The sequence below is a fragment of the Streptomyces canus genome (assembly GCF_001514145.1).
Taxonomy (GTDB): Bacteria; Actinomycetota; Actinomycetes; order Streptomycetales; family Streptomycetaceae; genus Streptomyces; species Streptomyces canus.
Map to the genome: position 1 here is coordinate 168,152 of NZ_KQ948656.1, position 57,671 is coordinate 225,822.

The window sequence follows — 57,671 nt, forward strand, 5'->3', positions numbered from 1 at the left end:
GCGGCCCTTCCCGCGGGCAGGAAGGCGCCCAGGACGGCGATGAGCAGACCGCCGAGTCCGAGCAGGACCAGTTCGGTCGGGTGATAGACCGAGGCGGGCATGTTGATTCCTGCGCTGTGGCCCATGGCGGGCACGATCGTCGCCTGCAGGGCCGCCCCGACGGGAACGCCGGTGGCGCCGCCGATCAGGCCGATCACCACGAAGGACGCGATGACCATGGTGACGGCCTGTCGAGGTGTCATGCCCAGCGCCTTGTGGACGCCGAGGTCGTGGATGCGTTCGCGGGTGTCGAGCACGACCGCGTTCAGCACGCCCAGCCCGGCGGTGGCGACGAGCATCAGTGTGAGGATGGCGGTCAGCGCGTCCAGGGCGAGGATCGCATCGCTCTTGCCCTGGAACTGGTCACTTTGGGCGCTGACGCCCAAAGGCCGTAGCGCGGTGTCGAGTTTGTGGATGTAGCCGCGCACCTCCGTGCCGGGCTTGACGGCGATGGAGTAGGTGTCAGGGTGCAGGTTCGGCTCCGCGGCGGCGAGCGTCCCGGTGCTCCAGGGCGGATGCGAATGCGGCCTGACGGTCCGCCGCGGACTCCACCCCTTCCGGGGTTCGTTCGGTCGTGGTCATGATGGCTTCCTCCGTCCCGCTCTCAGGCTTCGACCACGGGAGTGCGGGAGGTGGTCTGCGTGAAGCGGGGCAGTGCGGCCACGCCGACGGCGAGGAGGGCCACGATGCCCATGTGGACGTACTCGACGGTGGCGAAGGCGTGGGAGACACCGTGCGGCGCGAGGCCGATGTACAGGGTGCCGAGCGTGGCCACGCCGAGCGCGAGCCCGCTCTGCTGCAGGGTGATCAGCGCGCCGCTGCCGATGCCTCCGAGGTGGGTGGGCACGTCGGTGAGCACGCTGCGGAACAGGCCCGCGAAGAGCATCGACTGTCCGGCGCCGGTCAGTGCCAGGGGGGCGGCCATGACCCACAGGGAGACGTGCGGCCAGTCGGCGACGAGCACCGCGACCAGCCATGCGAGTCCGGCCAGTTGCAGTACGGCGCCCGCGGACAGGGCGGCCCGTCCGAAGCGGGAGATCAGGCGCGGGGCGAGGACGGATCCGGCGAAGAACAGCAGGGCCATCGGCAGGATCGCCAGGCCGCCGTGCAGGGCGTCGGCGTGCAGCCCATCCTGCACGGTCAGCGCGAAGACGAACATGAACGCCCCGAAGCCGATGCTGAAGGCCAGCACCATGACCAGCCCGCGGGACATCGACGGCAGCCGCAGCAGCGACGGCGGCAGCAGCGGCACCTCACCGCGCCGCTCTGCCGCCTTCTCGACGACGTAGGTGACGGCGCCCAGGACGACGGCAAGGGCGAGCAGCAGCCAGGTCCACCAGGGCCAGCCGAGTGAGTGCCCCTCGGTCAGCGGGACGAGCAGGGCGACGAGCGTGGCGGCGAACAGGAACGTGCCGGGCAGGTCGATACCGACGGGGTGTTCGGAGCGCGTGGCGGGCACAATGCGGGCGGCGACCAGCAGGACCACTATCCCGATCGGTACGTTGACCAGGAAGATCGGCCGCCAGGCCGTTCCAGCGATGTCCGCGCTGACCAGCAGCCCGCCCACCAGCTGGCCGACGACCGCGGCGATGCCGGAGGTGGCCCCGTACAGCGCCAGGGCGCGTGCCTTGTGCTCGCCCTCCAGGGTGTGGTGGAAAGTAGCCAGCACCTGGGGCACCAGCAGCGCCGCGGTGGCACCCTGGACGATCCGACCCGCGATCAGCATGCCGACGCCCGGTGCGAGTCCGCAGGCCAGCGAGGCAAGGACGAAGCCGATGAGCGCGCCGAGGAACAGCCGTCGCCGGCCGTACCGGTCGCCCAGCCGACCGCCCAGGACCAGCAGGGCGGCGTAGGCCACGCCATATCCGGCGATCACCAGCTCCAGCGAGGACGCCGACGCGTGCAGCGACGCATCGATGCTGGGCAGAGCGACATTGGTGATGAAGAAGTCCATGATCGGCAGGAAGGCGCCTGCCAGCAGGATCAGCACGCCGAAGGCGGACAGCTCCGAGGCGCGGCCCCTCACCTGATGTCCGGTGGCGTGCGTGTGCGTTGTGACCATGACGGCCTCTCTGGAGCAGATTACTTACTTGCGCCCACAACAATGAGCTTGCGCGCGCGAGCAATCAAGGCCCCACGGGGTCCCCATGACTGAAATTTACTTGCGCACGTAATATTTTTACTTGCGTGCGCGAGTAAGTTGCCTGTAGGGCTGGGGATATGACTCACAGCAACGAAAACGGTCGGCCCTCCGTGGAGCGGCCGGCCGCCGCACGGGCCCCCGTCGACAGCGGTGGCAGAAGAGGGCTGCTGCTCGCCCTGGCGCTGCTGACCGCGGTCGGCCCGTTGGCGATCGACATGTATGTCCCGGGGCTCCCCGCGATGAGTGCCTCACTGCACGCCGGTGGGTCAGGAGTGCAGCTCACCCTGACGGCCTTCCTGGCCGGGGTCGTCGTCGGCCAGCTCGTCATCGGTCCGCTCAGCGACGTCGTCGGGCGGCGCCTGCCGCTGATCGCCGACACCGGGTCGGACCCTTCGGGGAAAGCAGTTCGCTCCCCATGGGCCTGATCATGCTCATCGCGCTGGCCCTGGCCGCGCTCTGCCTCGTCGGCCTCGTCCGCCCCTGGGACGGCCACGGCGAGGTCGGCGCTCACTGATACGACCGCAGCCGGCTCTCAAGCCCGTTCACGGTCGCTCCCCTGTCGTCCGCCCCGGCCCCACGGCTGGTGCGGCTTTCCGGCCGACCAGGCGTCGGCGTTCCCTCCACATCGAATCGAGACACACCATGCAAGACCACCCCTCCGAAGCCGGCCGCGGCACCACGCGGCGTCTACTCCTGCGCGGTGCCGCCATCGGCACAGCCGCGATCGCCGGGACGTCCCTGCTGCCGACGGCAGCCGCATGGGCCGACACCCGGGCACGCGGCGGCTCTCAGTACGTCGACGGCGTCGACGTGGTCCCCGACACCTCCCATGCCACGCGAGCCCTGGTGGAACACATCCGCGGCTACTACCAGGCCAAGAGCGACAAGAACCTCGACTGGCAGATGTCCTACTTCTCCCGCGAGCGGTTCACCTACATCGACGCGATTCTCGGCTGGCACTGGTACCGGTGGCAGGACATGCGCACCGCGCTGGCCGGGTGGTACCCGAGCTGGCCGGCGGACAGCAGGTCCTACCCCACCCGGCTACTCGGGGACACCACCAGCGCCATCCTCGTGTTCACCGACACCCCCGGCATGTTCGGTCCCGGCCAGGTCCGCAACTTCGGCGCGGTGAACTTCGACCGCCACGGCAGGATCGAACGCTGGGTCGACTACTGGGACGCCCGCCAGTTCGGCGTGGCCGGCTGGAAGAAGGAGCAGGAGCCCCCGGCCCAGTGGCCCACGGACTTTCGGGAGTCCACCGTCGGGGAGACCGCGTCCCCGCTGATGCGCCGCGTCGCCACCGCCCTCGCCACCGCACTACGGGCCGGTGACATCCCGGCGGCGATGAAGCTGTTCTCCACGGACGCCGTCTACGAGGACGTACCGGCCCACATCCAGATCACCAGCCAGGCCAGCATCCGCACCTTCCTGACGAAGGCCGCGTCGATACTGCCGTACATGGGCGCGGGTACCGCCGTACGGCATGTGCTCGGCAACGACTCGGGCGGAGGCTACGAATGGACCACCACCCACGGCCCCGTCCCCCGCGGCATCACCGCCCTCGAACTCGACGCCTGGGGCAGGATCGAACGCCTCACCGCCGTATGGAACGGCGCCTACGCCGATACGGCCATGTTCACCGCCCTCGCTCAGAAGGCCGTTGAGCACTGACCCACTGACCACGAAACGGTACGGCAAGGGGGGCGAAGCCAACGCGGCCTCGCCCCCCTTGCGAGGTCAGCCTTTCTGGGCGATCCGCTGGAACGCGAGGGCGAGCTTGCCGAGGTCGACCCCTTCGAGCTGGTCGAAGAAGTGCCGGCGAACGCTGGCCACGTGTACCGGCACGGCCTCCTCCAGGCGCGCCACGCCGGCCTCGGTCAGGGTGGCATTGAACGAACGGGCGTCATGGACGGACTGCTGCCGCCGGACGAGCCCCTCGGCTTCGAGACGTTTGACGGTGCGCCCCACAGCAGAGGCGGACTGCTGGCACAGCTCCGCCAGGTCGCTCAGCCGCATGGTGTGCTCGGGCGCCTCGGACAGGAACATCAACGCGATGTACTCGGCGTGACTCATCCGCTGAAACCGCTGCAGGTCGTCGTCGAAGTCTCGCATCAGTGCCGCCATCGCCGGGCGGAGCGCCCTGATCAGGCTCCGCTCGCCGTCGGTCAGGGCGGAGGCGTCGTCGTCTCGCATTCCCGCAGGATACGTAGAAATTACTCGCGCAAGCAATATTCACCCGCTGTGAACAGATCATGCGAGAAGTCTGCGAGGACTTCGAGGCTGAACCGGAGCAGTTCAACGGCATGGAGGACCACGTCCACCTGCTCGTGACCCGCCCACAGTCCAGCTCTCCAAGCTGGTCAACCCCAAGGGCATACGACACCCCGTCATGGCTGCGCACCGACCGCGGCCTACCCGTCGCAGTGCCGTGATGCCGAATCGGGCACTGCCCACCATGATCGGTCTTGAGGGCGAGCGCGTGGACGGGAACCGAGTCCGCGCTGTGTGCTCTGATCGTCGCCTTGTACTGGCCCCCGCCACCAGACGATCACGGTCAACGTTACGTCCGGGAGAGTCGCGATGTCGCAGGAGACAACTGCTGCTCCAAACCAAGCGGGCCGCGCCGCTCTCGAGGAGCGGACGACCCGGTGGCAGCGGTGCTCGGCGCTGTGGTTTTCACGGTGTGACGTGCTCACGATGGAGGTATCAGCGTGAACTCTGCGAGCCGTCCGGTCGAGCCTGACACGGAAAGGCCCCCCGCAGCCGCCACGGACCCGCTCTCACTCGTCCGCAGCCGCGGATACGTGGTTCTCCTCCTGATCGCGGCGGTTGTCGGCATCCCGATCTCGGCGGCCGCCTTCGGTTTTCTCGCACTCGTCGACAAGCTCCAGACGCTCACCTACACAGACCTGCCCCAGGCCCTGGGTTTCCATGGCACGCCCAGCTGGTGGCCGGTGCCGCTGCTGGCCGTGGCCGGGCTCCTTGTCGGTCCGATCGTCCGATACCTCCCCGGCAACGGTGGCCACGAGCCGGCCCGCGGGTTCGTGGCCTCGGGCCCGACCCCGGCAGTCAATCTGCCTGGCGTGGCGCTCGCCGCGCTGGCCTCACTCAGCCTCGGGGCGGTCATCGGGCCTGAGGCCCCGCTCATCGCCCTGGGCAGTGGTCTCGCCGTAGTCGCGTTGCGCCTGACGCGGAAGTCGTTCCCGAAGCAGGCGTCCGCCGTGGTGGGAGCCTCCGGGAGCTTCGCCTCGATCAGCACCCTGCTCGGCTCACCGCTGCTCGGAGCCTTCCTGCTCATGGAATCGTCCGGCTTGGCTGGAGCGATGCTCGGCGTCGTCCTGATACCCGGACTGCTCGCCTCCGGCATTGGCGCGCTCATCTTCACCGGCCTGGACTCGTGGACCGGCCTGGGCACCTACTCGCTGACGCTGCCGAACGTCCCCCATGCCGCCACGCCGGATGCCGCCGGGTTCGGCTGGGCACTCGTGATCGGGGCAGCGGCGGCTCTGCTGGGCGTCGGAATCCGGTGGCTCGCCCTCGGCCTGCTGAAACTGGTCGAACCGCGACGGCTGACGGCCACCGTGCTCGCGGGCGTCGCCGTGGGTCTGATCGCCCTGCTCTACGCGGAGTGGTCCGGCCACCCGGCATCGGGAGTCCTGTACTCGGGGCAGAGCGGCCTCGGTCCCCTTCTCACCGCGAACGCACAGTATTCGGCAGGCGCCCTGGTAGCGCTCGTCGTCTGCAAGGCAGTGGCCTACTGCGTGTCCATGGCGGCTTTCCGTGGTGGCCCGGTGTTCCCCGCCATGTTCGTCGGCGCGGCCGGAGGCATCGCCCTCTCCCACCTGCCCGGACTCGACGTGACCGCTGGGCTCGCGATGGGCGTGGGTGCAATGTCGGCGGCGATGCTCAAGTTGCCCATGACCTCGCTGTTGCTGGCCACGCTGCTTCTGGGCCGAGATGGGCTCACCGTCATGCCGTTGGTGATCGTGGCGGTCGTGGTCTCCTACGTCCTCACCCTCCGGTTGACCCCACCGCCGACCGCCGCACCCCCCACCGAGCAGGACACAGCCGCGCCGCGGGGCAGCTGAGCTGCCAGGTGGTGCGGCGGTTCGCAGCTCGACCTCCGACTCCACCACAGCGCGGCCCGCTCGGTATGCGCCCGATGCGGAGGTGACGGTCGTTTTGAACTCCCACGGGCCCCCACCGATTGCGGCCCGGGATAATGCTGCATCTCATGGATCGCATGCAGCAACAGACGTCCTCACCGGATGGTGCCGTGCCCCCCATGGAGCGATCGCACTGGGTGGCCTTCGCCGGAATCCTGCTCTTGGTCAGTGCCCTCTTCAACCTGCTCAACGGTTTCGTGGCGATCTTCAATCACGGCTACTACTCGACCGTCTACTCCCAGGGCAACCGATTGCTCATCCTCAACTACACGGCCTGGGGCTGGATCTGGGTCGCCATCGGCATCGTGATGGCCCTGGCCGGTCTCGGCGTGCTCGTGGGTTCCAGAGCGGCGCGGCTGACGGGTATGTGTCTGGCAGCGTTCTGTCTCGTCGGCCAGATGATCTTCCTCCCGGTCTACCCGTTCTGGTCCCTGTGCACGATGGTGGTGTCCGTGCTGGTCATCTTCGGTCTGCTGGCCGAGCCGCGGCACGTGCACGGCGCGCGGGTGTAGCGCCGCGCGGGCGCCCGGAGGACTATCGCATCAGGGGCAGCGCTTGTGGTGGCACCCCTACCGGTACCCACTGTGCGACGACTCGGCGGTCCGGGCCCGGGAACGCCCGCTGAACCGACTGGAGCAGTAGCTTCAACTCCGTTTCCACCGCTGGATGTTGCACTGCCGGGAGGCTTTCGAGAAGGCCGTCGAGCAGGGGCACGCAGGCGTCGGCAGATCTGCGTGGAGGTCGCCCCGTAGTCACGGTGAACCGCGCGATCACGGCCAGAGCGGCGTGACGTGGCCGGCGCGCACCGCCGGACGTGACCCATCGGATCGGGCGCATCGAATCCGCCGGCCCCCGCTGGGAGACGCGCCGCGCCGGACAAGTCCGTGCTGCCGGTTCGCCCCTGGCCCCATGGCCGTGCCCGTGCCCGACTTCGTGCCGACGACCAGTGCCGTCCGCCCTCGCGGCACACGCATCAACTCTGCAGCCGACCGTGGTCCCGTGGTGGAATCCGCCATGCACTGCCTCCTCGCTGCGCGGCTGCGGTTCCGCCTGGCCGCAGCCGGCCCGGCACTGAGGTCACGCGATCACCGGCCGCGCCGCCTGTCCGGTCGGCCGCCGATGGGCCATTGAGCGGAGCAGCTCCCCCGGTCGGACCAGGGGCGGTCCGCGCGACGTACACCACCTCCTCCGCGGAGAGGCTCAGGCGTGGGTCACCACACCTGGCGTTCGACCGGGCGACCGCCTGTCAGGGGCCGACACGCAGTGGGTCGTTCGTATCGATCCGGCTGGTGGACTGTTCGGCTCGCCGGGTCGCCGGCTCCCGGAGTGGGCACCCGGCGTGGCTCTCCACGCTCGGCCATGGACCGAATGCTCGTTTCCGACAGCCTCGTCCACCGCTGCGACCCGGCAGGCATCCCCGAACGGGTTTCCCCTCCGAAAGACGCAAAGAGACACGTTCGCGCAGCTCAGAGACTCAACTGACTTCGAAAGTTCAGGTCGGTCCTCACTGTTCGCGCATCGGCCTGCCGGTGCGTGCTCGGCGTCTCGCTCACCCACAGGGGCGGCCCGGATAGTCCTCGGTCTCGGGTACGCCCGCCTCCCGCATCCTGCGCAGCACCTCAGGCAGGAGCGACTCGTCGCCGGTGTCCGCCGGGCAGTTGGTCTCCCGGTCGAAGACCAGCGTCTCCCCCGCCGTGTGCCAGATGACCCAGCGATACCGGGACCTGCCGTCGTCCCAGAGGTGCGCGTAGCTCTCCACAGCCGTCGTCTTCCGGCTCACGATGCCGCCTTTCCGGTCCAGCCGCCGTCGACGTATGTCGCGACGACCTCGATGTCTCCGATGCGCGACGGATCGACGCGCCGGGGGTCGTCGCCGAGTACGACCAGGTCGGCGAGCTTGCCCGGGGTGAGGCTTCCCATGCGGTCGTCCCAGTGGCAGGCGAACGCGCCGGCGACGGTGTAGGCGCGCAGGGCCTCGTCGACGGTGAGGGCCTCGTCAGGGCCGATCAGCTGGCCGGACTCGGAGGCGCGCTCGACCATGAACTGGATGGCTCGCAGCGGGGATCCGTCCGTGACGGGGCGGTCGGAACTGCCGACGAGCGTGATGCCCCGGTCGAGGAACGCCCTGCCGCGGTAGAGCCACGGGGCCCGTTCCTCCCCCATGATCGCCGCGTAGTCGTCGCCGAAGTAGCGCAGGAAGTTGGGCTGGACGACCGCGCTGACGCCGAGGCGAGCGAAGCGCGGCAGCTGGTCGGGGCGGATCAGGCCGGCGTGCTCGATGCGGTGCCGGGCGCCGGGGCGCGGACGAAGGCGCTGGGCGCGTTCCAGGGCGTCCAGGGCGATGTCGGCGGCGCGGTCGCCGATGGCGTGGACGGCGAGCTGCCATCCGGCGAGGTGGCCGTCGACGATCGTGTCCGCGAGCACGTCCGGGTCGTCCTGCAACTGGCCCGCGTGATCGAGCCCTTCGTAGGGGCTGCTGAGGGCGGCGGTCCGGGCCATCATGCCGCCGTCGGTGAAGATCTTCAGCGCGCCCACGGAGAGGCGGTCGTCGCCGAACCCGGTGCGCAGGCCGAGGTCGAGGGACCGGGGAATGCCGTCGGCTTCATGAGCGGCGACCGGGTGCAGCCGGTCGGCGGACACCATAAGCTGCACACGCAGCGGCAGCAGGCCCTCCTCGCGGGCGAGTTGGTAGGCGCCCAGCTCGACCGGGCTGTGGCCGACGAGGGTGCCGCCGATGCCGGCCTCGGCGCAGGCGGTGACGCCCTCGGCCAGGCAGGTCCGGGCGGCGCGCCCGATCGCCTCGGCCAACTCCCGCTGGGAGTACGGCAGGCGAAGCGCGCGGGCGGCGCCCATGGCTCCCTCGGCGAGGAAGCCGCCGTCGCGGGACAGTTCGGCGGGGAGCAGGTCGAGCACGGCGGAGTTGACGACGCAGCCGTGCCCGGAGTCGTGCAGCAGGAACAGCTTGTGTCCGTGGCTGACCGTGTCGAGTTCGGCGGCGGTCAGGTGGCGTCCCAGGGCCCGCTGGTCGTAGCCGGCGATGCTCACCCAGGCGCCGGGCGCGCCCTTTCGGAGGACGGCCTCCTCCACGATGGCCAGCACGTCCTCAATGCGCGTGCACCCGGCGATGCTGGGGGTGTTCTCCTTGAACCCGGTCCAGGCCAGGTGCACATGGGCGTCGATGAACCCGGGCAGCACGGTGGCGCCCTGGAGGTCGATCACCTCGCGCGCGGGAAGGGAGGCCACGGCCTCGTCCAGGCCGACGATCCGGCCCTGCCAGATGCCGAGGTCGTGGGCGACGGGGTGGTCGGGGTCCATGGTGAGGAAGCGGGCGTTCGTCAGTCTGGTGGAGAGCACCATGAAGGTCAGGCGTCCATGGACGTCGCGAGGGACCGGGGGCGCAGATCGGTCCAGTGGGTCTCGATGTAGTCCAGGCACGCCTGACGGGTGTTCTCGGCGAGGACGACCGTCCACCCGCCGGGCACCTCCGCGAAGGACGGCCAGAGCGAGTGCTGGCCCTCGTCGTTCACCAGGACGAGGAAACGGCCGTCGACGTCGTCGAAGGGGTTGGTGCTCATGTGCGGTGCCTCCTGAAAGAATAAGGTTAGGCTCGCCTAATCAAATGCGAGCTTAGCCTTCTCGCTTTCCGCTCCACAAGGAGACGTTCATGAGGTTGGTTCGTTCATGAGGTCGGTGGGGGACGACACCTTCGCCGCGTTCGGAATGACCGGCACGCCGGGCACCGACGCGTTCTGGGTGACCGCGAGGACACCCATGTCGATACCCGAGGGCGAGGGGTGGGTGACCCTGTTCCTGCGGCGCGGGTCCGAACCGGCGAGCGTCGGCTTCGAGAGCTGGTCGGAGCCGGTTCCCCTGCGCCGGTGGGGCGACACGGACTGCTGGTACACCGAGGTGCGCATGCCCGCGCGGCTGCGGGTGACCTACCAGTTCCTCACCGGGGACGCGGCGTACGCCGACCCGCTCAACCCGGTCGGTGCGGGCGGTGACCGGTCCGTCGCCGCGACCCCGGACGCCCCCGCCCAGCCGCACTGGCCCGACCTCGGCGCCGATGACGTCCTGCCCGTCCCGCGCACCCGGATCCGCTGGAACAGCGCACGGCTCGGCGGGCGGCGCACCGTGCGGGTCCACCCGGCGGGCGGCGGCGGGCCGTTGGTCCTGCTGCTGGACGGGGACGACTGGCTGTACCTGCACCCGGCCGTGACCGCGTTCGACTCGGCCGTCGCCAGTGGCGAGATGCCGCCGGTCACGCTCGTCTTCCTGCCGACCACGGACAGGGAGGGCGAGTTCGGGTGCCGGCCCGAGCTGTGGGAGGCGGTCCGGGACGAACTGCTGCCGCTGGTGGCGGAGACCGGCATACCCGCGGACCGGGACCGGCTGGTGGTCGCCGGACAGAGTCTCGGCGGGCTGAGCGCGCTGTACGCGGCACTGGAGTTCCCGGATCTGGTGTCCCGCGTCGCCTGCCAGTCGGGGTCGTTCTGGTGGACGCCGGACGCGCTCGGTCTGGCCGACCCCTTGGGCGGCCCGGTCGGCGGCACCGTCGCCGCGCGCCTGCGGGAGCTCCCGGACCTGTCCGGTCTGCGGGTCGCTTTCGACGTGGGGGAACACGAGACGCGGATGCTGCCTCACTGCGAACTGACCGAGACCCTGGCACGACAGGCCGGAGCGACCGTACGGGTCTCCCGGTCGCCCTCGGGCCACGACCGGGCGGGCTGGCGTCACGCTCTGCTCAGGGACGTCACCTGGGCGCTCAATTAGAGGGCGTTTGATCTAGGTGGATTGCTCTCTGTCTCCGAGGCGACGTGGATCGTGGCCTCGGAGCAGTCGGTCAGGGTCTCGTAGTCCCGGGCGAGGCGCCGTTGACGCCTCGGCGTCGACTCCGAGTACTTCTCCTTCACCTGGTCGAGGAAGCGAACTCCCGGGCCCTACGGCGGGTCACCGAGCCACCGCCAGGCAGTAGGCCGCGTCCGTGGCCAAGAGGTTGCGGTGGGTGTCCTCGGCGGTGATGACACCGTCGTCCAGGACGAGGACACGGTCGGCGGCGTCCAGGAGGGCCGGGCTGCTGGTGATCACGATGGTGGTGCGTCCCCGGCGCAGCTTCGCGACGTTGCGCGCGATGAGCTGTTCGGTGACGGCGTCGACGGCCGTGGTCGGGTTGTGCAGGACGAGGACGTCGGTGTCGGCGGCGAGGGCGCGGGCCAGAGAGAGCCGTTGGCGCTGGCCGCCGGAGAGGTTCGCGCCGCGGTCGCGGACGGGGTGGTCGAGTCCCTCGCGGTGCAGGGCGACGACGTCGGTCAGCATGGACGCCTCGACGGCCTCGGGGAGCATCCGGCTGGTGCCCGACGGGTCGATGTTCGTGCGGAGCGTGCCGGCGAAGATCTCCCCGTCGTACGGATTCACCAGCATGTGCTCACGAACCGCCTCGATCGACAGGTCCGCGAGGTCCTGCCCGCTGACCCGCACCACTCCCTCGTAGGCGTGGGGCGGCACGCTCACGGCCAGGATCGACGCGAGGTCGGCCGCGGAGCGCGGCTGGTAGGCGGCGATCGCCACGAACTCGCCGGCGGCTACCTGGAAGTTGAGTTTGCGCAGCGACCCGTACCCGACGCAGTCGATCTCGAGGTCTCCGCCCGCGGCCGGGCGCCGCGGTCCCGGGGTCGTCACCGGCGGCGCGGTCAGCACCAGCGCCATCCGCTCGGCCGACGCGCGCGCCATCATCACGTACTTGGGCATCTCCGAGAACAGTTTGAGCGGTTCCATGATGAACTGCGCCAGACCCACGGCCATGACGAGTTCGCCGATGGTGATCCGGCCCTCGAACGCCAGCCAGCCCGCCGTGAGGGTCACGGCGGCGGCGAGGACCGCGTTGAGGGCCAGAGCGGTGCCCGCGTACACGCCGTTCACCCGGGCGACGGTGATCGCCTGGTGCTTGGCCTCGGTGCTGACGTTCCGGTAGGACCGGAACGCGGCGTGGTTGCCGCCGAAGCCGTGCAGCGGGCGCAGGCCGATGATCAGGTCGGCGACCTTGGCGCCCGCCCGTGCCACCCGGGCCTGCTGTTCGCGGGTACTGGCGCCGATCCGCTTCGACATCACGCTCAGGATCGACAGGATCGCGACGGTTCCCACGATCACCAGCAGGCCGAGCCGGACGTCGGCCAGGCCCAGCGCGGCCGCCGCGATCACGACCGCGACCAGCGAGCTGATCAGCAGCGGCACCACCTCGATGATGTCGGCGGTCTGGTCGGCGTCCTCGGTGGCGATGGTCAGCACCTCGCCGGACTTGAGGTCGACGTCCCTGGCCACCGGCTGGAGTCCGCAGGAGGCGACCCGCACCCGCCAGCGGTGCGCCTCGGTGGTGTTGGCCTTCTGCAGGATGCGCATCCCGAACCGCCACGACAGCGACACGGTCGTGATGATCACGGCCAGGGCGGCGATCGAGAGGCCGAGCGAGCCGAGGTTCCGGTCCCCGTTCATCGAGTGTTCGACGATCAGGCCGAGTGCGATGGGGAAGGCGGTCTCCCCCGCCTGGTACAGGCCCATGAGGACGGTGCCCCAGACCATGGCGCCGACGTTGCGGCGCAGTGCGGTCCGGAGGATGTGGGACCCCGGGTGGGGCCGCTGCGTGTCAGGAGTTGTCATCGAGTCAGGAGTTGTTGTCATCGAGGTGGCGGCTGATCGCTTCCGGGGTTCGCAGGGTGAACAGATCGCGGATCGTGATCACAGGTCCGTACTCCCGGCGGAGCAGCCCGATCAGCCGCACCGCCAGCATGGAGTGTCCTCCGAGGGACACGAAGTCGCTCACCGCGCTCACCTCGTCGTCGTCCAGATCCAGTGCCTCGGCGAAGAACTCGCACACCGTGGTCTCGGTCTCGGTCTCGGGGCCGCGCTCCGCCGCCGTGGTCAGCGCGCCCAGGGGCTTGGCCTCCGGCAGCGCCTTGGTGTCAGCCTTCCCGTTCACCGTGAGCGGGATGCTGTCGACCTGGGCGTAGTGCGTCGGACGCAGGAAGTCCGGCAGCCCGGCACCGACTTCGGCGGCGACCGCCGCGAGATCGGAGCCGTCGAGGACGAGGTAGGAGGCCAGCCGGTACGCGCCGTCGACCTGCGGGTCGGGCTGGGCGACCGCCGCGGCGAAGCGCACCGCCGGGTGCGCTGCGAACGAGGCCTCCACCTCGCCGAGTTCGACCCGGTGACCGCGGATCTTGACCTGTTGGTCGGTGCGGCCCAGGTACATCAGGTTCCCGTCGGGCCGCCGGATCACCAGGTCCCCGGTGCGGTACATGCGCTCGCCGGGTTCGCCGAACGGGCAGGCGACAAAGCGGTGCGCGGTCTGGGCGGGCTGCCCGAGGTAGCCGCGCGCGATGCCGATGCCCGACACGTACAGCTCCCCGGGCACGCCGTCCGGCAGGGGCCGAAGCCACGGATCCAGCACGTACACGTCCGTGTTGTCGATCGCCACTCCCACCACCGGGTCCTGGCATTCGAAGGTGCCGACGCCGAGGGTGTTGATGGTGTACTCGGTGGGCCCGTACAGGTTGTAGCCGACCGTGCCCTCGGTGTCGGCGAGCCGCTGCCACAGCGACGGGGTGACTGCCTCGCCGCCCAGCAGCACCAGCGCCGGGCGCCGCGCCGGATTGTCCAACAGCCCCTCCGCTACCAGCTGTTGGGCGTAGGTCGGAGTCACGTTGATGACGTCGATGCCGTGTTCGAGGCAGTACTCGACCAACCGGGGTGCGTCACGCCGCAGTTCCTCGTCGCAGATGTGCACCTCATGGCCGTCGGCGAGCCACAGCAGCTCCTCCCACGACATGTCGAACGCGAACGACACGGTGTGCGCGATGCGGAAGACCCGGTTGCCGTGCTGCGCCAACACCGGCTCGAATATCCGCCGCTGATGGTTGATCAGCATGTTGGTGAGCCCCGCGTACGCGGTCACCACGCCCTTGGGCTTCCCGGTCGATCCGGAGGTGTAGATCGTGTACGCGGGGTGCCGCAGACGGTCCGGGTCGTCCGGCGCGAACGTCGGATACGGCTCGGCCTCGGGCAGGGGGCGGTCCAGCTCGATCAGGTCCACCAGGTTGCCGGTCAGCCGGGGCGACACGGCGCTCACGGTGAGGACGACCTCCGGGCGGGCGTCCGCGACGATCGCGGCGATCCGCTCGTCCGGGTGGTCCAGCTCCAGCGGCACGTATGCGGCGCCGACGCGCAGCACGGCGAACAGCGCCACGATCGAGTCGAGGGAGCGTGGGATCGCCAGGCCGACGGTCGTCTCGGGGCCGATGCCGCGCCCGGCGAGCACACCCGCCACGGCGCGGCTGCCGTCCCGGAGCTCCGCGAAGGTCATGGTCGAGCCGTGGGCGACGAGCGCCACTCGCTGCGGGTCGCGGTCCGCCGCCTGGTCGAAGCGGTCGACGACGGTGTCCGTGCCGACGTCCGTACGTGCTCCCGGCGAGGGCTGGGACCCCAACCCCCGCAGCGCGCCCACCGGGCCGGTCGAGCGAGCCAGGTCTTCGAGCACGCGCAGGTAGTCGTCGAGGAGACGCCGAGCGTTCTCGGAGTCGCCGGCGCGGTGCTCCAGCTTGACCGTGAGCCGGTCGCCCGGCGTGACGACCCAGGTGAACGGATAGTGGGTGGAGTCGTCGGCCTTCACCGAGGTGATGCCGTGCCTGGCGTTCATCTCGGCGAACGCGTCCGGGTCCAGGAAGTTCTGGAGCACGAACAGGTTGTCGAACAGGGTGTCGTGTCCACTGGCCCGCTGGATCTCGCCGAGCCCCAGGTGGTCGTGCTCCATCGCCTCGACCCTGGCCGCCTGCACGGCCGTCAGGTACTCCCGGACGGTGTCGTCCGGCCGTGCCCGCGTCCACATGGGCACGGTGTTGAGGAGCACGCCGACGACGTCGCCCAGGCCCTCGCCCTCCCGGCCGGAGACGGTCACGCCGAAGACGGCGTCACTACGTCCGGTGTGCGCGCCGAGCAGGAGGCCGAACGCGCCGGTCAGCACGGAATTCAGCGTGACGCCGTGCGTCCTGGCCGCTTCCCGCAGCAGTTCCGACTGTTCGGCGGACAGGGTGTGCACGAGCGCGCGCGGCAGGTCGTCCGAGAGGGACGGCGCGGGTCCGGCGAGCAGCGTCGGGCCGGGAAGGCCGGCCAGGTGCTCCGCCCAGAAGCGCTCCGATACGGCGAGGTCCTTGGCGTCGAGCGCCCGGGCGTAGTCCTCGAAGCTCGGCTTGGCCGGCGCCGGGTCCAGAGGCTCGCCCGCGACGAGGGCCTGATAGGCGTCGAACAGGTCCCGCAGCACGATCTCGCGGGACCAGCCGTCCCACAGCAGCAGGTGGTAGCTCAGCAGCAGACCGTCGCGGTCGTCGGGCAGACGCACCACGGTCAGCCGGATCAGGGGTGGCTCACCCGGGTCGAAGCCGGTGTCGCGGTCCCGGGCACGCAGGGCACCGGCCTCCGCCTCGGTCGCCAACTCGACTGTCCGTACGGTGACTTGTCGCTCCGCGCTCAGGACCTGGACCGGGTTTCCGTCGTCGTCGGTGGTGAAGCCCGCCCCCACGACCGGGTGCCGCGCGATCACGTACGCCATCGCCTCGGCCAGCGCGTCGGCGTCCAGGCGCCGGTCGAAGGTGAACCAGCTCTGCGCGACGTAGTGTCCGGCCGTGCCGGCCATCTGGGCCTGGAAGTACAGGCCGCGCTGGAGCGGGGTGACCGGTGCCGTGCGCTCGGCCGTCGCGGAGGCGTCCGCGATGTGCTCCAGCGCGCTCAGCCAGTGCTCGGTGATCTCGTCGGGGATGCCTTCGGCGAGGGTGAAGGCCGCGTGCAGGCTTCCGGTGGCCGCGTCGGTCCACGCGTTGACCTCGACGGTGTAGGGGCTGCCCTGGTCGCCGCCGGTGATGTGCAGGGCCTGGGACTCGCTTCCCCGGCCGAGGTAGTTGAACAGCACCTGAGGGCGGGCGTCGAGCAGCGGGGCCGTCTGCGGGTTGAGGTACCGGAGTTGGCCGTAGGTGACGTGCGCGCGCTCGTCCGGCTGGCGTTCGGCGACCTCGCGCGCCGCAGCCACGGGGTCGGTGTGCGCGGTGAGCCGTACGGGGGCGATGGAGGTGAACCAGCCGACCGTGCGGGTGTAGTCGTGGTCTTCGAGGACCGGGACCCGGCCGTGCCGCTCCAGCTCGATCGCCAGATCGGTGGGCGACGGCTGGATGTGGGTCAGCGCGGTGCGCAGCGCGCCGCACAGCAGCTCGGTGAGACCGACACCGAGTGCGGCGGGCGCGGTATGCGTCACGCGGTCACTCACGTCGGGCGCGAGCACGACCGTGCTCGCGCGCAGCCCCTCGGCCGCGGGCAGCGGCGCGGATGCCTGGAGCGTGGTGATCCAGTGCCCGAGGTCGTCGGTCACCTGGGCGGACCGGAGCGTCAGTGCTTCGGCGTACTCGGCATAGGACGTGGTCGGCGGTGCCAGGGGATCTCCTCGCAGGACGGTGGCAAGGTCGTCCAGCAGGACCAGCCAGGACACCGAGTCGACGGCGAGGTGGTGCACGGTGACCACCAGGGTGCGGCTCGCCTCCAGCCACGAGAACGCGATGACGTCCCCGCACTCGGGGTCGAGGCGTCCGGCGGCTTCGTTCGCCGCCGTGGTCGCATCGGTCGTGTCCGGCCGTACGACGGTGACCTCGCGGGCGGGTTCGGTGCGCAGTCCCCACACCCCGTGCTCGACGCGCAGCCGCAACCGGAGGGCCGGGTGCGCTGCCACTACGGCGTTCGCGGCGCGCTCGACGTCGGCGAACCCGGTGCCCTCGGGCGCGGTCAGCTCCCTGGCCTGGGCGAACCGGGCGAGCGATCCGCCCAGTTCGCGCTGGCGCAGGATGATCGGCGTCGGCGGCAGGGGGCCGTCCTCGCGGCGGACCGGCGCCGAGGGCGCGGGCCGCGGTGTGCTCGTCGCCAGGTGCTCAGCGAGCGCGCGCGGCGTCCTGCACAGGAACACGTCCCGTGGCGCGATCGGCAGTCCGAGCGCCCTGGCCCGGTTGATCACGGTGATGGCGACGATGCTGTCGCCGCCGGCCCGGAAGAAGTCGGTGTCGGCGTCCACGTCGGAGCCGGGGAGGGTGTCGGCGAAGATGCCGACAAGTGAGGCCACCGCGGAACCACTCGCGGCCACCGGCGTTTCCTCCCGGGCAGCCCGCTCGGCCAAAGCCTTCCGGTCCAGTTTGCCGTTGACCGTCAACGGCAGCGCGTCGACCGGCAGCACCCGGCCCGGCACCATGTGCACGGGCAACTTCATGGACAGCGACTCGACGAAGTCCCCCGGCACCCGGCCTACCACGTGCGCCACCAGGTGGTCGCCGCTGTCCGCCACGGTGACGGCCGCGTCGACCACTCCGTCGAGTACCCTGACCGCGGCCTCGACCTCGCCCAACTCGATCCTGAATCCCTTGAGTTGCACCTGGTCGTCGGCGCGCCCTGCGAACTCCAGCTCGCCGTCGAGCGTACGGCGGGCGAGGTCGCCCGTGTGGTACATGCGGGAGCCGTCACCGGCGAACGGATTCGCCACGAACCGGCCCGCGGTGAGCCCCGGCCTGCCCAGGTAGCCGAGCGACACCTGGTCGCCCGCGACGTAGATGGCGCCCACCCGGCCCGGCGGAACCGGCCGGAGCCGGTCGTCGAGCAGGTAGGTGACCAGGCCGGGAATCGGACCGCCGATCGGGCTGACCTCGCTCCCGAGCGCGAAGTCCTCGCCGGTGAGCACCCGGTGGGTGACATGGACGGTGGTCTCGGTGATGCCGTACATGTTGACCAGCTCGGGCGCGGCGGTGCCGTGCCGCTCGACCCAGCGGCGCAACCGCCCCAGATCCAGCGCCTCGCCTCCGAAGATGATCCGGCGCAGGGCGGTGACCGGCTCGTCGGCACGCCGGTCGGCCTCGATGAACTGGTAGAACGCCGACGGCGTCTGGTTGAGCACGGTCACCGAGCGCTCACGGACCAGCCGGTGGAAGTCGACCGGGGAGCGGGTCAGCCCGTACTCCGGCACCAGCAGCTCACCGCCGTGCGCCAGCGCGCCCCACAGCTCCCAGACCGCGAAGTCGAAGGAGAAGGAGTGGAACTGGACCCACACGTCGTGCGGGCCGAAGTCCATGTCCGGCTGAGTGTTCGCGAGCAGGGTCACCACGCTGGAGTGCGGGACGACGACACCCTTGGGCCGGCCGGTCGACCCGGACGTGTAGATCACGTACGCGGGGTCGTGCCAACGGGCCCCGGGCCCCGGCTCGGTGGCGGCCGGCGGCAGCTCGTCCCCCTGCACGAGCAGGCGAGCCGACACTCCCGCCCGCGCCAGCAGTTCGGTGAAGCGGCCTTGCTGCTCACGTTCCACGAGGACCACCTGCGGAGCGGCGTCGGCGAGGATGTACTCCAGCCTCTCGTCCGGGTACGCCAGGTCCAGCGGTACGTACGCGCCGCCCGCGGTGACGATCGCGACCAGGGCGACGACCTGCTCGACGGAGCGCGGGACGGCGACGGCGACCCGCTTGCCCGGCCCGACCCCGGCCGCGCGCAGGGTCGACGCCAACTTGTCCTTCGTATCGGCCAGTTCGCCGTACGTCAGTGAGCGGGTACCGCCGTCGAGGGCGCACTGGGTGACGGCGGTGGCGGCCGGGTCGCGGTGCGCGGCGGCGTCGAACAGACCGCCCAGAGTCGTCGGGGTGATCCGCGCGCGACGCCGCTCGTCCTCCGGCGCCAGGTCGTCGACCAGGGCATCCGGGCGCGCGAGCAGGCCGGTGAGGGTGCGGGTGAACGTACGCAGGATCGCCTCGGCACTCGCCTCCCGCAGCAGCTCACCGTCGTAGATCAGGTTGAAGCGCGGACGGCCGTCGAGCGTGCGCTCCACCACCAGCGTCAACGGGTAGTGCGGGGCGCCCTCGTTCACGATGTCGGTGACGACCAGCGTGTCGTCGGGCCCGCGCAGGGCGTCCACGTCGGTCGCCACGTCGAACACCACCAGGGTGTCGAACAGCGAGCCCGCGCCGGCCTGGCGGCCGATCCTCGCCAGCGAGACGTGCTGGTGCGGCAGCACCGCGCTCTGGTGTTCCCGCACGGAGGCGAGCAGGTCGCGGGAGGTGGTCGTGCCGGTCCAACGGGCGCGTACGGGGATCGTGTTGATGAACAGGCCGGCCATGTTCTCGATGCCGGGCACCTCGGCGTCCCGCCCGGACACAGTGGAGCCGAACACCACGTCCGTGCCGTGCAGGAGGCCGCCCAGCGTCACCGCCCAGGCGCTGTGCACGGCCACGCTCAGTGGCACCCCGGCCGACCGGACGGCCGCGTCGATGTCGTCCTCCAGCTCCACGGCGGTGTCGGCGAACCGGTCGGACGGGGTGTGCCCCTCGGCGATCAGCGACGGGCCGGGCAGCTCGGCGAGCTGCTCGCCCCATACGCGGTCGCTCTCGTCCTCGTCGCGCCCGGCGAGCCAGTGCACATAGTCGGGGAATCCTCCGAGCGGGTACAGGGTGCCCGGCGCGTGGTACTCGGCCAGCAGCGCGCGGAGCATCGGCGGCACCGACCAGCCGTCGGCGATGATGTGGTGCACGGTCTGCACCAGGACAGTCCGGCCGGAGCCCGCGCGGATGAGCGTGTACCGCATCAGGGGGCCGGTGGCCAGGTCGAACCCGGCGCGGCGGTCCCGCTCGGCCAGGTCGCGGATCTCGGCGTCGGTGATGCCGGGGCGGTCCAGCGTGGTGAAGGGCGCCTCCATGCCGCTCTCCAGCACGGAGACCACACGGCCGTCGGCGAGGGCCACGAACCGCGCGGCCAGGTTGGGGTACAGGGTGAGCAGCCGGGTGGCCGCCGCAGCAAGCCGGCCGGCGTTCACCTCGCCGTCCAGGGTGAGCAGTTGCTGCTCGACGTAGGCGCCCGCCGAGTCGTCGTCGAAGACCGAGTGGAAGTACAGGCCCTCCTGCAGCGGGGTCAACGGCAGGATGTCCCGCAGCGCCGGTCCGTCCAGGGCGTCGACGTCGTCCTGCGTCAGCCGCACCAGGCCGAAGTCGCTGGGCGAGTGGCCGCCCTGTTCGAGCGCGGACAGCCCGGCCAGGGCCACCCGGAAGTAGTCGCCGAGGGTGGTGATGTCCTCGTCGGTGAACATCCCGTCCGGCCAGGAGATCGTGGTGACCAGCTCGTACTCGCCGCCGGTGGGGGCGGGTTCGGCGATCGCGTTGAACTCCAGGGCGCGCGGCAGGCGCATCCTCGGGTCGCGCTTCTCACCCAACTGGCCTGTGGTGGAGGCGAGTTGCCAGTCACCGGTGGCGCCCGCGTCGAAGCGGCCCAGGTAGTTGAACAGCACCTGCGGTGCGGGCGCGTCGAAGTCGGTGTGGGTCAGGTAGCGCAGGGCGCCGTAGGAGATTCCGTTGTCCGGAACCCGGGCGAGGTCTTCCTTGACCGCCTTGAGCGCGGCGCCCAGGTACTCGGGTGCGGTGAGGTCGGCCGCCGCGCCGGGGTCCACGGTCACCGGGAACAGGGTGGTGAACCAGCCGACGGTCCGCGACAGTTCCGGCTCGAAGCCGGCGGTGCCCGCCACGAACTGTCCCTCGCGGCCGTGGCCTTCGAGTTCGATGTGCGCGAACGTCTGGTCCTGGCCGAGGTCGCGGCGCCATCGGGCCAGGGTGACGGCGAGCGCGGTCAGCAGTACGTCGTTGACGCCCGCGTGGAACTTCGCGGGAACCTCGCCCAACAGCGCGGCCGTGACCTCCGGGCCGACCGAGACGGTCCGCATACGCTCCCGCGCGACGGTGTCTGCTTCGGACAGCGGGCGCCTGCCCACGGGTTGGTCCGCTCCCGGCAGGGGACGTCGGTAGGAGGAACTGTCCGCGTCGAAGGCCGCGCTCTCCAGCAACTGCGTCCAGCGCCGGAACGACGTGCCCACCGAGGGCAGTTCGATCGGCGCGCCCGAGGCGCACTGCCGCCACGCCGTGGCCAGGTCCTCCATCAGGACCCGCCAGGACACGCCGTCGATCACCACATGGTGGGCGACCAGGACCAGTTGACGTGCTTGGCGGCGCCAGACGGCACGCAGCATCACACCGCCCGCCGGGTCAAGCCCGTCGGTGGCGAGCGCGACGCACTCGTCGAGCGGTCGGTCGCTCTCACTCCATACGGCTGCGGCCTGGTCCGCCGCCGGGATGTCGAAGCTCCAGCGGTCCCCGCGCACCAGCTTGGCGCGCAGCATGTCGTGCCGCCCGAGCACGGCGGCGAGGATCTCGTCGAGACCGTCGGCAGTCAGGTCCGCCGGGGTGTTCAGCACCACCGACTGCACGAAGCCGTCGATCGCGTCCGTGGTCTCGCCGAGCCACTGCACGATGGGCGATCCCACGACGGAGCCGGTCGCGACATCGCCGTGGTCCACGGTGGAGACGTCCTCACGGCTCGCCACCGCCGCCAGTGCCCCCGCCGTGCTGTGGGCGAAGATCTGCCGTGGCGTGACATGGAGACCCGCGTCCCGCAACGCGCTCAGCAGCGAGATCGCCAGGATGCTGTCTCCGCCGAGCTGGAAGAAGTCCTGGTCGACGCCGACCTCGTCCAGCCGCAACACGGACGCGACCGCCGCGCACACCGCGCGCTCGTTCTCGGTGCTGGGCGGTATGAGGGAGCCCGTTCCGATCGCGGGCTCCGGCAGCGCGTTGCGGTCGAGCTTGCCGTTCGGGGTGAGCGGGAACTCCTTCATCACGACGATGTGGGCGGGGACCATGTACTCCACCATGTGCGCGGTGGCCCACGCCTTGACCTCGTCGGCCCGCAGGTCCTCGCTCCCGGTGGCCGGGATCACGTAGCCCACCAGGTAGGTGCCGCCGGCCGCGTTCTTCTTCGCGACGACGCAGGTGTGCCGTACCCCGGGGTGTTCCGCGAGACCGACCTCGACGTCCTCGATCTCCAGCCGCATACCGCGGATCTTGATCTGGTTGTCGGCCCGGCCGAGGAAGTCCAGGGACCCGTCCGGGGCGAACCGTGCGAGGTCACCGGTCCGGTAGAGCCGGGAGCCGTCGTCGGCGAAGGGGTTCGCCACGAACCGGGAGGCGGTAAGGCCGGGCGCGCCCACGTACCCGCGTCCCAGGAGGAAGCCGCCCACGTACAGTTCGCCGCCGACGCCGACCGGGACGGGGCGCAACTCGTCGTCCAGCACGTACAGCTGAGTGTTGGGGTTGGCCTTGCCGATCGACGTCGACAGGCGTTCCGCCGCGCCCCGGTAGATGACGTGCGAGACGCCGATCGTCGTCTCGGCCGGGCCGTAGCCGTGGTACATGGGGATGTCGAGCCGGGTGCGGAACCGCTCGTACAGCTCCGGGGTCAGCACCTCGCCGCCGCACCACACGTGCCGCAGGCTGTCCAACTGCCCGGAGTCGCCCGCGATCTCCAGCAGCACGTCCAGCATGGACGACACCAGGTAGGTGAAGGTGACGCGCTGCTCGGCGATCACGCTCAGCAGGTGGTGCGGGTCGCGTTCGCCGCCGGGCCGCAGGACCACCAGCCTGCCGCCGGACACCAGCGGCAGGAAGATCTCGTTGATGGAGATGTCGAAGGACAGCGGCGCCTTGAACAGCGACGCGTCGTCGTGGCCGAAGCCCAGGATCTCGTCGACCTGCCACAGCAGGCGCTCGCTGATCGCTTCGTGCCGGATCATCGCGCCCTTGGGCCGCCCGGTCGAACCGGACGTGAAGATCACGTAGGCCAGGGCGTTGCCGGGGACGGTGATCCCTGTCCCCTCGGCGGGGCGGGATCCGTACCGCCAGTCGCCCAGGTCGACGGCCACGGCTTCGGGTTCGTCCGGGTCGTGCTCGCCGGAGTCGTTGAGCTGCAGCACGACCCGGGCGTCCTCGATGACGACGGCCCGGCGCGCGGCGGGCCACCGCGGATCGAGCGGCACGAACGCACACCCCGCCTGGAGCACACCGAGCAACCCGATCACCATGTCGGCGGAGCGGCCCAGGGAGATGCCCACGACCTGTTCGGCGGTGAGCCCGCGTTCGATCAGATGGTGAGCCAACTGACTCGACAGCTCCGCCGTCTGACGATAAGTCAGCGATCGGTGCTCGTCGACGACGGCGACGGCGTCCGGCCTGCTCCGCGCCTGCTCGCGGAACATCTCCACGATGGTCGGGCGGACCCGGTCGGCCCGGGTGTCGTTCCACTCGGTCAGTGCCTCGAGCCTGGCCGCCGGTCCGGACGGGCCGATGGTGCCGATCGGCCGGTCCGGGAAGTCGGCCAGGTCGTCCAGCGCGAGCTGCGCTTCGGCCGGCACGACGTCTTCCGGGACGGCGATGCTCCAGCCGCCGGCCCCGTCCGCGCCGGTCTCCCAACCGCCGGGCCCGTCCCCGCCGTTGTCGACCCAGCCGAGGACGTCGGCGAACAGAGTGCCGGGGGTGAGGTCGATGCCCTCAGGGCTTCGGCCCGTCGCCCAGTACGACAGCCCGATGGCGCACGCTTCGGCGACGGTCCTGTCGGAGAAGTCGCCGACTCGCCGACGCACGTCGGCCAGGCGCGCGGGAGAAAGCAGTACGAGACGAGCGCTCGGTTCCACCATCGAAGACTCAGCGCCCCTTCCAAGGCATGAAAGTCGGCCTAACCTGCTCAGGGATCCACTCGGGGTGACTAACTACCTTCTCGCCAGGCCCGCCACAGCCGCGCGTAGCGGCCGCCCAGCGCCACCAACTCCTCGTGCGTTCCTTGCTCCACGACGCGTCCCGCGTCCAGCACGGCGATCCGGTCCGCGGCCATCGCCTGGGTCAGCCGGTGCGCCACGAACAACGTGGTCCGGCCCGCGCACGCGGCCACCACGGCCCGCTCCAGTGCCGCGGCGCCCTCGCTGCCCGCCTCCGCGGTCGACTCGTCGAGCACCACCACCGGCGAGCGGCCCAGCACGAGCCGGGCCAGGGCGACCTGGGCGACCTTGGTGACGTCCAGGCGCTCGCCCCCTTCGCCGACCAGGGTGTTCAACTTGTCGGGCAGCGCGTCGACCCAGCCGTCGGCGCCGACCGTGCGCAACGCGTCCAGCAGCTCGGCGTCGGTCGCCCCCGGCGCGGCCAGCCGCAGGTCGTCGGCGAGCGAACCGGAGAACACGTGCGTCTCCTGCGTCAGGATGCTGACCAGGGCCCGCGCCCCGGCCTCGTCCAGACCGGCGAGGTCGGTCGACCCGACGCGCACCGATCCGGCCTGCGGTGTTCCGATGCCCGCGATCAGCGCGGCCAGGGTCGTCTTGCCCGCGCCCGTCGCCCCCACCAGCGCGAGCGAACCGCCCGCCGGGATCGTCAGGTCGACATCCCTCAGGACCGGCTCCTCGCTGCCGGGATAGCTGAACGTCAGTCCCTGCACGGTCACCGGGTACGGCGCGGTGTCCGCCGCTACGACGGCCGCGTCGCCCACCAGCCGGTCCTCCGCGACCTCCCCCAGCACGCCGACCAGCCGGGTCAGGCTCGCGCCCGACTTCTGCGCCTCGTCGAAGGTGAACATAATGGAGCCCAGCGGGGTGAACAGCCGGTGGAACATCAACGGCGCCGCAGACACCTCGCCCAGGCTGGCGGCATCGGCCTCCAGCAGGGCGTACCCCACGACGATGATCAGGACCAGTCCGATGAACTCGGCGCGGTTCTCCCTGCCGACGAACCTGCCGAAGAACCGGAACACCTCTATACCGAGTTCGCGCACCCGCCACGACTCACCGGTGACCTTCTCGCGGAACGCGCCCTCAAGACGGTACGCCCGGACCGTGTCGATCCCGTTCAGACCGCTCATCAACGCCTGCGCGCGGTCGGCCTGGGCCACCCGCTGCTTCCGGTAGAGCGGGGCGGACCGGGGCAGATACCAGCGCAGGGCCAGCGCGTACGCGGGCAGCGCACCGGCGCCGGCCAGGCCGAGCCGCCAGTCGAGGCCGAACATGCCGGCCGTGGCGATGGCGACCAGGACCCCCGCGGAGAACACCGTGGGGACGGCCGTGCGGATGCCCTTGGAGATCACGGCCACGTCGTCGCCGACCCGGGACAGCACGTCCCCGCGGCCGACCTGCTCGATGCGTGCGCTCGGCATGCCGAGCACCGCCCGGACAGCGCCTTCCCGCAGCCGCGCCAGCAGGTCCGCGCCCAGCCGCCCGATCAGGTAGGTCGACACCGCGGTGGCCGCCGCGCCGAGCAGCGCGGCCGCCACCATCCACACCCCGACCGTGACCAGGACCGAGCGGGACTCGCCCTCGACGACCGCGTCGACCACCCGGCCGAGCAGGAGCACCGGGAGCACCTGGAGCGCGGCCCCGGCCACCGTGGTGAGCACGGTGGCGACCGTCAGCCATGGCACCTCGCGGCAGTGCGCCGCGACCCATCGGCCGGCCTCGCGTCCGGTCGCCGTGCGCAGGGTCGCCGGGGCAACGCGCGTGTCGGTGGCGCTCACACCTACCCGGCCGACTTGACGAGTTCGTCGATCGCGTACGGCATGGACAGCAGGGTGCCCTGGGAGATGGCCGCGCCGACCGCCGGGCCCTCACTGTCCAGCAGGTACGACACCTTGCCCTTCTTCACGGCGTCCAGGTTGGCGAACAGCTTGAACTTCTTCAGGGCGTCCGTGTCCGCCTTGTCGTTGATGACGAAGATGTGGTCGACGTCGACCAGGTCGATGCGCTCGGGCGAGAGCTTGGTGTAGAAGCTGCCGTCCGCGACCTTGTCGATCTCGGTCTGGTACGTGAAGCCGATGCCCGTCACCAGCCGTCCGCGCACGTCGGTGGAGGTGAACGGCGCAACGGAGTTCTCGTACCAGGACAGCGCGACGGCCTTCTGGTCGGCGAACTCGGGGTGCGCCTTCTTGGCCGCGTCGAGTTGGCCCTGGATGTCCGCCACCATCTTCTCGCCCTCCTCGGCCTTGCCGAGCGCCTTGGCGATGTGCAGCGCGTTGTCCTGCCAGGGCGCGCTGAACGGCTCCTTCTCGGCCTTGGTACGGCCCACCGTCGGCGCGATCTGGGAGAGCTTGTCGTAAGCGGCCTGATCGATCTCGGAGTAGACCGCGATGATCAGGTCGGGCCGCAGGGCGGCGATCTTCTCGTAGTTGGGGCCGGAGTCACCATTGGCCATGATGACCTCGGGCTTGGTGTCGCCCCACTTGTCCTTCACCCAGGGCCACTGGGTGTTGATGTCGGGGGACCGGCCCGCCGGGTTCGGGTACTGGTCGACCATGCCGACCGGCTTGATGCCGAAGGCCAGGATGGTCTGGTCATCCGTGTAGCCGACGGAGACGACCCGCTCGGGAGCCTTGGTGACCTCGGTGGTTCCGAAAGCGTGCTCCACGGTGACCGGGAATGCGCCGGCGGCGGCGGTCGTGGTGCTGTCGCCCGCCTTGTTCGAGCCGGACGAGTCGGAACCACCGCATCCCGCGAGGAGGCCGACGCCGAGGGTCGCGGCGGACAAGAGGGCCGCCAGCCGCCGGGATCTCTTGAGCGTCGTTCGATGGAGGAGCATGCGAAATCCCTTGCTGTCGCGCTGTCCACTGCGCCCCCGTCTAAGGGCAGGCAAACCTTACCGTGCGCAGGTGAGGTAAGCCTAGCCTTACTCGCATAACTTCACGAGGTATCAGTCCAGTTGGACGTGTGTACGGCCGATCGGCACGATGAGCGGCCGGTCGCCCACCGGATCGTCGATCACCTTGGCGCGCAGTCCGAACGCCTCGTGCAGCAACTCGGCGGTGATCACGTCGCGCGGGTGCCCCTGCGCCAGGATCGCCCCCTCCCTCATCACCACGAGGTTGTCGCTGTAGCGCGTGGCCAGATTGAGGTCGTGCAGCACCATGACCACGGTGCACCCCGACTCGTGCAGGTCGTCCACCAGGTCGAGCACGTCGATCGCGTGGGCCAGGTCCAGGTAGGTGGTCGGCTCGTCGAGGAGCAACAGGTCGGTTCCCTGAGCCAACGTCATCGAGATCCAGACGCGCTGACGCTGTCCGCCGGACAGCGAGTCGACCGGACGGTCGGCCAGGTCGGACACCCCGGTCATGGCCAGCGCCCGCTCCACGACGGCGGCGTCGTCGGACGACCACTGCCGCAGCCAACTCTGGTGCGGATGACGGCCCCTGGCGACCAGGTCGGACACCGTCAGCCCCTCCGGCGCGACCGGTGCCTGCGGCAGCAGGCCGAGCTTCTTCGCCACATCCCTGGTCCTGAGCTTGACGATGTCGTCGCCGTCCAGCACGACCGTCCCTCTGGTCGGCTTGAGCAGCCGTGACAGGGTCCGCAACAGGGTGGACTTCCCGCAGCCGTTGGGACCGATGATCGTGGTGATCACCCCGGGCGGGATCGCCACGTCGAGACCGTCGATGACCATCCGGCCGCCGTACCCGACCGTGACGCCCCTGGCTGCCAGCCGCGAGGCGTCACGGACCCCGGACTCGATCTCGGTGATGTACTGAGCGACCACGGGATCCCCCTGCATTAGGTCTGCCTAACTTTTGTACCAGCTATCGGAGGTTCGCCCGCACCAGCAGATAGACGAGGAAGGGGCCGCCGATCGCGGCGGTGACCACGCCGACCGGGAGACTGATCGGCAGCGCCGTGCGCGCGACCAGGTCCGCGCCGATCAACAGCAACGCTCCCACCAGGCCGGAGGCGACCATCGGCGGCGTCGGGCAGCGCGCCAGACGCATCGCCACCTGCGGCGCCACCAACGCGACGAACGGGACCGGGCCCGCCGCGCTCACCGCCACGGCGGCCAGCAGGACGGCGCACAGCAGCAGCACGGCCCGCACCATCGCGTACCGGACGCCCAGGCCCGCGGCAACCTCGTCGCCGAAGTGCATCGGCTTGAACTGGAACGCGGCACACGACACGACGACCAGGAGGACGAGCGAGCACCACAGTGCCACCCACACCTCGTCCCACGACCGGTTGTCCAGCGAGCCGACCAGCCACGCCTGGGCCCGGGCCACATCCCTGATGTCGGCCGTGACCAGCAGCCAGGTCGTGATGGCCTCCATCACGGCGCTCACGGAGATGCCGATGAGGATGAGCCGGAAGCCGTCGATGCCGCGCCGCCACGCCAGGAAGTACACGAGCAGGCCCGTGCCGAGTCCCCCGGCGAGCGCCGCGGCGGACAGGCCCACGGAGTTGACGATCGCCGCGGAGGCTCCGCCCGACACGGTCACGAGGAACACCGAGACCGCGCTCGCGCCCCCGGTGATCCCCAGGATGTCCGGGCTGGCCAACGGATTGCGCGCGATGGACTGCGTGATCGCCCCGGACACCCCCAGGGCGATGCCGACGACGAGCCCGGCCAGGGCGCGCGGCATCCTCAGGTCCATGATCACGAACTCGTCGACCCGCTCGCCCCCGCCGAAGATCGTGGCGATCACCCGGGACAGACCGATGGGGAAGTCCCCGACGCCGATGGACACGCAGAACACCAGGAAGGTCGCCGCCGCCAGCAGAAGCGTGACGGACACGAACCAGGGTCGCCACACGAAAGACACCTGGCCGAGCCGCACGCCCGGCGCCACCGAGGGCTTCACGTGTGTCCCGTCCGGCTTCAGGTCTGTCCCGTCCGGCTTCAACTCTCTCCCGCTCATGCGTTCTTGAACTTTCCGCGCCACACCAGAACGGCGAAGAACGGGGCGCCGAGGAGGGCCACGACGACACCGGCGTCCAGCTCGCCCGGCCGCACCACCAGGCGCCCCACGATGTCGCAGACCAGCAGGATGATGGCTCCGAGCAGACCCGCGTACGGCACCAGCCAGCGATAGTCCGGCCCGGTCAGATACCGGGCCACGTGGGCCACCATGAGCCCGAGGAACGCGATGGGGCCGCACGCCGCCGTCGCCGCACCCGCCAGCAGGGTGATGGCCACGATGCCGACGGTCCGGCTCAGCGCGATGTTCGCGCCCAGCCCCCGCGCCACGTCCTCGCCCAGGTTGAGCAGGTTGATGGTGGGCAGCGTGGTCAGCGCCAGCACCAGGCCGACCGCGATGAACCCGGTCACCGGCCAGATGACGTCGAATCCGACACCTGCGACGGAACCCGCGTTCCAGAACCGCAGCGCGTTCAGCGAGGCCTGGTTGGACAGCGCGACCGCCGTGGTCATCGCCATGAGGAACACCGTGATCCCCTGCCCGGCCAGTGCGAGCGTCAACGGGTTGCCGGCCCCGCGCCCGATGCTCGCCAGCCCGAACACGACGACACCGGCGAGGGCCGCGCCCAGGAAGGCGAACCAGACGTACTGGAACGGGTTGGAGAACCCGAACACCGCGATCACCGACACCACGGCGAACGAGGCGCCGGTGTTCACCCCCAGCAGGCCCGTGTCGGCGATCGGGTTCCGCGTGTAGCCCTGGATCAACGCCCCGGCGATCCCCAGGGCGACGCCCGCCACGATCGCGAGCACCGTCCGGGGCACCCGCACGGTCTCCACGATGAGCCTGATCTCGGTGAGCCGCTGGTCGGAGTCCGGCGCCGCGAACAACCCGTGCCACACCTCGGCGGGACTCAGCGCGCGCGCCCCCACCGCCAACGACACCGCCCCCGTGATCACGAGGATCACCACAAGCGTGCCCAAACCCACAACCCGTCGCCGACGGGCCTCTGTTGTGCCCCTGGGCGTGGAGCGCTCCACTGTCGTCGTGCCCATGTCGAGGTACGTTATCCCTTTGCTTTCACGGGGGTTGCTCGGTGCCGCGCCTGTTGGGTGCGGTACCACCGGGCGGGGCGGGGCTGTGGGGGGGGCGGGACCGGCGGCGGGCTAGCGGGCGGTGCTGCCGATTCCGTCGGCGACCGGACGGGCCTGGCCGGATGCGGACTTGAGACCCCGGCCGAGGACCGAGTCCAGGATTTCGCCGACCCTGATCGCGGTGTTGGACAGCAGCGGCGAGGTGATCCCGTGCGTGTGCTCCGTGCCGCCCTGCAGGTAGATGCCGCAGCGCAGGTCGGGTTCGGTCGCGATGCGGTAGTCGCGCTCGACGCGGACGCGGCCCTCGTCGTCGCGCAGGCAGCGGTCCGCGACCTCGCCGAGCAGGCCAATGGGGTCGGCGGGGCTGTAGCCGGTGGCGAAGACCACGACGTCCGCGTCCAGGTCGGTCTCCTCGCCGGTGACCAGGGACGTCACGGTGGCACGGACCCTGTCGGGCGTTTCCTTGACGTCGGTCAGCCGGGACACGTTGAGGAAGCGCAGCCGCTCGGTGCCGAGGACCTTCTCCCGGTACATCTGCCCGTACAGGTCGTCGATCAGGTCGATGTCCACCACGGAGTAGTTGGTGTTGCCGTGGTAGTCCATCAGCCGGCGTTTGACGTCCTCGGGCGCGGCGAAGTACTCGTCGACCGCCTCGGGGTCGAAGATCCGGTTGGCGAAGCTGCTGTCGTCGGCCGGGCTGTAGCCGTAGCGGGAGAAGACCGCGCAGACCTCGGCCCCGGGGAAGCGGCGGTGCAGGTAGGCGACGTTCTCGGCGGCACTCTGCCCGGCACCCACGACGACGAACCGGGAGGGCGAGGTGCCCTCCAACCCGTCGGCCTTGGCCAGCAGTTCGGAGTTGTGCCAGACGCGGTCGCCGCGCTCCACACCCTCCGGCACGAGGGGACGCAGACCGGTACCGATGACGAGGTTGCGGGCCCGGTGCACCGCGAGCCCCTCCCCCGACCGGACCGTCACGTCCAGGTACTCCACGGCTCCGTCACGGACGACGGGCGCGACGCCGACGACCTCGTGGCCGTAGGAGACCATGTCGTCGACCTGGGCGGCGGCCCACTCGAAGTAGTCGTGGAACTCCACCCGCAGCGGGAAGAGGTTCTTGTGGTTGATGAAGTCGATCAGCCGTCCCTTGCTCTGCAGGTAGCAGAGGAAGCTGAACTCGCTGGACGGGTTCCGAAGCGTCACCAGGTCCTTGAGGAAGGACACCTGCATGGTCGCGTCGTCGATCAGCATGCCTCGGTGCCAGCCGAAGCTCGGCTGCTGCTCGAAGAAGTGAGCGCTGATCGCCTCCTGCCCGCCGACGCGTGCGTTGTGCTCGCTGAGTGCGATCGCCATGGCCACATTGGACGGTCCGAAGCCGATGCCAATGAGGTCGTGGACCGGTGGTACGTCACCAGGAAGAACCTGCGACATGTCACTCCCATCGTGCGGGGCAGTCGCCTGCCGGGCGTGGGGAAAGCACGAAAAGTGGCACGCCGACGGAGCGACTTGCCAAGAACTTAGGTGAGCCTAAGCTAATCCTGTGAGGGTGTCGATAGGGCGAAACGGACAGTCGGTTCGCCGATTTACTCCGTCAACTGGGCAGCCACGCAAGGGCATTGCACACTAAGGTAAGCCTTGCTTTACTGCTTTCGGTCATTCCCTGCTCTGAGGAGGAACCCCCATGCGGGTCGCCATGCTCGGTTACCAGACGTGGGGGCACCGCACCCTGCAAGCCCTCCTGGACTCCGAACACGACGTGGTCCTGGTCGTGACGCATCCCAAGAGCGAACACGCCTACGAGAAGATCTGGAGCGACTCCGTCGCCGACCTCGCCGAAGAGCACGGCGTCCCGGTGCTGATCCGCAACCGCCCCGACGACGACGAACTCTTCGAGCACCTCAAGGACGCCGACCCGGACATCATCGTGGCGAACAACTGGCGGACGTGGATCCCTCCGCGCATCTTCGACCTCCCGCGCCACGGCACGCTGAACGTGCACGACTCGCTGCTGCCGAAGTACGCCGGTTTCTCCCCGCTGATCTGGGCCCTGATCAACGGCGAGCCCGAAGTGGGCGTCACCGCGCACATGATGAACGACGAACTCGACGCCGGCGACATCGTCCGGCAGGAGGCGGTCCCGGTCGGACCGACGGACACCGCAACCGACCTCTTCCACAAGACCGTCGACCTCATCGCCCCGGTCACCATCGGCGCACTCGACCTCATCGCCGCCGGGCAGACCGAGTTCACCAAGCAGGACCGGTCCCAAGCGAGCTTCTTCCACAAGCGGTCCATCGAGGACAGCCGCATCGACTGGACCTGGCCGGCGGCGGACCTCGAACGCCTGGTCCGCGCCCAGTCCGAGCCGTACCCCAGCACCTTCACCTTCCACAAGGGCAAGCGGCTCGAGGTCCTCGCCGCCGTGGTGTCCCAAGGGCACTACGGCGGCACCCCCGGCCGGATCTTCTACCGCGAGGGTGACGGCGTGGTGATCGTCGCCGGAGCCGATGCCCGCACGGGCCGCAACCCGGGCCTGGCCATCACCCGCGTGCGCACCGAGGACGGCCGGGAGATGCCCGCCACGGAGTACTTCATCTCCATGGGCGGCTACCTGACCAGCCGCCCCTGACGGACCGGCGGCCAGGCCTCAACGGATGGTGGACGACTGCCCCGGCCACCGACCCGCCGTGAGCAGATACCCGCTGGCTCCGAGCAGCGTCGGCTCGGACTCGGTGCGCCGGTTCGCCGCCAGGACGGCTCGCGGCGTTCCGGGTCGTCCAGCCAGTCCTCGACGCCACCATGCCAGGCGACGCCGCCCTCGACGCCGTACTGGCGCCCGACGGCGAGCCCGGCCTCGGTGAACTCGGCCGGCGTCTCTTCGGGGCGGGCGAAGCAGACGACGCTCGGGGCGGTCGGAGGTGCCGCCGTGGACGGCCGTGCGGCTGTGGCTCCAGGTGACGGGCGTGGCCGCGGCGCACGAGGAACTGCGGGGCGGGGGCCTCGACCTGGTGCGACCGCCGGTCGACCTGCCGGCCGGCCATCCGATCCGGTGCCGGCCGGGGATCTGAGCTCAGCACTGCCGGTGCTCCCAGCGCCGGTCGGTGCGGGTCAGTTCGCGGAAGCCTGCCGAGGTCAGACGGTCGATCGCCGCCTGGTCGGTCGAGGGTTCGCAGGCGAGGAGACGGTCCACCCCGCACAGGCGCAGCCAGTCGGCGGCCTGGCCGAGGAGCCACTGTTCCAGGCCCGTGCCGTACGCCCCCGAGTCGATGTGCAGGTTGCCGATGTCGGCGAGGCCGGCGGCACGGGCGTGCCGTTCCGGGCGGGCCAGGGAGGTGTCGACCTCGATGAAGCCGAGGGCGCGCCCGCTGTCGTGCGCTGTGAGACGGGTGCCGCACTCCCCCAGCGTGCGCTGGACGGTGATGCCCGGGCGGGCCTCGGCGGGTGGCAGGTCGGGCACCCGCGCGATCAGGATCACCTCCGTGTCGCCGACATGCCGAAAGCCTGCACGTTCGAAGGCGGCACGGATATGCGGCCAGTTGCGGGGCAGGCCGTACACCGCGGGTGCGGGCACCTCTCCGCCGGCGTACCGGGACCGTACGTTCCACCGGGCGAGCTGGGCCAGGCAGGCGCCCATCAGCACGTCGGCGGCCTCGTCGGCGTCCGGCCGGAAGGAGGCCGGCGGATGGCACAGAAACCAGTCGATCTCCCCGATGTCCCGGTAGGACTCGCCGACCTCCGGGCCGGACCGGTAGCGCAGCAGATGCGCGGCGGCGATCACGTGGTCGCGCTGCTCGGCGACGAGGGTGACACGTTCGCTCACCCACGGGTCGGTGATGAACTCATCGGGCTGCCGCTCCAGGGCACTGAGTACCGTGTTCGTCGAGACGGAGACGCCGGGGACGACGGCGGCGACATGCGCGTTGACCAGGTCGGTGAGCTGGTCGCGATCGTCGCGGCGGAAGGGGCGCACCGTGAGCGCGGGCATGCGGGGACCTCCGGGTCCTGAGGGATGAGCGCTGGAGGCCGCCATGCGGTGCGGTACGGGGTGAGGGTACGGCGGTCCGTGCGCCGCGCGCCACCCTGTTGCCGCCGGATGGCCGGGGCCATGGCCCGGGCTTAGCGTGCTGGAGGGGGCCGCAGAGCAATTCGCTCCGGGAGGAACACCATGAAGTTCGACAAGCCGGTGACCGGTGGCCCCTGCTGGACGGAGCTGGGGACCGACGACGTGGAGGCGGCCAAGCGGTTCTACGCGGAGCTGTTCGGCTGGCGCCCCGAGACGGATCGGCGCGCGGAGGCCGGGGGCTACACCGTGGCGCACCTCGGCGACGCGGCGGTCGCGGCACTGACCCCGCTGTACCAGGAGTCGCAGCCGGTGGCCTGGAACGTGTCGTTCGCGGTGACGGACGCCGACGCCGCCGCGCGGAAGCTGACCGAGGCCGGCGGCACGGTCCTGGTCGGACCGATGGACGTGTTCGACGTGGGCCGTTTCACCGTGGCCCTCGATCCGGCCGGCGCGGCCTTCCAGCTCTGGCAGGCCCGGTCCTTCCCGGGCGCCGGACTGTTCAACGCACCCGGTTCGCTGGGCTGGGTGGAGCTGATGACCCGGGCCCCCGAGCGGGCCGTGGCCTTCTACACGACGGTGTTCGGCTGGAGCGTCAACGCCTCGGAGCACTACACGCAGTGGGGCCTGGACGGCGCCGACTTCGGTGGCATGGTGACCATGGACGACAAGTTCCCGCCCGAGGTGCCGCCGCACTGGCTGCCGTACTTCGCCGTCGAGGACGTGGACACCACCACGGCCACCGCGACCTCGGCGGGCGGGACCGTCCTCATGGAACCCACCTCCGTCCCCGACGGCCCTCGCATCGCCGTACTGCGGGACCCGCAGGGAGCGGTGTTCGGCGTGTACCTCGCGGGAGACGAGGGCTGAGAAACGGGAACGCGGAACAACGGGATAACGGGATGCGGACGGTCACCGGGGCCGTATAGCGTCCGAGGCGTGCGTTGATCCTCGGCGCGGCGGCACACGATCGCCGCGGACGGAGCGGCCACCCTCCCGTAGGCACAACGGCAAGGGCGGTCCGCGTGTTCCCGCCCCCCTCGCGCCCGGGAGATCCCAATGACGCATGTGACCCCCCAACCCCCGCTGTCCTACGAGGAGTTCCTCGCCCGCGCCACAGCGGACCCGGGCGTCGCCGGCCTCCTGCTGAAGGGCTCGCGCGCCCACGACGGCATGACCACCGAGCACTCCGACCACGACGTGTACGTCATCCTCGCCAGCGGGTCCCCGAGCGAACTCGCGGCCCTCGACGGCCATCGCTCCCCCGGCCTCGACCTCGTCGTCACCACGGTCGACGGCCTGCGTCGGCTTGGCGGCTGGGAGCGGTACGCCCTCGCCCGTGCCCGGGTCCTGGTCGACCGGCTCGACGGGGAGATCGCGGAGATCGTCGCCGCCAAGGCACTCCTGGGCGAGGAGGAGGCGCTCCACGCGGCGACCGGCCCGCTGGACGCCTACGCCAACTCGCTCTACCGGTCCGTCAAGAACGCCCGCGACGGCCATCCGCTCGCCGCCAGGTTGGACGCCGCCGACAGCATGGGGCAGTTGCTGGAGCTGCTGTTCGCACTCGACCGGCGTCCCCGGCCCTATAACAAGTACCTGGTGTGGGAGCTGGAGCGGTTCCCGCTGCCCGGGTGGGAGACCGACGCCCTGCTGGATGCCGTCGGACACATCGCGGCCACGGGTGCAGTGAGTCTCCAGCAGCGGCTGTTCGCGCGGGTCGAGGAGGTGGCACGGCGGGCCGGTCACGGCCCCACGCTCGACGCGTGGGGCGACGACCTACGGCTCATGCGGCCCCGGGAACCCGGCTCCGGAACGGCCGCGTCACCGTCACCCGGTCGATGACGGGTGTACGCGGAACGCTGACCGTGCGGGTTACGCATGACGCCGTCGAGGCCGGGGAGTTCGTCGGCGGTGAAGGTGGCCGTGTTGGCGTCCTGATCGACAGTGACCATTGAGAGTGACGGGGAGTAGATCGCGCCACGAGGACGGCGAGCGGCCCGACGCCGGCCGAGTCACGCCAAAGCCGGCGTGTCAGTGCGGCGGAGAACCACCCGTCCCTTGCCCGCACGCTCGGAGTCACACCCAGCGCCGTGTCCCAGCATCTTCTCTCGGTGCCGGCAGCGTGTGGCCTGGTCGCCCGAGCACGGGTCGGGCGGACAGTGCTGTATGCGCGCAGCGAGCTCGGAGAACGGCTCACCGCGCGCCGGGGATCCCCCGGGGCGCAGCATTGACATGCTGCCGGCTTGAACTCTGAGCCCGGCCACTCATCGACGGACCGCCACCCCTGCAATTGCGTCGGCGGTCGTCGCCCAGCAGCTCACCCGGATCGCCAGCCCGGCGAGTTCGGCCGACCACTCCTTCCCGACAAGGCGGGATGTGGCCGGCACTCACCCGCACTGCCGCACCGGAGGTCAGTCTGTTCGCTCCGGGTCCGTGGTGACCGTGGTCGCGGGGGTCTCGCCGGCCCGAGGCGGCGTATCGACGACGTCATCGTTCTCGGTGCTGTCGCCTTCCTTCTGCCGCCTCTTCAGGGCGAGTTCCCTGGCCATCTTCTCGGAGTACAGCCTCATCTCAGCCTCTGTCCGGTGCTCGAACACTGTTGCCTCCATGCCAGTTCGTAGGGTGCGGCGCGCACGGATGGGGCCGCTGGCGGCCTGCACACGTTCCGCGCTCACGCCACCGTGTGAAGGGATGACCAGATACCCCAAGCTTCTGTGACAGGACCGGTAACGGGGGGGCACTCCAGTCGCGGATCAGGCCGATGTCGCCTCGTCTTCGAACTGGATGGCACTGATCTCCCGGCGGGAAGAGATGCTGAGCTTCGAGAACACCTTGCGGAGGTGCCACTCGACTGTGTGGCGGCTGAGGAACAGCTGGGCGCCGATCTCGGGGTTCGTGAGCCCTTTCCCGGCGAGTCGGGCGATCTGCGTCTCCTGCGGAGTGAGAGCCGTGGGCGTCGCGACCGTGTGGTGGCGAACCTTGGCCCCCGTGGCCTGCAACTCGCCTCGCGCGCGTTCGGCGAACGCTTCCGCCCCGAACCGGCCGAACATCTCGTGGGCGATGTCCAGTTGGGCACGAGCGTCGACGCGGCGGTTCTCGCGGCGCAACCACTCCCCGTACAGCAGATGCCCACGGGCGAGTTCCATGCGGACCCGGGTCCTGTCGAGCCGCTCGATCGCCTCACGGTAGAGCCGCTCCGCGGAGTCGCCCTCGCTGAGCAGCGCCCGCGAGCGCGCTTCCACGCCCAGCGCCCAGTCCGTGCCGCTGGCTCGCGTCGCCTCCGAGAGCCGCTCCAGCGCGTGGGTGGCCGACTCGGGTGAGCCGCTCCGTACGGCCGCCTCGATCAGCTCGACCAGGCCCCACCGCGGCGAGGCGAACTCCCGCTGCTCGGCGGCTGCCTCCCGGGCTGCGGCCAGCGCCTGCTCGTACTGGCCGAGCCCGTTGCAGAGCACCGCCTCGTACCAGCGTGTGACGGTGACAGTGGCCCCCTGGCCACGCGGCACCGCCTCGCCCAGGATCGCGTCGATCAATGTGCGGGCCTCGCCCTCGCGACCACGCCAGACAGCCAGGCCGAGGGGGCCGACACGTCCCGGGCTGCTGATGCCGGTCGCCGCGCACACCGCTGCGGTCTCCTCGATCAGAGCTTCGGCCGTCGCCAATTGTCCGGCGATGAGGTGCACAAATGCGCGGGAGTCGAGGGCGTCGGGGAGAGCGCTGAGCGCTCCGGCCTCGCGGGTGACCGTCACATGACGTGTCGCGGCCGCGTGCCAACGCTCGTCGTCCCACAGATCCGACGCGATGACGGACGCGAGCCACAGCCGGCGCAGCTGCTCCTGTACGGGGAGCCGCTCGTCGCAGAGTGCTTCGAGTGCTCGCTCCATCATCGACGCCGAGGCCGGGTAACCGTCGGCGAGTCGCACGGCGAGGGCGTCCAGCACCATGTCGGACACCTGTGGCTGCCGTGCCGGCGGGGCCTCACGGGCGGCCTCGGCCACCTCCAGCAGTCCTGGGCCGCGCGCCAGGCGGCCGGCGAATATCGCCGCCGCGATGGCGTCCAGGTAGGTCTCACGAGCGAGTGCGACATCGTCGAGCCGACCGAAGCGGCGGGCGGCGGCGAGCAGCAGCTGCGGGGCCTCGCCGCCACGGTTCTGGGCGAACGCGATCCCGGCGCGCAGCACCTCGATCCGCGCGCGGCCCAGTTCGTCGAGGGGTCCGGCCGCCGCCGTGGCGAGGAGGGTGGCAGCCGGCTCGAACGCCCCGGCGTGGAGTTTGGCCTGTGCTGCGTCCACCGCGCGCTGTGCGCGTCGCGCGGGATTCTGTGTCAGCGCGGTCGCACGCTGGAGGAACGCGGCGGCCTCAGCGATACCGCCGCGTGCGTGGGCTCGGCCCGCGGAGCGCTCCAGTTCGGCTGCCACCGTCTCGTCGGGGCCCGAGGCGGCCTCGGCCAGGTGCCAGGCCCGGCGGTCGGGGTCGAGCCGGGCATCGGTGGCGTCGGCCAGCGCTTTGTGCACCTCTCGGCGTTCGCTCGGGTCCGCCGCTCGATAGGCAGCCGAGCGCACCAGGGGGTGCCGGAACCGCACCCGGGTGCCGAGGGTGATCAGGTCCGCCGCGCCTGCGTGCGACACGGCCGTGTCGGCGTCGATCCCGAGGTGCCCGGCCGCATGCCTCAGCAGTGTGACGTCGCCCAGCGGTTCCGCGGCGGCGATGAACAGAAGGCGTCGGGTCTCGGACGGGAGGGCCTGCACGCGGCGGAGGAAGCCCTGCTCGATCTGGCTCGACAACGGCCATGCGTCCGGACGCTCGAACCCTCCGGCCATCTCCGCCGCGGTCAACCCCCGCGGCAGCTCGAGCAGGGCGAGCGGGTTGCCGCGTGACTCGGCGACTATGCGGTCGCGCACCCGTTCGTCCAGCGGACCGGTGACAACCGAGTCGAGCAGCGTCCGGGAGTCGCGCTCGGTCAGTCCCGTGAGGGACAGCTCGGGAAGGCTGCCAAGAGTATGGCCGGTACTGGGTTCACGAACGGCGAAGACGAGCACAACCGATTCTGCGAGCAGTCGGCGGGCCACGAACTCCAAGGTCAGCGCGGACGCCTTGTCCAGCCACTGTGCGTCGTCGACGACACAGACCAGCGGCTGGTCACCTCCGGCGTCCGCGAGGAGACTCAGCGTGGCCAGACCCACGAGGAACCGGTCGGGCGCGGCGCCGGCGCGCAGACCGAAGGACGTGCCGAGCGCATCACGCTGAGGCTCGGGCAGCTGGTCGAGCCCGGTGAGCAGAGGAGCGCAGAGCTGGTGCAGGCCGGCGTAGGAGAGTTCCATCTCGGACTGGACGCCGGCCGCTCTGATGGTGCGACATCCGGTCGCACGACCGAGGAGATGTCCCAGCAGCTCGGTCTTGCCGATCCCGGGCTCACCGCGCAGGACCAGGACACCGCTGCGCCCGGCTCTGGCGCCTGCCACGAGATCGTCGAGAGCCTTGCATTCGTTCTCCCTGCCGAGGAGCCGGGCCCGTGAAACGCGCCTCGCCATGGCAGCTCCCTTGTCAGGAATGTTCGCTGGGTATGGTATCCGTCCGCTGATCGCCGCGCCCATGGTCGGTGCCCGTCCGGGCAGGGGCGACTACGTGTGGTCAGCCGGCGCCGGCACCAGACGAGTCGCTCGCCGGGTGTCCGTCCTGGAGTGCGGCGAGCGCGGCGGCGAGCTTGCCCCGGCTGGTGATGCCGAGGCGGGGATAGATGCGGTACAGGTGGGCTCCGACGGTGCGGTGCGAGATGAACAGGCGCTGGCCGATCTCCCGGTTGCTCAGTCCCTGCGACGCGAGCACCGCGATCTGCATCTCCTGGGCCGACAGCCGGTCGCTGGTGTTCGCATGCCGTCGACCGCTCGACTCGCCGGCGGCACGCAACTGCTCGCGAGCCATCTCGGCCCAGGGCCGCGCGCCGGCCCGGTCGAACTCGTCGCGGGCGCTACGCAGCGGATACCGGGCGTCGACGTTGTGCCGTTGCCGACGGAGCCGACGGCCGTGGTGCAGGTGCAGCCGGGCCCGCGACAGGGCCCAGCCGGCGGGCAACGCGGCCAGTGCCGCGGCGTAGTGCTCCTCCGCCGTGTCGTCCGGCGCCAGCACCGCCTCGGTGTAGACGTGGGCCACGACCATCATCTCCGAGGGCAGTCGGGCGGCCAACTCGGGGAGTCCGTCGAGTAGTTCCCTGGCCCGCTGCACGGTGCCCGCGGCCACTGCGGCGTCCGCCAGGTCCGGTGCGAGCAGCCAGCGGCTGACCGAGTGGTAGTGCGGGTCCGCCGGATCGAACGCGCGCGCGAGTGCGTCGTACGCCTCGGCCGCGCGGCCGTCGAAGAGCGCGAGCAGGCCCTCTACCTGCTGCGCCATGACGGCGGCGAAAGGCATGCCGGGGAACAACCGGTGGGCGCGCAGTTCGCCGAGCATCCGCTCCGCGTCCTCGGTCTCCCCGCGCAGCGCCGCCACCAGACTCCCTGTCGCCTTCACCCCCAGCCAGACGATCCACTCCCCCGTCTCCTCGGCCAGCGCGAGTCCCTCGCCGGACTCCTCGCGGGCCCGATCGAGCTGACCGAGGTACACCCGCGGCCAACTACCCGCAAGGGACCGGGCGAGCAGCCCGAGCCTGCCCTGCGACCGCCACGCCGTGGCCGCCAGCGACAGGTACCGGGCGGCGAGGGTGGCGTCGCCCAGGACCATCGCGCCGCTGCCGAGGAAATGCATGATCCGGCCGTCCAGACGGTCCGGCCGGAGGCCGCCGAGCCGTGCGATCACCTCGGCGCCGTACCGAAAGGGTTCCGTGTACGCCCGTACCGTCAGCACGACGGGAGCGTCCGGATCGGGGTTCCATCGGTCCAGCTCGGCCGCGGCCAGCGTGCGCACCCGGGCGTCGCCGTCCTGGAAGAAGCACCGGGCGGCCGCCCGCCACAGCAGGTTCTCGGCGACCTGCACGCCGCCTGCGTCGAACGCGCCGGCCGCTGTGGTCACCATGTCCTCGATCCGGCGGTGCGGCTCGTCGGGTTCGAACGCCGCCTTGTCGGAGACGACCATGAGGCGGGCCCGCTCCAGCGGGCCGAGTTCGCTCATGTCGGCCCGGTCCAGCAACAGCTGGGTGTGCACCCGGTCGTTGATCTCGCTGGCCGACTCGACCGCCCGGACCAGGATTTCGGTCCTGCGGCGAGGGTCCTGGACGAGCTCGGCCGCCTGGCGCAGGGCCGGCACGGCGGAGGCCACCTTGCCCCGGGCGAGCGCGGTGTCGGCGAAACGTTCCAGCTTGGCGGCGAGTTCCTCGTCCGGGCCGAGCGTCGCGGCCGCCAGGTGGAGAAGCCGGCGCTCGGGGGTGTCGGCCATGGCCACGGCGATGGCGCGGTGGGTGGCCAGCCGGTCGGCGACCGTGGCACGGGTGTAGATCGCCGAGCGCATCAGCGGATGCCGGAACTCGAGGCTCCGGCCGACCAGACCGACCAGGCCCGCGTCGACCGCCTCCTGCACCGCGTCCACGGAAACCGTCGTGTCCGTCAGACGACTCGACACGTCCAGCAGCCGGCTCAGTGGTGCGCTGGGCTCGGTGGCCAGGGCCAGCAGGAGCGTTCGGCACTCCGGACTCGCCGAGTCCGTACGCGCGGCGAACGCGTCCTCCAGTCGCTGGGTCAGCGGCAGATCGTCCAGCTGCGGTCCGATGTCCTGCACCGTCTTGGGCAGCTCGACCAGGGCCAGCGGGTTGCCCGCGGCGCGCTCCAGGATGAGGGCCCGCAGCGGCGCCGACAGGTCCGGTGCACCCGCGTCGAGCAGTTCGGCGGCGGCGGACCGGCCGAGCGGTTGCAGATGGAGGTCCGGCTGCGCGCTCGGGGCGTAGGAGTCGGGAGAGTGAACCCGGGACGCCGCCACGATCAGTACGGGAAGATCGCGGGTGCGTCGGACGACGAATCTGAGGACGTCCCGGCTCGGCGAATCGATCCACTGCAGGTCGTCGACGAGCAGCAGGAGCGGTTGCCGGTCGGCCTCGTCGGTGAGCAGTTCGAGCACGGCGAGCGCGACCCGAAAAATATGTGGCTCGGTCTGGGTGGCGCTGAAGGCGTCGACCAGCGCGGTGCGGTGCGGAGACGGCAGCTTCCCGATGCCGTCGGCGGCCGGTTGCAGCAGCAGTTGCAGAGCCGCGAACGGCAGCCACAGCTCGGTCTCCACACCGGCTGCGCTCAGCACCTTGAAACCGCCCTCGGTGCCCTCGGCACCGACCGAGCGCAGCAGAGCCGACTTACCGACACCGGCGGTGCCGTGGATCAACAGCGCACTGCCGCGTCCGTCCGCCGCGTCCGCCAGCAGCCCGCGCAGGATGCGCAGCTCCGCGTCCCGGCCGATCATCGCGCGGGGGCTCGGTTCGGCCTCTGGAGGGCCCCGGCTGCTGTGCTGAACATGTGCGGCTTCCTCAGTGCAGGGAGTCACGTCGCACCACATCCTAACCGTGGCCCCCTACACCCTCGGCGCGATCGCACCATCGGTAGAACGACTCAAGTCTCGTCTGCGCCGCGGCGCCGAAGCCCGGATCCGAAGGCGGTCACCCGACGGAACCGGAGCTCACGGCCGACGGCGGCCCGATGCGGATGAGCGTCTCCCGTGTCTCCTCGGTCAGACCGCCCCAGATCCCATGCCGCTCCCGGTTGTCGAGCGCGTACCGGCGGCACGGAATCCGCACCGGGCACCGATCGCAGATCATCAGTGCCCGTCGGACGGTCGCCAGGTCGCCCGGAGCGGGAAAGAAGGTCTTCATGTCGGCACCACGGCACGCTGCGGCCGGCCACCCTCCGACCGCCGGGCTGACGGGAAGGACACGGTTGTTCATCAGGGGCGTACGAGACTCTGTCATCCCATCTCCTCCAGCTTCTTGCCGTTGGTCTCGCGCACCCTGACGGCGACGAAGACGAAGGAGAGCACGGCGAAGCCCGCGTAGACGGCGTAGGTGGACGACAGGTTCCAGTCCGACATGCGGGGGAAGCTCTCGGTGACGGCCCAGTTGGCGATCCAGTTCGCGGCAGTCGCCACCGACATCGCGGCCGCGCGGATACGCAGCGGGAACATCTCACCGACCATCACCCAGAGCACCACACCCCAGGAGACCGCGAAGAAGAACACGAAGGCGTGGGCGGCGACCAGCGCCACGGCACCCTGGGCGTCCGGGATGGACAGACTGCCGCCGCTGCCCGTCTTGTACGAGAAAGCCCAGGACGCGAAGGCCAGCGACACGGCCATGCCGGCCGATCCGGTCAGCGCGAGCGGTTTCCGGCCGACCCGGTCGATCAGCAGCATCGCCACGACGGTACCGACGATGTTGACGATCGATGTGGACAGGCTGATCAGAAGGGAGTTGGCCTGGTCGATACCCACCGACTGCCACAGCAACGACGAGTAGTAGAAGATGACGTTGATGCCGACGAGTTGCTGGAAGACGGCCAGCCCGATGCCGACCCACACGATCGGCAGGAGCCCGAAGCGGCCGTCGAGCAGATCGCGTACCCGCGGCTTGTGATCGGTCTTGAGAGCATGCTGGATCTCGGCGATCCGCTCCTCCGAGCCCGCGTACGTGCCCTGCAGGTCGCGCAGCGCGGCGAGGGCCTGGGCCTCGCGGCCCCTTGCGACGAGGAAGTGCGGCGACTCCGGGATGTGCAGGGTGAGGAACAGGTAGGCGAGCGCCGGTACGACCGCGGCCATGAGCATCCACTGCCAGGCATGCAGGGCACCCAGCGCGTTCTCGCTCTTGCCGTCGGCCCCTTGGGCGATGCCCCAGTTGACAAGCTGGGAGGCGGTGATGCCGAGCACGATGGCCGCCTGTTGGAACGAGGCGAGCCGCCCGCGGTGGTCGGGCGGCGCGACCTCGGCAATATAGGTGGGCCCGATCAGCGAGGCAAGGCCGATCGCCATACCTCCGACGATGCGCCAGGCGCCCAGGTCCCAGACGGAGAAGGGCATGGACGAGCCGAGCGCGCTGATCGCGAAGAGAACCGCGGCGAGGTGCATCACGCGCCGACGGCCGATGCGGTCGGCGAGACGTCCGGCGACGGCCGCTCCGAACGCGGAACCGAGCAGAGCGGAGGCGACGATGGTGCCCGTCTCGCTGGAGGTGACAGCGAATCGGTGCTGGATTCCGGTGACGGCGCCGTTGATGACGGCGCTGTCGTAGCCGAACAGGAAGCCGCCGGTCGACGCGGCCGCGGAGATGTAGGTGACGCGCCGTAGGTTGGACGGGCGGAGAGCGGCCCTCGAGTGGGCCCGCCCCGCGGAAGAGGCGTTCGCGGTCATGGACAAGGACTCCTTCACAGGACCTGGTACGCACCGGCGCAGGCGGGAACTTCCGGCCGGGCGGGCGTACCCGTCGTAGCGGACGTGGATCGGATGGACGACTGCGCTGATGACCGGGCACCGGTCGGCGAGCACGCCGCCGCTCAGACGCCGAACGCCGGGGCTGAGAGCAGTTCGTGGAGGCGGGCGAGGTTCGCCGCGCCGACGAGGCCGGCGTCCGATCCCACGGTGGCGGTGCGGACCTCGGCGTAGACGCGGTGCTCGCCGCCGCCGAGGGCCCGACGGTAGGACCTCTCGGCCGGACGCCTGATCAGCTCGCCGGTGTCGCCGAGGCCACCGCCGATGACGAGGACGGACGGGTCGAGGATGGAGGCGAGGTCGGCGAGTGCCTGGCCCAGCCAGCGGCCCGACTGCGCGAACACCTCGAGGGAGAAAGGGTCGCCGCTGAGGGCGGCCTTGGTCACATGGTGCCCGTCAAGGCCGCCGGGGGTGCCGTCGCCCAGCGCGAGCACCACCGCGGCTCGTGCCGGATCGGCCGCCGCCTTCTCGCGGGCGCGGCGGGTGTGGGCCGCTCCGCTGGCGTACTGCTCCATGCAGCCGTGCTGGCCGCAGGGGCAGGGCAGCCCGTCGGGCACCGCCCGGTAGTGGCCGATCTCGCCGGCCATGCCGTAGCGGCCGCGGAAGAGCCGGCCCCTGCTGATGATGCCGCCGCCCAGGCCGGTGCCCGCCATGACCATCACCATGTCGTCGTGCCCGGCCCCGGCTCCATGGATGAACTCGCCCCAAGCGGCGGCGTTCGCGTCGTTCTCGACGACGACCGGAAGCCCGGTGGCCTCCTGGACGATGTCCCGGATCTCCTTGTCGTGCCAGCCCAGGTTGGGTGCGAAACGCACCGTCGAGCGGTCCGCGTCCACGTATCCGGCTGCTCCGACGCCGACCGCCCGGACGTCGTCCCAGCCCGTGCGGACCTGCTGGACCGCCTCGGCGATCGCCCCGGCGATCCGGTCCGGGTCGTGCGGGGTGGCGACGCGCACCCGGGAGACGACCTCGCCGCCGGGGTCGACCGTCCCGGCGGCGATCTTCGTGCCGCCGAGATCGACGCCGACGGTCAGACCGCCGTTCTGCTCGTTCATGCGGCACCGCCCCCGCCGTCGATCCGACGGTGCGCGTGCCGACGTCTGTGTCCGCCTGATCGCTGCAGGCTGACGGGACCGTGAGACATGGTGTGGCTCCTGACGTTGTGATTCCGTGTGAAAGAGGGGGGAAGTCGGCTCGTCACCGGCCGGAACAACCGGCATGGCGGCTTCGGCACCCCGGCGGCGGCGGTTCATCGCCGGTCCGCCTACCGGCTCAGCTTCCGTAATCCGGTGGCGAGTTGCATGAGTCATTCGACTGTGTCCGGCGTTTTCGCTCGCTGTGTCACACATCCGGGCCGTGCGTTGTCTTCTAAGCGAACCAAGTCGGATCGACCGGAGGTGTGCCACGGTGTTGGACAAGGAATCGATGAGCGGAGCCGACGAGCACGGGAGCCAGGACGGGACCGGGCCCAGGATGCTGGCGGACGTCAAGCCGCCCTTCGTGCCGGAGGGTGCTTCGGCGATGACCGTGGTGGTCGAGTGGCCTCCGGGACACCCCGGGACGCCGCCGCACCGGCACTCGGGGCCGTGTTTCGGCTACGTCACCGAAGGCGCCGTCCGGTGGGAACTCGAGGGCGAGCCCGAGCGGGTCATCAAGGCCGGTGAGACTTTCTGGGAGCCGGGCGGCGACGTGATCCACTACCAGAACGGCAACGCCCTGTCGGACACGCCGGCCAAGTACGTCGTCATCATGCTGTGCGCGCCCGGCCGGCCGATGCTCACGCTGGTCGAAGAGGAGGAGCTGTCGAAACGGGCCCACCTGCGAGCCCCGCGGCCCGCCGCCGACTGAACCACGGCCCGGGGACGAGAGTCCGCCACGTCAGATCTCGAAGGAGGCCGCTGTGGCCGGTCATGGGTCGGCGCCGCGCGGCACGACCGAGGCGCTGGTAGGACGCGACCGGGAACTGCAGTTGCTTCGGTCGTACGTCGACCAGGTGCTCGGGCGCGGTGGGGTGCTGTTGCTGTCCGGGGAGCCGGGGGTCGGCAAGTCCGTGCTTCTGGATGCCGCGGCGACGGCGGCGACGGCGGCCGGTGCGCTGGTCCTGCACTCCGACGGGGTCGAGTTCCTCGCGGATGTGAGCTTCGCCGGACTGAACCACGTACTCGAACCCTTGCTGCACGAGTACGACGGGCTCGACCCGGTGCACCGCGAGGCTCTGACCGTGGCGCTGGGCGCGGGTGACGGTGCCCCGGTGGATCGGCTGGTTCTCTACGGGGCCGTACTGGCGCTGCTCCGCCGGGCGGCGCGCAGCCGTCCCGTTCTGCTGGTCATCGACGACCTGCAATGGGTCGACCGGGCGAGCGCCGCGGCGCTCGCGTTCGTCGCCCGGCGGCTGACCGGGAGCCGCGTGGGCCTTCTCGCAGCCTCGCGGCCGGGGTTCGAGAGTTTCTTCGAACGCGCGGGGCTTCCCGAGCTCACCGTGTCTCCACTGGACGACAGTGCGGCAGCCGCCCTGGTCGGCATCCACTTCCCGCTGCTCGCCGGGCAGGAGTTGCGTCGGGTCCTCACGCAGGCGCAGGGCAACCCGCTGGCACTGCTGGAACTGCCGGCCGCGCTCGGCGACTCGCGAGCCGGCGCGGGAGTGCTGCCGTCCGAGGTGCTCCCGCTCAGCCGTCGACTGCGGGACCTGTACGGCTCCCGCGTCGCGGAGATGCCGGCCCCCACCCGTCGGCTGCTCCTCCTGGCCGCGCTGGAGGGCGGCGGCGACCTGTCGGTCCTGCGCGCCGCCGCCCCCAGCGAGGACGTACTGGCCCTTCTCGCTCCCGCGGAGCGGGCACAGCTGCTACGGATCGAACACCGAGGACTGGGGCGGCTGTCCTTCCACCATCCGCTGATCCGCGCGACCGTCGTGTCGGGCGCGACCAGCGGTCAGCGCCTTGACGCCCACCAGGTTCTGGCCAAAGCGCTGACCTGCAAACCCGATCGCCGGGCCTGGCACCTTGCTGAGGCCACACCCGATCCTGACGAGCAGGTTGCCGCGCTCCTGGAGGCCACCGCACACCGGGCCCGCCGGCGCGGCGACGCCGTCGGCGCCTTCAACGCGCTGGTGCGGTCCGCCGACCTCACTCCCGGCCCCGCGGACCGCGGCAGACGGCTCGCCGAAGCCGCTTTCGTGGGCGCGGACGTCGCCGGAGAACTGCGCACCGCGGCCGAACTGCTCGTGGAGGCCCGGCGTGCCGACCCGGAACTGCGGGGATCGCTGCGGGCGGCGGCCGCGGCCTCCCAGGTGCTGCTCAACCGTGACGGTGATGTCAACACCGCGCACCGGTTGCTGGTCGGTGCGATCACGACCCGCGACGGCAGGTCCGACGGCGACGACGAGGCGCTCTTCGAGGCGCTGTGCACCCTGCGCAGGGTGTGCCTGTGCGCGGGCAGACCCGAGTTCTGGGACGCCTACCAGGCCGCCATGTCGCAGCTGACCGTGCCGATGCCTCCCCTCCAGGAACTCCTCGGCGACGTCTACTCCGACCCGGCACGCTCCTCCCCGGCAGCCCTCGGCCTGCTCGACGCCGTCATCCACGACCTGCACCGGGAGACCGACCCGAGCCGGATCGAACGGGTCGCGATGGCGGCGCTGTTCGTGGACCGGGCGACCGGGTGCCGTGCGGCGCTCTGGCCCGTCGTCGAGGACGGGCGGGAAGGCGGCGCGGTCACGTCGGCGCTCATCGCGCTCGTCGTGCTGTGTCTCGACGACTTCCTGACGGGTCGATGGGACGAGTGCGGCTCTCTCTCGGAGGAGGGGCTGGCCGTGTGCGAGGCCCACGGCTATCAGATGCTGGCCCAGCAGTTCCACCGGGTCCAGGGCCTGCTGGCCGCGGCGCGGGGCGACGACGACACGGTGCGGGAGCTGGCACAGAGGATCACGGAGTGGGCGGTACCCCGCGGCGCCCGGACCGTCGAGCACTTCGCACGGCACATGACGGCGCTGGCGGCCCTGGGACGCGGTGACCACGACGACGCCTACTTCGACGCCTCGGCGATCAGCCCTTCAGGCATGCTGGCCCCCCATGCCCCGCTGGCTCTGTGGGTTCCCATGGACCTCGTGGAGGCCGCCGTGCGCAGCGGACGCCGAGCCGAGGCACTCGCCCATGTCGCCGCGATGCGGCAGACAGGCCTGCCCGGCATCTCCGGCCGCCTGGCACTGGTCACCGCCGGTTCGGCCGCGATCGCCGCCCCCGAGGACCGGGCCGCCGACGCCTTCGAGGAAGCGCTCGCCGTTCCCGGTGCCGAGCGCTGGCCCTTCGACCTCGCCCGGGTCCGCCTCGCATACGGACAGCACCTGCGTCGCGCACGGGCCGCCCAGGATGCCCGGACGCACCTCGCCGCCGCCCTCAAGACCTTCCGCCGTCTCGGGGCCGCCCCCTGGGCCGCGCGGGCGGCCGAAGAGCTGCGGGCCACCGGCCGTCACGCCACCTGGGGGGCCCACCAGGACCTGGGGGCCGGCCCGCTCACGGAGCTGGAACACCAGATCGCCGCACTCGCCGCGACCGGGCTGAGCAACAAGCAGATCGGCGAACGTCTGTTCTTCTCCCACCGCACCGTGGGCGCCCATCTGCACCGGATCTTCCGGAAGCTCGGCATCACCTCGCGTGTCACCCTCGGCGAGGCCCTCGCCGCACTGCCGCCTCAGCACTCCCGGGCGGAACGGTCTCCCACCTCTTCGCAGACCTAGATGTACCGTCTCACGGCATTGGTTCCTCGCTGTCAAGCTTGGCGGGCGTAGGACGCGAGGCGATCGGCGAGCTCGATGACGAGGTCGCGCAGTTCAGCGGGGCGCTCGATGACGAACGGCCGGGCGAGTGAGGCGAGTACGGGAGGCAACCAGTCCAGCCGCTCCGCCCTCAGCTCGACGCGCAGCCAGCGCTCGGTCGCCCGGTCCCCGCCTGCCGCGGGCTCGTGCTCCTCCAGGCTCGCGACACTGGCGGGAAGGTGGGCGCGGATCTGCTCGACCGTTCCGTGGATCCGCAAGGTCACCTCATGCTGGTACTCGGCCGTGGCGAACCCTGACAACACGCGCTCTGCCGGACCGGGGCCCGTCGGCGCTTCGAACGAGCCGGGCAGGGTCCGCGCGTCTGCGATGCGATCGAGCCGGAAGGTTCGGTCCTCGCCGATCCGGGCGTCCTTGCCCGTGACGTACCACCGGCCCGCATGGGCGACGATCCCGTATGCGTGCAGTGTGCGTTCGCTGCGCCGTCCGTCGCGGTCGCGGTAGCGGTCGCGGTAGCGGATCGAGACCGGTCGGCGGTGGCGCACCGCATCGGCGAGGGTGAGCAGGACCCCGGCTTCCGGGGTGTCGAACTCTCCGGGCTGGTCCGTGAAGTCGAGGGATTCCAGGAGTGTGTCGAGCCGACGGGCGAGGGGCTTGGGCAGCACCCGCCGGATCTTGGCCGATGCCGTCTCGTTCGCCGTGTGCTGCGTCGTCGTCAGCCCTGCCCGGCGGCCGGCGACCAGGCCGAGCAGCACGGCCAGCGCCTCGTCGTCGCTGAGCATGAGCGGAGGCAAGCGGTACCCGGGGGCGAGCCGGTACCCGCCGTAGCGGCCGCGCACCGATTCCACGGGCACGTCGAGGTCGATCAGCTGGTCCACATACCGCCGCACGGTGCGCCCTTCGACGCCGAGCCGGCCGGCTAGTTCGGCCACTGTCCGGATGCCGCCCGACTGCAGCAGCTCCAGGAGTGTCAGCACGCGGCCAGTGGGTCGGGGCATATCCACAACCTAACGCAAATACAGGACCGATTCTGTCCACTATTCCTCCTAGCCTGCGCAGTGCACGCCTTCAGCACAGCCAAGGAGATCCCCATGGACTTCGTCTCGATCCGCATCATCACCAGCGACGTGGCGCGCCTCGTCGACTTCTACGAGCGAGCCACAGGAGTGCGGGCGACGTGGGCCACCGAGGACTTCGCCGAACTCAAGACCCCGGGCGCCACCCTCGCGATCGCCGGCACCCGCACCGTCCCGCTGTTCGCCCCGGGCTCTGCCCGCCCGGCGGACAACCACAGCGTGATCACCGAGTTCCTCGTCGACGACGTGGACAGCGTTCACCAGAACCTGACCGGCTTCGTCACCGACTTCGTCAACGAGCCCACCACGATGCCCTGGGGCAACCGGTCGCTCCTGTTCCGTGACCCCGACGGCAACCTCGTCAACTTCTTCACCCCCGTCACCCCAGCGGCTATCGAAAAGTTCGCACGCTGACGCCACGCGCAGCCCAGGAGCGCCACCAGCAGGGGGCACCGGAACGCACCGCTGCCCCTCGAAGGACGTCTGCGCTTGTGTCTGCGGATCGACGCCGGACGTCCGATCGCGCACGTGGCTGCGGAAGCCTGGATCTCCCGTCGCTGCCCGGCCAAGTGGTGCGCCCGCCGGCGGGCGCACGGTGAGAACGGACTGCTCGGCCACTCCTCCCGCCCCGCCACCAGGCCTGCAGCGGCTGCACGGCGTCACACTCGCGTCGGCGACCGTTCACCGCAACCCGGTGAGGCGAGGACTCAACCCGCTCGGGGACCTCGATCTACCAACTGGCGAGCAGCTGCGCGGGGGGCCCGGCACCGGCAAAGTCGGATACACGTACCAGCATTCGGCGCTCGACGACCACTCCCGGCTCACCCACACCGAGGAGTTCGGCCGCCGCTGTGCTCCTCGATCCGCCGCTGCCTCACCGATGACGGCGCGTGCTACCGGTCCACGACCTGGGCTGATACGCGCTCGCCGCGATCGGTACGCAGAAGCGGACCAGGCCGTGCGAGCCGCGCAAGTACGGGAAGGTGGAAAGGTATCTCGGGACGCTCTCCCACGAGTGGGCCTACGTCCGCCACTGCACAATCGAGCGTGAACGCCGCGCTCGGCGGCCGACCGCCCATCAGCCGGACCGCCGGGAGCGGCTACCGGATCGTCTTCGACCAGCCGCCCGAACCACGCGCGGACGTCCCGCAGCAGCTCACCTTCGAGGACTTCGAGCAACCAAGGTCCCGGGACACCACACCTAGCTAGAGGGCGTTGCCTCCAGGAAGGGACGCGAGCGTGTCCCTTAGTGCCGCGCGGGAGGCGATTCCGAGCTTCGGGAACAACTGGTAGAGGTGCGAACCCACGGTTCGGGGCGAGAGGTGGAGACGTTCGCCGATCTGCTTGTTGGTCAACCCGGAAGCGGCGAGTACGGCGATCTCCTGCTCCTGTGCGGTGAGGGTCACGGAACCATGCTTCGCTCCGGTGCGGGACCGGCGGGTGGCGCGGAGTTCGCCCGTTGCCCGGTCGGCCCACGGCCGGGCGCCCAGCCGCTCGAACACCGCGGCCGCCGCCTCCAGTTGGGCCCGGGCCTCCGTGACGCACCGCATGCGCCTCAGACGCTCCCCGTAGGCCAGCCGGATCCGCGCCAGATCGAAGGGCCAGTCCTGCGCTCCCGGGAGGGCCAGCGCCTCCTCGAAGCACCCGACCGCGCCGTCATCGGGTGCCACCAGCGCGGCCGAGCCCGCCACCAGCAGCGCCAGCCGCGGGGAGAGAGCCGCGACACCGGCCTGCCGCATCGCCCGCACGTGTGCCTCCGCCTCAGCGGTGCGCCGGGTGTGCACCGCCGCTTCCACCAGGTCCATGCAGACCCACAGCGCGTACGGAGCGTGGGGCGCGAGTCGGCCCGCGGGGCTCATCGCCACAGCGTGGCGGTACGCGCATTCGTCGTCGCCGGCACCGAGTTCGGCGAGGACCCGTGTGTGGTTGGCGAAGGCCGCCGCCGCCAGAACTCCACGAGGCACGGCCCACTGCGTGATGCGGTCGGCCGTGCTCCGGCTCTCTTCGAACTGCCCGCGGACGGCCGCGAGCAGAGCCTGGTGGTACTCGAAATACCAGGAGAAGAACGGGTATTGACGCTCCTCGCAGATCCTCAGACCCTCGGCGGCCAGCGTTTCGGCCTCCTCCCACCGGCCGGCCGGGAAATCCTGCAGGCACAGGTGCATGAGCGCGTCGATGTGCCGACGCACGTGGCCGCCCCGGCGTCCCCGACGGACCGCGTCCCAAGAGACGTCCCGCGGTTCCGTGAGCCGGTCGAGCCGGACGGGGGCCATATCGTGACGGGCGACCGAGCCTTTGCCGGCCGGGTCCCTCCATGTCCTGCCGCAGGCCGAGAGCTGCGGCGGTGCAGCCGGCTTCAGACGGTCGAGGGCCGCGTGGAAGGGTTTCCACAGGGCGTCCCGACCAGCGGACCAGCACACCAACCGCAGCACGTGCAGTGTCTCGATGAGGGCGTCGTCCTCGGCGTCGTATCCGTGGCTGCCGGTCTCGACGGCCTCCACCAGGAGACGGTGGGCCATGTCGATGTCGCCGTCAACGCCGTTGAGCAGGAGGAGAACCCTCGTGGCGGCGGTCAGCGACCCGGTGAGGTCCGGGTCCGCGCGCCGGGCGCGGTCGAGGAGTTCCGACGCCGCGCGCCGTTCACCGGTCGCGTCGGCAGCGAGGTATGCGGCCCGGGTCAGTCGGCGTCCTCGGTCCGCGGGACGGGGGCTCAGCTCGGCGGCCCTGGTGAACGTGGCGACCGCTGCTGTGGCGTCACCTCGCCGGGCGGCGCGATGCCCTGCCTCCTCCAGCAGGGCGGCGACACGCTCGTCGGGAACGAGGGTTGCACGGCCCAGGTGCCAGGCCCGCCGCTCGGGAGCCAGCGCGCGGGTCTCGGCCAGCGTGCGATGGGCCTGGCAGCGCTCGGTCAGGGTGCTGGCCTCGACGACCGCGGCCCTCATGAGCGGATGCCGGAAGACGAACCGTCGGTTCGTGTCGTCGAAGGTGATCAGACGGTCCGATTCCACCGCTGACAACGCCGTAAGAGCCTTCGGGTCGTCCGATCCGGCACGGAGTCCGGCACGGAGGACTCCCGGATCTCCGGTGTCGTCGAGGGCGAGCAGCAGCAGGAGCCGGCGCGATGCGGCCGGAAGGCGGGCCACGCGCGCAGCGTGGCGGCTCCGAAGACGTGGGGAGAGGGGCAGTACGTCGCGCAGATCGGCCGGCGCGTCGCGTTGCGGGCCGCCCAGCGCGGCGGGCAGCTCCACGAGCGCCAGCGGGTTGCCCTGCGCCTGCGCCAGGACGCGGTCCCGCGCCGGTCGGGCCAGCCACGGAAAGCGGACGCCGAGCAGTTCCACGGCCGCGTCGCGATCCAGCGGCGGCAGCTCGTACTCGGTGAACCCGGCTCGGTCGAAGAAGGTCTCGGCTCCCGGTCTGCAGGCGGCGAGGAATCCGATACGGCTGCCCGCCGGCCGACGCGCGACGAAGCCCAGCACCGCCGAACTGGCCCGGTCGAAACAGCCGAGGTCGTCCACGACGATCAACACAGGGCGTTCGGTTGCCGCTTGGCGCAGCAGGAGGATCACCGAGTCGGAGACGTGACGACCGTCGGGCACCGGATCGCCCCCGTAGCCCAACGCGCTGCGCAGAACCCTCCGATGGAGGTCCTCCAGACGCTCGATCAGGTCGTTCAGCGGCAACAGCAACTGGTGAAGCCCGGCGTAGGCGAGCTCGGACTCGGACCGGACGCCGACGGCCGACAGCACCCGGGCACCCGACCCGGACATGGCCCTGGCGACCTCCCCGAGCAGGGCGCTCTTGCCCACGCCCGGCGCCCCGGAGAGCAGCAGGGCACGGCCCGCGGCCGAGCCCTGCCTGAGCAGCTCCGTGATCTCCCGGAGTTGCCGCGCACGCCCCACCACCACAGAGGGCTGACCGGCTTCCACGGCAGGGGTCTGGGGCAACCGTTCGACGCGCGTGCCGAGTGACATGACTACTCCGTACGTTTGCACCGTCCTCCCCGCTCTGTGGCCGGAAGGCTTGGTCTCACCGTGCACCGGCCGGCGAGGACGAACATCAGTCACGTGACTGCGTGGCGACGTGCGGGTCATTTGACTGATGGTGCGAGCCCACGGGGACCGCGCAGAATCGTGATGTCCCTGAATCACACGAGTGTCGCAGCACGCATCACACCGTGTGCCCTCCATGCCTCCCTTGACCCCACAGATCTACCGAGCGGTGATGCAGATGAGAGAACTCGACAGTTGTACGCCGGTGGTGTGCCGGATCCTTGTCCGTCTGGTCGTCGCCGAAGGGGTGGACCGGCCGGTGATGCTTGATCTGTCCTACGACAGAGCCGATCCGTACGCGGTGTCCCTGACGTTCCACATGCGCACGGACACGACCGTGGACTGGGTGATCGGTCGCGATCTCCTCCTGGACGGGTTGGAGAAGCTCACCGGCGCCGGCGACGTCCAGGTCTGGCCGTGCCGGGACCCGGGGGCGGACAGGGTACACATCGCACTGTGCCCGTGTCCGAAGCAGGAGGCGGTCGTGGTGACCACCCCGGCTCGAGCCCTCAAGGCCTTTCTGCGGCGAACCCTCGCGGTGGTGCCCGCCGGTACCGAGAAGTGCCACCTGGACATGGACGGAGCCGTCCGCCAACTCCTGAGCGGCCCCGGTGAGTCGCTTCGGTAGGGGCCGTCCGAGCCGGACGGACCGGCACCGTGCGAGGTCGAGTCCCCCGTCCCCGGCGCACAGGCACCCTGCTTATCTCGAGGTGCAGAAGGAGCGTGCCGAGGACGTCCAGCTGCGGATCGCCGACTGGATCACCCGGTTCGCCGGATCGATGTGGTTCGTCTACATCCACGTGCTCCTGTTCGCGGCATGGATGGTCTGGATGGAGGACAGCCCGTGGCAGACGCTCACACTGATCGTCTCGCTCGAGGCCATCTTCCTGTCCGCGTTCGTGATGATCGGCCAGAACCGGCAGGCCGAGTTCACGCGCAAGAAGGCCGACCACGACTACCTGGCGCAGGAACTCGAACTGCGTCACAACACGCAACTCACGGAACTCGTCCACACGCTCACGGTCGAGATCCACAAAGCCGTGAACGCCGCGGCCGCGGATGAAACGGACACGGGCGAGCACGCCGAGCAGGTACCCACCACCACGGCTTGAGTCGCCGTGGCATGTCACATCGGGCCCGCCTGTGCGGTCTACATGGTGACGGACAAGGAGCAGAGGGAGTCATGCGAGAGATTCTGATCGTCGGCGGCGGCTACGCGGGCTTCTACACCGCCTGGGGCCTGCAGAAGAAGCTGCGTTCGGGCGAGGCGCGGGTCACGGTCGTCGACCCGCGCCCGTACATGACCTATCAGCCCTTCCTGCCCGAGGTGGCGGCCGGTTCGGTGGAGGCACGGCACGCCGTCGTGTCACTGAGGCGGCACCTGCGCGGCACCCGGCTGGTCTCCGGCACCGTGACCGGCATCAGCAACGCGGACCGTACGGTGACCGTCCGTCCGGTGCGCGGCAACGCCTACGAGCTGCACTACGACATCCTTGTGGTCACCGCCGGCGCGGTGACCCGCACCTTCCCCATTCCCGGACTCGCGCAGCAGGCCATCGGCCTCAAGCACGTGGAGGAGGCCGTGGCGATCCGTGACCGGCTGATGACTGCGTTCGACCAGGCCGCGTCGCTGCCGGCCGGCCCCGAGCGGCAGAAGCTGCTCACCGTCACGTTCGTGGGAGGCGGGTTCTCCGGCGTCGAGGGCTTCGGCGAACTGCTGTCGCTGGCGACCGCGATGCTCAGGTCCTATCCGGAACTGAGCGTCGACGACCTGTCCTTCCACCTGGTCGAGGCCCGGGGCCGCATCCTGCCCGAGGTGAGCGACGGGCCGGGTGCCTGGGTGGTACGCCACCTGGAACGCCGCGGCGCAGATGTCCATCTCAACACGCAGCTGCTGTCCGCCGAGGACGGCCACGTCGTCCTCTCCGACGGAGAGGAGTACGACTCCGAGCTGATCGTCTGGGCGGCCGGCAACGCCGCGAACCCGGTCGTGCACAACCACACGGACCTGCCCCTCGACGAGCGCGGCCTGCTGCTGGCCCGCGCCGACCTGCGCGTGGGCACCGACGCCGTGCCCGTGCCTGATGTGTGGGCCGCCGGCGACGACGCGTCCATCCCCGACCTGGCCTCGCCGGTGCCGGGTGCGCGCACGGTACCGAACGCCCAGCACGCCGTGCGACAGGGCAGACGTCTCGCCGGGAACATCGTGGCCGACCTGCGCGGGCGGCGAGTCCGGAACTACCGCCACGACAGCCTGGGCGTGGTGGCGACCCTGGGGCTGGGGCGGGGCATCTTCCAGTACAAGGGCATCGTCATCAAGGGATTCCCGGCGTGGCTGATGCACCGGGGTTATCACGTGCTCGCGGTGCCCAGCTGGGAACGCAAGATCCGCGTTCTGGCGGTCTGGCTGACCGCGGCCCTGACAGGCCGGGATCTGGTGTCTCTCGCCTCCGTCCAGCACCCGCGGGACGCCTTCGTCACGGGTGGGCGGACAGAGAACCCGAGCGCCGGCCGCGCGAAGGAAGGCAGCACACCATGACCGTGTGGAGTTCTCGTTTCCCCAGGGGGTACGCCGTGGCCGCACGCGAGGAGGCCGCCCGCGGCCTGCCCGACATCGAGGGATTCCTGTACCGGGAGGCTCACAGGGGAGCAACCCACCGCCGCGTGGCGGCATTCACCGCGCGCGTGGAGGGGCTCACCCCCGAGCAGAAGCGGGACATCGAGCAGTGGTACGTCGACGAACAGAAGCACGTGGCCCGCATGGTGACGGATCACATCGCCGAGCGTGTCGGCGCGATGGAAGCGCAACACCACCTCAGGATCCGGCACTGGCTGCGGGGAACACTCACCGGGATGGCGCTGATCACCCTGGCGATGATCGCCTGCGTCGTGGTGATCCTTGGATCGTCGCGGTGACCGCCGGGCGCTGGGCGACAGGGCCTAGGAACGCCCGGTGCGATACAGGCCCCGGCCGGCGCGCCGGATGCGGGATGAGGCGACAAGGCGATCGAGCGTGCTGCGGACCGCGTTGATGCTTCCGCTGTCGGCGTCACGACCGAGCGCCGCCGCGATCTCACGGGCCCGCACCTCCGCGTCACCGACCTTGGCGAAGTAGGCCATGACCTGCTCGGTGAGCTTTCCGTACTGCTTGTCCGCGTCCGTGTCGGTGTCCGTCTGTGAGGCCCCGGGCACGGTGTGCTCGTCCACCGGGGCAGCGGCGCGCGGAGTGACCAGTGCGCTCTCGAGAGCGCCGAGGGCCCGATGTACGGAGCCGAGATGTGCCACGACCGCCGCCAACTCCCTTTCCAGGGCCTG

Annotated in this window: 41 protein-coding genes and 2 pseudogenes (2 of these 43 running past the window's edge); 19 read left to right on the plus strand and 24 right to left on the minus strand. The window is 70.7% G+C overall.

Annotated features, from left to right (window positions below; all coding sequences use genetic code 11):
* Together AQJ46_RS00740 and AQJ46_RS00745 are read right to left on the minus strand one after the other, a co-directional pair.
* Positions 1 to 467: the 5' portion of an FtsX-like permease family protein gene (locus tag AQJ46_RS00740; RefSeq protein WP_225887195.1), read on the minus strand. The gene continues 37 nt to the left of window position 1, outside the view; only the first 467 of its 504 coding nucleotides appear in the window; the start codon lies at positions 465 to 467; its stop codon lies beyond the left edge, outside the window.
* A 176-nt stretch (positions 468 to 643) separates the two neighbouring features.
* Positions 644 to 2,101, minus strand: a complete 1,458-nt coding sequence (locus tag AQJ46_RS00745) for an MFS transporter (protein ID WP_059203693.1) — start codon at positions 2,099 to 2,101, stop codon at positions 644 to 646.
* Positions 2,102 to 2,259: 158 nt separating this feature from the next.
* Between AQJ46_RS00745 and AQJ46_RS00750 the strand changes: the two genes are divergently transcribed.
* Positions 2,260 to 2,607 carry an MFS transporter gene (locus tag AQJ46_RS00750; protein ID WP_107117172.1) on the plus strand — a complete coding sequence of 116 codons (348 nt, stop codon included), beginning with the start codon at positions 2,260 to 2,262 and terminating at the stop codon, positions 2,605 to 2,607.
* A 217-nt stretch (positions 2,608 to 2,824) separates the two neighbouring features.
* Positions 2,825 to 3,856, plus strand: a complete 1,032-nt coding sequence (locus tag AQJ46_RS00755; RefSeq protein WP_059203695.1) for a hypothetical protein — start codon at positions 2,825 to 2,827, stop codon at positions 3,854 to 3,856.
* 66 nt (positions 3,857 to 3,922) lie between these two features.
* On the opposite strand, the gene AQJ46_RS00760 is transcribed toward AQJ46_RS00755, so the two are convergent.
* Positions 3,923 to 4,378, minus strand: coding sequence for a MarR family winged helix-turn-helix transcriptional regulator (locus tag AQJ46_RS00760; RefSeq protein ID WP_059203696.1), 456 nt, complete (start codon positions 4,376 to 4,378; stop codon positions 3,923 to 3,925).
* Between the two features lie 23 nt (positions 4,379 to 4,401).
* Between AQJ46_RS00760 and AQJ46_RS51565 the strand changes: the two are divergent.
* The 3 genes and pseudogenes from AQJ46_RS51565 to AQJ46_RS00770 form a co-directional block, all read left to right on the plus strand.
* A pseudogene (locus tag AQJ46_RS51565) lies at positions 4,402 to 4,524 on the plus strand (transposase); the annotation flags it as partial.
* 372 nt (positions 4,525 to 4,896) lie between these two features.
* A complete protein-coding gene (locus tag AQJ46_RS00765) occupies positions 4,897 to 6,273 on the plus strand; it encodes a chloride channel protein (RefSeq protein ID WP_059203697.1) in 1,377 nt (458 codons plus the stop codon).
* 197 nt (positions 6,274 to 6,470) lie between these two features.
* Complete coding sequence (locus tag AQJ46_RS00770; protein WP_059203698.1) at positions 6,471 to 6,863, plus strand: DUF7144 family membrane protein; 393 nt, start codon at positions 6,471 to 6,473, stop codon at positions 6,861 to 6,863.
* Between the two features lie 1,037 nt (positions 6,864 to 7,900).
* Here the strand turns inward: AQJ46_RS00770 and AQJ46_RS00775 are convergent.
* The 3 genes from AQJ46_RS00775 to AQJ46_RS00785 are packed head-to-tail and all read right to left on the minus strand — an operon-like array spanning position 7,901 to position 9,926.
* Positions 7,901 to 8,131, minus strand: coding sequence for a hypothetical protein (locus AQJ46_RS00775; protein WP_059203699.1), 231 nt, complete (start codon positions 8,129 to 8,131; stop codon positions 7,901 to 7,903).
* Entirely contained in the window at positions 8,128 to 9,705 is a 1,578-nt protein-coding gene (locus AQJ46_RS00780; RefSeq protein ID WP_059204357.1) for an amidohydrolase, read from the minus strand. The genes AQJ46_RS00775 and AQJ46_RS00780 overlap by 4 nt, the downstream gene beginning before the upstream one ends.
* A gap of 8 nt (positions 9,706 to 9,713) precedes the next feature.
* Positions 9,714 to 9,926, minus strand: a complete 213-nt coding sequence (locus AQJ46_RS00785; protein ID WP_059203700.1) for an MbtH family protein — start codon at positions 9,924 to 9,926, stop codon at positions 9,714 to 9,716.
* Positions 9,927 to 10,032: 106 nt separating this feature from the next.
* On the opposite strand from AQJ46_RS00785, the gene AQJ46_RS00790 reads away from it, so the two are divergent.
* Entirely contained in the window at positions 10,033 to 11,124 is a 1,092-nt protein-coding gene (locus AQJ46_RS00790; RefSeq protein WP_059203701.1) for an alpha/beta hydrolase-fold protein, read from the plus strand.
* 177 nt (positions 11,125 to 11,301) lie between these two features.
* Here AQJ46_RS00790 and AQJ46_RS00795 read toward each other — a convergent pair whose 3' ends face one another.
* The 8 genes from AQJ46_RS00795 to AQJ46_RS00830 all read right to left on the minus strand — a co-directional run bounded on the left by AQJ46_RS00795 (position 11,302) and on the right by AQJ46_RS00830 (position 31,451).
* Positions 11,302 to 13,005, minus strand: a complete 1,704-nt coding sequence (locus tag AQJ46_RS00795; RefSeq protein WP_059203702.1) for an ABC transporter ATP-binding protein — start codon at positions 13,003 to 13,005, stop codon at positions 11,302 to 11,304.
* Positions 13,006 to 13,009: 4 nt separating this feature from the next.
* Positions 13,010 to 23,920: a non-ribosomal peptide synthetase gene (locus tag AQJ46_RS00800; protein WP_059203703.1), complete on the minus strand. Its 10,911-nt coding sequence runs from the start codon at positions 23,918 to 23,920 to the stop codon at positions 13,010 to 13,012.
* 68 nt (positions 23,921 to 23,988) lie between these two features.
* On the minus strand, positions 23,989 to 25,776 hold the full coding sequence (locus AQJ46_RS00805) for an ABC transporter ATP-binding protein (RefSeq protein ID WP_059203704.1): 1,788 nt from the start codon (positions 25,774 to 25,776) through the stop codon (positions 23,989 to 23,991).
* 2 nt (positions 25,777 to 25,778) lie between these two features.
* A complete protein-coding gene (locus AQJ46_RS00810) occupies positions 25,779 to 26,834 on the minus strand; it encodes an iron-siderophore ABC transporter substrate-binding protein (RefSeq protein ID WP_059203705.1) in 1,056 nt (351 codons plus the stop codon).
* A 111-nt stretch (positions 26,835 to 26,945) separates the two neighbouring features.
* Positions 26,946 to 27,785: an ABC transporter ATP-binding protein gene (locus AQJ46_RS00815; RefSeq protein WP_059204358.1), complete on the minus strand. Its 840-nt coding sequence runs from the start codon at positions 27,783 to 27,785 to the stop codon at positions 26,946 to 26,948.
* 40 nt (positions 27,786 to 27,825) lie between these two features.
* On the minus strand, positions 27,826 to 28,929 hold the full coding sequence (locus tag AQJ46_RS00820; RefSeq protein WP_059203706.1) for a FecCD family ABC transporter permease: 1,104 nt from the start codon (positions 28,927 to 28,929) through the stop codon (positions 27,826 to 27,828).
* Positions 28,926 to 29,984, minus strand: a complete 1,059-nt coding sequence (locus tag AQJ46_RS00825; protein WP_059203707.1) for a FecCD family ABC transporter permease — start codon at positions 29,982 to 29,984, stop codon at positions 28,926 to 28,928. Before AQJ46_RS00825 ends, AQJ46_RS00820 begins: the two co-directional genes overlap by 4 nt.
* A gap of 111 nt (positions 29,985 to 30,095) precedes the next feature.
* A complete protein-coding gene (locus AQJ46_RS00830) occupies positions 30,096 to 31,451 on the minus strand; it encodes a lysine N(6)-hydroxylase/L-ornithine N(5)-oxygenase family protein (RefSeq protein WP_059203708.1) in 1,356 nt (451 codons plus the stop codon).
* Between the two features lie 250 nt (positions 31,452 to 31,701).
* Here AQJ46_RS00830 and AQJ46_RS00835 point away from each other — a divergent pair, with 250 nt between their 5' ends.
* Positions 31,702 to 32,649, plus strand: coding sequence for a methionyl-tRNA formyltransferase (locus tag AQJ46_RS00835; protein WP_059203709.1), 948 nt, complete (start codon positions 31,702 to 31,704; stop codon positions 32,647 to 32,649).
* 289 nt (positions 32,650 to 32,938) lie between these two features.
* The gene (locus AQJ46_RS55270; RefSeq protein ID WP_159063969.1) at positions 32,939 to 33,088 is read left to right on the plus strand and encodes a hypothetical protein; all 150 of its coding nucleotides are present in this window, start codon (positions 32,939 to 32,941) and stop codon (positions 33,086 to 33,088) included.
* 2 nt (positions 33,089 to 33,090) lie between these two features.
* Here AQJ46_RS55270 and AQJ46_RS00840 read toward each other — a convergent pair whose 3' ends face one another.
* Entirely contained in the window at positions 33,091 to 34,005 is a 915-nt protein-coding gene (locus AQJ46_RS00840; RefSeq protein ID WP_059203710.1) for a GNAT family N-acetyltransferase, read from the minus strand.
* Between the two features lie 180 nt (positions 34,006 to 34,185).
* Between AQJ46_RS00840 and AQJ46_RS00845 the strand changes: the two genes are divergently transcribed.
* Both AQJ46_RS00845 and AQJ46_RS00850 read left to right on the plus strand, forming a co-directional pair.
* Complete coding sequence (locus AQJ46_RS00845) at positions 34,186 to 34,950, plus strand: VOC family protein (RefSeq protein WP_059203711.1); 765 nt, start codon at positions 34,186 to 34,188, stop codon at positions 34,948 to 34,950.
* 198 nt (positions 34,951 to 35,148) lie between these two features.
* The gene (locus tag AQJ46_RS00850; protein WP_059204359.1) at positions 35,149 to 35,922 is read left to right on the plus strand and encodes a hypothetical protein; all 774 of its coding nucleotides are present in this window, start codon (positions 35,149 to 35,151) and stop codon (positions 35,920 to 35,922) included.
* Between the two features lie 569 nt (positions 35,923 to 36,491).
* Here AQJ46_RS00850 and AQJ46_RS00855 read toward each other — a convergent pair.
* The 6 genes from AQJ46_RS00855 to AQJ46_RS00880 form a co-directional block, all read right to left on the minus strand.
* Positions 36,492 to 36,689: a hypothetical protein gene (locus AQJ46_RS00855; RefSeq protein ID WP_159063970.1), complete on the minus strand. Its 198-nt coding sequence runs from the start codon at positions 36,687 to 36,689 to the stop codon at positions 36,492 to 36,494.
* Positions 36,690 to 36,833: 144 nt separating this feature from the next.
* Positions 36,834 to 39,608, minus strand: coding sequence for a helix-turn-helix transcriptional regulator (locus tag AQJ46_RS00860; RefSeq protein ID WP_059203713.1), 2,775 nt, complete (start codon positions 39,606 to 39,608; stop codon positions 36,834 to 36,836).
* Between the two features lie 100 nt (positions 39,609 to 39,708).
* On the minus strand, positions 39,709 to 42,453 hold the full coding sequence (locus tag AQJ46_RS00865) for an ATP-binding protein (protein WP_059203714.1): 2,745 nt from the start codon (positions 42,451 to 42,453) through the stop codon (positions 39,709 to 39,711).
* Between the two features lie 193 nt (positions 42,454 to 42,646).
* Positions 42,647 to 42,955, minus strand: a complete 309-nt coding sequence (locus AQJ46_RS00870; RefSeq protein WP_318656706.1) for a WhiB family transcriptional regulator — start codon at positions 42,953 to 42,955, stop codon at positions 42,647 to 42,649.
* Complete coding sequence (locus AQJ46_RS00875) at positions 42,952 to 44,385, minus strand: sugar porter family MFS transporter (protein WP_079072054.1); 1,434 nt, start codon at positions 44,383 to 44,385, stop codon at positions 42,952 to 42,954. The genes AQJ46_RS00870 and AQJ46_RS00875 overlap by 4 nt, the downstream gene beginning before the upstream one ends.
* A 143-nt stretch (positions 44,386 to 44,528) precedes the next feature.
* Entirely contained in the window at positions 44,529 to 45,518 is a 990-nt protein-coding gene (locus tag AQJ46_RS00880) for an ROK family glucokinase (protein WP_059203716.1), read from the minus strand.
* 370 nt (positions 45,519 to 45,888) lie between these two features.
* Here AQJ46_RS00880 and AQJ46_RS00885 point away from each other — a divergent pair, with 370 nt between their 5' ends.
* Positions 45,889 to 46,311, plus strand: a complete 423-nt coding sequence (locus AQJ46_RS00885; RefSeq protein WP_059203717.1) for a cupin domain-containing protein — start codon at positions 45,889 to 45,891, stop codon at positions 46,309 to 46,311.
* A 52-nt stretch (positions 46,312 to 46,363) separates the two neighbouring features.
* Entirely contained in the window at positions 46,364 to 49,195 is a 2,832-nt protein-coding gene (locus AQJ46_RS00890; protein ID WP_059203718.1) for a helix-turn-helix transcriptional regulator, read from the plus strand.
* Positions 49,196 to 49,227: 32 nt separating this feature from the next.
* Here AQJ46_RS00890 and AQJ46_RS00895 read toward each other — a convergent pair whose 3' ends face one another.
* Positions 49,228 to 50,229: a helix-turn-helix transcriptional regulator gene (locus AQJ46_RS00895; protein ID WP_059203719.1), complete on the minus strand. Its 1,002-nt coding sequence runs from the start codon at positions 50,227 to 50,229 to the stop codon at positions 49,228 to 49,230.
* Between the two features lie 93 nt (positions 50,230 to 50,322).
* On the opposite strand from AQJ46_RS00895, the gene AQJ46_RS00900 reads away from it, so the two are divergent.
* The 3 genes and pseudogenes from AQJ46_RS00900 (at position 50,323) to AQJ46_RS55280 (ending at position 51,516) form a co-directional block, all read left to right on the plus strand.
* The gene (locus AQJ46_RS00900) at positions 50,323 to 50,721 is read left to right on the plus strand and encodes a VOC family protein (RefSeq protein WP_059203720.1); all 399 of its coding nucleotides are present in this window, start codon (positions 50,323 to 50,325) and stop codon (positions 50,719 to 50,721) included.
* Between the two features lie 114 nt (positions 50,722 to 50,835).
* Positions 50,836 to 50,952 (plus strand): annotated as a pseudogene (locus tag AQJ46_RS58935) (leucine zipper domain-containing protein); the annotation flags it as partial.
* 402 nt (positions 50,953 to 51,354) lie between these two features.
* Entirely contained in the window at positions 51,355 to 51,516 is a 162-nt protein-coding gene (locus tag AQJ46_RS55280) for a hypothetical protein (RefSeq protein WP_159063971.1), read from the plus strand.
* Here the strand turns inward: AQJ46_RS55280 and AQJ46_RS00905 are convergent.
* Complete coding sequence (locus AQJ46_RS00905; protein ID WP_079072056.1) at positions 51,513 to 54,278, minus strand: AAA family ATPase; 2,766 nt, start codon at positions 54,276 to 54,278, stop codon at positions 51,513 to 51,515. The genes AQJ46_RS55280 and AQJ46_RS00905 overlap by 4 nt on opposite strands.
* A gap of 223 nt (positions 54,279 to 54,501) precedes the next feature.
* On the opposite strand from AQJ46_RS00905, the gene AQJ46_RS00910 reads away from it, so the two are divergent.
* The 4 genes from AQJ46_RS00910 (at position 54,502) to AQJ46_RS00925 (ending at position 57,272) form a co-directional block, all read left to right on the plus strand.
* Entirely contained in the window at positions 54,502 to 54,984 is a 483-nt protein-coding gene (locus AQJ46_RS00910) for an SsgA family sporulation/cell division regulator (RefSeq protein WP_225887197.1), read from the plus strand.
* Positions 54,985 to 55,066: 82 nt separating this feature from the next.
* Positions 55,067 to 55,468 (plus strand): DUF1003 domain-containing protein, encoded by a 402-nt coding sequence (locus AQJ46_RS00915; RefSeq protein WP_059203722.1) that lies wholly within the window; start codon positions 55,067 to 55,069, stop codon positions 55,466 to 55,468.
* 71 nt (positions 55,469 to 55,539) lie between these two features.
* Entirely contained in the window at positions 55,540 to 56,895 is a 1,356-nt protein-coding gene (locus tag AQJ46_RS00920; protein ID WP_059203723.1) for an NAD(P)/FAD-dependent oxidoreductase, read from the plus strand.
* Between the two features lie 35 nt (positions 56,896 to 56,930).
* Positions 56,931 to 57,272 (plus strand): hypothetical protein, encoded by a 342-nt coding sequence (locus AQJ46_RS00925; protein WP_167368186.1) that lies wholly within the window; start codon positions 56,931 to 56,933, stop codon positions 57,270 to 57,272.
* Between the two features lie 24 nt (positions 57,273 to 57,296).
* On the opposite strand, the gene AQJ46_RS00930 is transcribed toward AQJ46_RS00925, so the two are convergent.
* A protein-coding gene (locus AQJ46_RS00930; protein ID WP_059203725.1) for a hypothetical protein crosses the window boundary here: on the minus strand, positions 57,297 to 57,671 show its 3' portion. 87 nt of this gene lie beyond the right edge of the window; the window shows 375 of its 462 coding nt (coding positions 88–462); the start codon falls outside the window, past its right edge; its stop codon occupies positions 57,297 to 57,299.

Excerpts from the sequence above, each read along its gene's own strand:
- AQJ46_RS00855 (WP_159063970.1), bottom strand. The coding sequence starts at position 36,689 with ATGGAGGCAACAGTGTTCGAGCACCGGACAGAGGCTGAGATGAGGCTG.
- AQJ46_RS00900 (WP_059203720.1), top strand. The coding sequence starts at position 50,323 with ATGGACTTCGTCTCGATCCGCATCATCACCAGCGACGTGGCGCGCCTC.
- AQJ46_RS00840 (WP_059203710.1), bottom strand. The coding sequence starts at position 34,005 with ATGCCCGCGCTCACGGTGCGCCCCTTCCGCCGCGACGATCGCGACCAG.
- AQJ46_RS00845 (WP_059203711.1), top strand. The coding sequence starts at position 34,186 with ATGAAGTTCGACAAGCCGGTGACCGGTGGCCCCTGCTGGACGGAGCTG.
- AQJ46_RS00810 (WP_059203705.1), bottom strand. The coding sequence starts at position 26,834 with ATGCTCCTCCATCGAACGACGCTCAAGAGATCCCGGCGGCTGGCGGCC.
- AQJ46_RS00820 (WP_059203706.1), bottom strand. The coding sequence starts at position 28,929 with ATGAGCGGGAGAGAGTTGAAGCCGGACGGGACAGACCTGAAGCCGGAC.
- AQJ46_RS00865 (WP_059203714.1), bottom strand. The coding sequence starts at position 42,453 with ATGATCGGCCGGGACGCGGAGCTGCGCATCCTGCGCGGGCTGCTGGCG.
- AQJ46_RS00860 (WP_059203713.1), bottom strand. The coding sequence starts at position 39,608 with ATGGCGAGGCGCGTTTCACGGGCCCGGCTCCTCGGCAGGGAGAACGAA.
- AQJ46_RS00750 (WP_107117172.1), top strand. The coding sequence starts at position 2,260 with ATGACTCACAGCAACGAAAACGGTCGGCCCTCCGTGGAGCGGCCGGCC.
- AQJ46_RS00825 (WP_059203707.1), bottom strand. The coding sequence starts at position 29,984 with ATGGGCACGACGACAGTGGAGCGCTCCACGCCCAGGGGCACAACAGAG.
- AQJ46_RS00835 (WP_059203709.1), top strand. The coding sequence starts at position 31,702 with ATGCGGGTCGCCATGCTCGGTTACCAGACGTGGGGGCACCGCACCCTG.
- AQJ46_RS00745 (WP_059203693.1), bottom strand. The coding sequence starts at position 2,101 with ATGGTCACAACGCACACGCACGCCACCGGACATCAGGTGAGGGGCCGC.
- AQJ46_RS00800 (WP_059203703.1), bottom strand. The coding sequence starts at position 23,920 with ATGGTGGAACCGAGCGCTCGTCTCGTACTGCTTTCTCCCGCGCGCCTG.
- AQJ46_RS00830 (WP_059203708.1), bottom strand. The coding sequence starts at position 31,451 with ATGTCGCAGGTTCTTCCTGGTGACGTACCACCGGTCCACGACCTCATT.
- AQJ46_RS00785 (WP_059203700.1), bottom strand. The coding sequence starts at position 9,926 with ATGAGCACCAACCCCTTCGACGACGTCGACGGCCGTTTCCTCGTCCTG.
- AQJ46_RS00760 (WP_059203696.1), bottom strand. The coding sequence starts at position 4,378 with ATGCGAGACGACGACGCCTCCGCCCTGACCGACGGCGAGCGGAGCCTG.
- AQJ46_RS00770 (WP_059203698.1), top strand. The coding sequence starts at position 6,471 with ATGGAGCGATCGCACTGGGTGGCCTTCGCCGGAATCCTGCTCTTGGTC.
- AQJ46_RS00790 (WP_059203701.1), top strand. The coding sequence starts at position 10,033 with ATGAGGTCGGTGGGGGACGACACCTTCGCCGCGTTCGGAATGACCGGC.
- AQJ46_RS00920 (WP_059203723.1), top strand. The coding sequence starts at position 55,540 with ATGCGAGAGATTCTGATCGTCGGCGGCGGCTACGCGGGCTTCTACACC.
- AQJ46_RS00795 (WP_059203702.1), bottom strand. The coding sequence starts at position 13,005 with ATGACAACTCCTGACACGCAGCGGCCCCACCCGGGGTCCCACATCCTC.
- AQJ46_RS00880 (WP_059203716.1), bottom strand. The coding sequence starts at position 45,518 with ATGAACGAGCAGAACGGCGGTCTGACCGTCGGCGTCGATCTCGGCGGC.
- AQJ46_RS00755 (WP_059203695.1), top strand. The coding sequence starts at position 2,825 with ATGCAAGACCACCCCTCCGAAGCCGGCCGCGGCACCACGCGGCGTCTA.
- AQJ46_RS00895 (WP_059203719.1), bottom strand. The coding sequence starts at position 50,229 with ATGCCCCGACCCACTGGCCGCGTGCTGACACTCCTGGAGCTGCTGCAG.
- AQJ46_RS00870 (WP_318656706.1), bottom strand. The coding sequence starts at position 42,955 with ATGACAGAGTCTCGTACGCCCCTGATGAACAACCGTGTCCTTCCCGTC.
- AQJ46_RS00875 (WP_079072054.1), bottom strand. The coding sequence starts at position 44,385 with ATGACCGCGAACGCCTCTTCCGCGGGGCGGGCCCACTCGAGGGCCGCT.
- AQJ46_RS00905 (WP_079072056.1), bottom strand. The coding sequence starts at position 54,278 with ATGTCACTCGGCACGCGCGTCGAACGGTTGCCCCAGACCCCTGCCGTG.
- AQJ46_RS00885 (WP_059203717.1), top strand. The coding sequence starts at position 45,889 with ATGAGCGGAGCCGACGAGCACGGGAGCCAGGACGGGACCGGGCCCAGG.